The following is a 57,671-nucleotide window of genomic DNA, read 5'->3' on the forward strand; positions in this document are numbered from 1 at the left end:
GGAGGTCGTCCTTGAAAGAGTGGACGGTACGGGCGTCAGGCTCGGGTCCATGAAGGAGATCGCCGAGCACCGGGAATGGTTGATCGGCATGAAGAAGCGCTACGTGGAAATGCGGGGAGAGCTTAAAAAGGTGATACGGGAATATCAGAGGCCGGGGAGGGAGGTGTAACAAACATAGTCCCGAGTCCCGAGTTTAGAGTTCAGAGTTCAGAGTTTGGAGTTCAGTCTAAAAAAGTCAGGAGGGCCAGATGAAGAAAAGCGTTGTCTTGTTTCTCGCAGCGATCGTTTTCTCCTCGTTTAGCAATCCTGCGCTCTGTGGCGATCCGCCGGTCAGCGATGCAACTGCAGACTGCCTGGCCTGCCACGAGGAAGCGACACCCGGCATCGTGGCCGACTGGAAAAAGAGCCTCCATGCACAGGTCACCCCTGCGGAGGGGCTGAAGAAAAAAGAGCTCGAAAAAAGAATTTCTGCGGCGGACGTCCCCGGTAACCTGAAAGAGACGGTGGTGGGATGCGCCGAATGCCACACGATGAACCCGGAGAAGCACGAAGACACCTTCGATCACAACGGCTACAGCGTTCACGTGGTCGTCTCGCCGCCCGATTGCTCCACCTGCCATCCCGTGGAGGTAACGGAATATGGAAAAAACATCATGGCCAACGCCTACGGTAACCTCGTCAATAACCCCGTGTACCACGACCTCGCGGACCAGGTAAACGGCATCCAGACCTTCTCGGACATGAAGACGACGCTGACGAAACAGAACGAGGAGACCTTCGCCGACTCGTGTCTCTTCTGCCACGGCACCGTGGTAAAAGTCAGAGGCACGCGGAAAAGGGACACGGTCATGGGAGAGATGGAATTTCCCGTACTCTCCGGATGGCCGAACCAGGGCGTGGGCAGGATAAATCCCGACGGTTCGAAAGGCGCCTGCACGCCCTGCCACACCAGGCATCAATTCTCATCGGAAATGGCCAGGAAGCCCCACACCTGCTCCACCTGCCACAAAGGGCCCGACGTGCCCGCCTACAAAGTCTACTCGGTCAGCAAGCACGGGAACATCTACGACTCCTCTTCGAAAGAGTGGAACTTCAGCAACGTCCCGTGGGTTCCGGGAAGGGACTTTACCGCGCCCACCTGTGCCGCCTGCCACATAAGCCTGCTGGCAACGGAGGACGGTGAGGTTGTCGTCAAGAGAACACACCGGATGAATGACCGGCTCCCCTTTCGTCTCTTCGGACTGATCTNNCTGATCTACGCCCACCCCCATCCCGAATCAGCGGACACGTCCATCATAAAAAACAAGCAGGGGCTTTTCCTCCCCACCGAGCTCACCGGTGAGCCCGCATCATCGTTTCTGATCGACGGAAAAGAGATGGAAAGAAGGCAAAAGGAGATGGAGAAGGTGTGCGCCCCGTGCCACAGCTACGAGTGGGTGGAAGGGCACTTTGCGAGGCTGAAAAATACGATCAAAACGACCAACGAGATGACGCGCACGGCGACGGACATCCTTCTCACGGCATGGGAGAAGAATGCGGCACTCGGACTCGACCGGGGCGACAGTATCTTCAACGAGGAAATAGAAAAGATGTGGGTCAAGCAGTGGCTCTTTTACGCAAACTCCACACGACTCGCCTCTGCCATGGGGGGAGCAGATTACGGCGTTTTCGCCAACGGCCGCTGGTTCATGGCGGAAAACATCCAGCTGATGAATGACTGGCTCGAATTCACATTAGAGAAGGAATGAGTGGGCGGGGAAGGCCCCGGCCTGAGGACACGCCCGTCAATCAGCCGAGATGAGGATGATGAGCACCCCGCTTTGGAACTCCGGACCCCCGACCATGACGATCGACCCCCGCTCCATTTTGAGGGCGGTCCTGACCATGCTGCTCTTAACGCCGCCGATCACCACGTCGAGCCTCACCACATCCCCGGATGCATCCACGGGTACGATGTTCATGTTCCTGTTTCCGGGTATGGAAAACTGCGCGGTCTCCCCCTTTTGCGCCCGCTTTCTTGCCCTCGATATGATCTCGAAAGAGCTGTAGTTGAAGAGCCGAACGAGCTTTTCCCGAAGGCTCACGAGAGTGGGGTCCACGAAGGTTTTGCCCGATGATGCGTGCACCACCTGCACATCGAGTGAAACCGCATCGTTACCGGAGGAAACGCGGGCAGAGACAATCAGCAACAGCGAAAAGAAGCCGACGAGGGCAAAAAAGAAACTGCGCTTCATATCTCTTCCCTTTCTATTATCCAGATTACCTTCGGGGTATCGTGCCCTTTGTCGACTATCATAACCGTCGCGTTCCTGGCTTCGATACTCTCCACGGTGGCGGCAAATTTCACCTGCTGCTTTATCTCGTGCCTCTCCATTGAAGGATAAACCAGAATGAGGATTAAAGCAACAGCACCGACAAAGGCAGGGACGAGATACTTCAAGTTCGCAAGGAACCAGCCCCTTTTCTTGCTCTCGGCCTCCTCGATCGATGCCTCAACCCGCTTGAGGACAACATTTTCGGGAAGACGGCCTGCCTCGTCTTTCACGTATTCCCGGAGAAGGTCCCCGATACGGCCCGTCTCATCGACGTACATCCTGCAGTCAGCGCAGGCATCCAGATGCTCCCTCACCTCGCCTTCCTGCGGCTGATGAAGGAGGCCGTCCTTCAGCATCTCTATTTTTTCCCGTACATCGCTGCAAATCATCACTTGGCCCTCACATAATCGGAAAGCAGGTCCCTTAGTTTCTCCTTTCCGTAATGGATTCGCGACATGACGGTCCCGATGGATATACCCAGGATCTCGGCTATCTCCTGATAACTCAAACCTTCGATCTCGCGCAGCACGATGACCGTACGATGATGTTCCGGAAGGGAATCTATAGCCTGTTTCATGACCCTTCTCAGTTCCTGTCTCGCCACTGCATCGTCTGGCTTCTCGTAAAACTCAGCGTGCCCCACCGCCTCTCCATCTTCCCTCTTCATGTAGGTCTCATCGAAGGCTGCCCGGGGATTTCTCGAAACCTCCCTCACCTTGTCAATGGCCTTGTTTATGAGAAGGCGGTAAAACCAGGTGTAAAATTTCGCATCGAAGCGGAAATCCCCGATTGCGGTGTAGGCCTTCACGAAAGAGTCCTGAACGACATCGAGCGCGTCGTCCCTGTTTCCCACGATTCCCACGGCAACTCCATACGCCCGTGCCTGATACCTTCTGACGAGCTCCGAAAAAGCCTCCTTTTCCCCGCCGATGGCCCGCCTTATCAGCGCGTGATCGTCGCATTCGGAAAGTTTTTTCTTCCTATCCATTTGACGCCTTCATGGGATGGATATTCACATCCCCGCCGAGAGGGCTCCCCATGAATATCCACTCTTTACATCCACTTTCAGCGGCACATCGAGGGATACAATCCCCTCCATGACATCTTTCAGCAGGCCACCTGCATCGCGGGCGACATCGGCCCGGGCCTCCAGTATGAGCTCGTCGTGGACCTGAAGAATGATGTGGGCATCGATGTTTTTCTCTTTAAGCTTCCCTTCGAGCTCAACCATCGACAGCTTGATAATATCGGCCGCTGTCCCCTGGACGGGAGCGTTGACGGCCATCCTCTCGGCCGCCTGCCTGAGTGCCTGGTTCCTGCTGTTTATGTCCCGTATGTATCTCCTCCTTCCCAGGAGCGTCTCGACATATCCCTTTTCCCTGGCCCCGTCCAGCGTGCCGTCGATGAACCGCATGACCCCGGGATACCTGTCGAAGTAATCGTCGATGTATTTCTTTGCTTCCGGCTGGGGTATCTTCAGCTCCTTGGATAGGCCGAAGGGTGTCATGCCGTAGAGGACGCCGAAATTCACGATTTTCGCCTTTCTCCTCAATTCCGGGGTGATTTCACCCTCACCAACATCAAACAGGGCCATGGCCGTTTCCCGGTGGACATCCCGGTCTTTCTCGAACACCGCACGAAGGCGCTCGTCCCCCGAGAGATGGGCCAGGACCCTCAGCTCAATCTGGCTGTAATCGGCGCACACGAACAGAAAGCCCTCACCGGGCACGAAGGCCTCACGGATCTCCCTGCCGTAGCCGGTGCGAACGGGAATGTTCTGGAGGTTCGGGTTGCTCGAAGAGAGTCTCCCCGTGGCGGTCTGCATCTGGTTGAAACTGGTATGAACCCTGCCCGTGCTCGAATCCACCATGTGAGGCAGCACATCCACGTACGTGGATTTGAGCTTTGAAAGGGTCCGGTGCGAAAGGATAAGAGAGGGGGCCTCATGGAGCGGGCTCAACTGCTCGAGGACCTCCACGTCCGTCGAGAAACCCGTCTTCGTCCTCTTTACCGGGGGAAGGCCGAGCTTTTCAAACAGCAGGAAGGATACCTGCTTCGGGGACGAGAGGTTCACCTCGCCTCCCGAATATCTGCCCACGCTCCCCTCTATCTCACGGAGTTCCCCGTCGAGCCGGCGGGAGAGACCCTTCAGCCTGTCCGCCTCGAGCTTGACGCCCCTTTTCTCCATCCCGTAGAGAACACGAAGGAGGGGCAGTTCCAGCTCTTCGTAGAGTTTCAAAAATCCCTCCCCAGCAAGACTCGACTCGAGAGGCCCGGAAAGCCGCCGGACTCCACCGGACAGTACTGCAACCCTCTCCTCCTCCGTTACGAATTCCGTTTCGATCTCAACTCCCGTGTAGCGTGTCAGCATCCGCGATAGAGCCAGGGAGGATTCCTCCGGATGGAGGAGGTATGAAAGCAGCATGGTGTCGCCATAAGCGAGGTCAAAAACCTTTTCAAGTGGGGGACAGCCCCAGACAGCCGATTTCAGGTCATGGCCGATGAATCTGACGCCCCTCCCGGCAAGGAGATCGATTGCCTCACCGATCACATCCCGGTTGACCACGTAGCTCTCTCCACCCACGGAAACACCCACCACCCCGATTTCCCCCGATGCGGAAGGCACCAGGGCAGCAACGGAATCCGTAACCGACTTAAACGCCTCTTTTGCCTCTTCAAAATTCCTGATCGCCCCGTAAGACACTCCCGCTCTTTGCCCCTCTGATATCAGATCGTCTCTTCCCTCATCCCGGGCAGCCTCTGCCCTGAAGCCGAGCTTCCGGAGAAGGTTTAAGAGCCCATCCCTGTCGGCCTCTCCGGGTTTGAAATCCCCCATCTGGAGAGCAAGCGGCACATCATCCTTTATCTTGGCAAGCCTCTTTGACACCTCGAGGCTTTCCAGGTTCTCTTTCAAGAGCTCTTTTTTTCTCCCCTTCACGAAATCCAGGTTCCTGATCAGATTTTCAACGGAGCCAAACTCTTTGAGAAGAGCGGCGGCGGTTTTTCCTCCGATCCCCGGAACCCCGGGGATGTTGTCGGTGGGATCTCCCGATAGCGCTATGAAATCGACTATCCCCCCGGGCCCGACACCGAATTTTTTCTCCACATCCTCGGGCTTTATGATGCTGTCTTTCAGAGAATCGAACATCTGGACGTCATCCGTGACCAGCTGGCACAGGTCCTTGTCCGAGGAGACGATGATCACTTGCAGGTCCTGTTCCGCCGCCCTCCTGCAGATGCTCCCGATCACGTCATCCGCCTCGACCCCCTCTATCTCGACTCTCCGTATTCCGCTCAGATCTATGATCTCCTTGACAATCGGCAGCTGCAGTGCAATATCCTCGGGCATTTTCTGCCTCTTCTCCTTGTAACGGTCATACAGCTCCTCCCTGAACGTAGGCCCCGGGGCGTCGAGAACGACACAGAGGTATGAAGGGGAAAACCTCTCCCTGACCTTCTGAAGGCTGTTCACGAAGCCGTAGACAGCTCCCGTTGGCGTCCCGTTCGATGCGGTGAGCCGGGGAAGGGCATAAAAAGCCCTGTAGAGGAGATTGTTTCCGTCGATTATGAGGAATGTTGCCTTACTGCCCATAAAAATTATTACAATTCTTCTTCGGCACTCTCGCTCACCGGTTCGCTCTCTTTCTCCGGCTGGAAGATGACGGCCGTCGAAGCAACGGTATCGCCTATCCTCATCCCGTCCTCATTGTAGAGGCAGAATGAGGCCTCGACGATGAGCACGCCAGCACCCACCGTGTAAGCAAGAAAGTGCCCGATAGAGGGAATAATAAAGAGAAAGAAGGGAAGGGCAACGGGAATGTTTCTGAGAATGGAGGAGAGATAATCAAAGTGCTCCCCATCGAGTCGAACCACCTTCAACCCGCTGAGCATCTTTCCGGGGCTTCTTCCCCCGATGAACCCGTCGGCAATAAGGAGGTAGAAAATCGCGGCAATCACTCCCGAGGCACCCGGTATGTGCCAGAGGCACAATGCGATCACCAGGTCGATTCCTTTCGCAACGAACCGCGGGATGAACTGGGCCCTGACCCTGTCCTGGTCAGGAAGGGGCATGTCAAATTTAAATTTCATCTGGTTCCTCCGGAAAATTAACCTCTTTCGTGAAAAAAAGGAAGGCCATCGCAGGCCTTCTCGATCCTTCCCTGGCCACGAAGTGGATCGAATCGAAGGTAAAGCCATTCTCCACCCACTCGTTCAGGGCCTTCTCTATCTCACTGTCCGTAACGTCGGTCACCTCGACCACTTTGTACGGGGGTTTTTGCACGGTCAGCTCCCTCCAAGGGCTCTGGCTACGTCCTTCGCAAAATAGGTTATGATCAGGTCGGCCCCGGCTCTCTTGATACCGGTTATGATCTCCATCACGATCCTTTCCTCATCGACCCAGCCCTTCAAAGCCGCTGCCTTTACCAGAGAATATTCCCCGCTCACATTGTAGGCGGCAACGGGAACGTCGAACCGGTCCTTCACGATCGATATGACATCCAGGTAAGCAAGGGCGGGCTTCACCATCACGATGTCGGCTCCCTCCTCCACATCCAGGGAAACCTCGCGGATCGCCTCCCGCACGTTCGGCGGATCCATCTGGTAGGAGCGCCGGTCACCAAACTGGGGGGTAGATTCCGCGGCGTCACGGAAAGGCCCGTAGAACGCCGAGGCATACTTTGCCGCGTAGGACATGATCGGGATATGGTGAAAACCCTCCTCATCGAGAGCATCACGGATCGCCATAACCCTGCCGTCCATCATGTCCGAGGGGGCCACCATGTCCGCCCCTGCCCTGACGTGGGAACATGCGCTCTTGGCCAGAAGGTCCAGGGTGGCGTCGTTGTCGACGCTGCCGCTATCGTCGAGGACACCGCAGTGGCCATGATCGGTATACTCACACATGCACACGTCAGTTATGACCACGAGGTCGGGCAATTCCTTCTTGAGCGCTGAAACGGCCCCCTGAACGATGCCGTCATCGCTGTATGCGTCAGTTCCCAGGGGATCTTTCCCCTCGGGGATACCGAAGAGCAAAACGGCGGGGACACCGTAACCGTATGCCTCCTTCGCCTCTTCCACGAGATTCGGGATGCTGAGCTGGAAAACCCCGGGCATGGAAGCAACCTCTTTCCGCACGTTGTCACCGTGAATCGCAAAGAGGGGGTAGACGAGGTCGTTTGTGGAAAGGGCCGTTTCCTTCACCATCTTCCTCAGCTGCTCCGTCCTCCGAAGCCTCCTCAGCCTGGTCTCGGGGAAATACATCGAAAAACCCTCCTCTTTTCAGCTGACACCGGCGTTGTGAGCAGAAATCGCGTCCAGGAGCCTCTCCACATCGGGGTAGTCGGGTTTTACCGACACCACGAACCCCTGCATGGTCACGCAGTCTGCAGTAGTATCGCCTATGACAGCGATTTTAACATTTTTAAAAAATGATGCGGAGCTTTCTTTCCCTGCAAGGGAGATGAAATTTTGAAAAGTCGACGGACTCGTGAAGGTTGCGTAACTTACCCCTGCGTCAAGAACCCTTCGCACCTCATCCGACCCGTACTCGGGCACTCCGGTCTCGTAGAGCACCGGCGTTTCGTGCCTGAACCCTCTCTCCTTCAGGATATCGATCAAATCCCTTCTCCCCTCCTTCGCGCGGGGAAAAAAAACCCGGTCGTCGTCTCCCAGAATCCCGCAGAGAGCCTCTGCCAGGGAGCGGCTGTCTTCCCTGTCGGGAACCAGATGGACCCTGCAGCCACTTTCTTTAAGGAAAGACGCCGTCTTTCTCCCCACGGCAGCAACCTTCCTCGTTTCCAGGAGTGAAAGAAAGCTCTCTCCGAGGATATCCATGAGAAACTTTGCGCCCGTTACGCTCGAAAGGACTACCCAGCTCGACCGCGACAGCTCTTTCCTGAATGCCTCCACCTGCCCCGGGGGAAGTGCAAGGCGGGTTTGGATCGTTGGAAACACCAGCGGATCACCCCCGCGCGCAGTTACCATGCCGGCCATCACCAGGGCCTGCTCCCCCTCCCTGGTGATGAGTATGGATAGACCCGTCAGGTCGGCCCCTCTGCGATTTGCTATTTCAGGCCTCCTTATAGATCTCCTCGAGGATTTCACCGCCTCCCCTTGAGAGGAGGTCTTCCGCAAGAGCCCTGCCCAGGGCAGGCGAATCGCTCACCTCCCCGGTAACCTCTCCGCGGACCATCCTCATCCCGTCTGTGCTGGCGACAAAACCGGTTATCCTCATTAGCCTGCCATTTACGACGCCATGGGCGCCTATCGGCACCTGGCACCCGCCCTCGAGTTTTTCCAGAAAGGCCCGCTCTCCCGAGACGGCAGCGGCCGTCTCTTCGTGGTTCAGAAAAGAGATCAGCTCCTTTGTTTCCGCATCATCCACCCGAACCTCTATGCCGAGGGCCCCCTGGCCGACAGCCGGAATCATGACCGCCGGGTCGATGCACTCCGTTATCCGGTCCTCCCAGTTCATCCTTTTCAACCCGGCAGCAGCGAGTATGACGGCGTCGAAAACCCCTTCGGATACTTTCCGGAGCCGGGTGTCGAGGTTTCCCCTGAGAACCTCTATTTTCAGATCACCACGGACATGGAGAGCCTGCGACTGCCGGCGAAGGCTGCTCGTTCCGATCAATGCCCCGCCGGGAAGCTCGTGAAACTTCTTTCCCGATGGAGAGACCAGGGCGTCCCGCGGGTCCTCCCTTTCCGTCGCAACGGCGATTTCGAGCCCCGCGGGGATAACCGTTGGAACATCTTTCATGCTGTGGACGGCGAAATCCACCTTCCCGTCGAGAAGGGCCTCCTCGATCTCCTTCACGAACAGGGCCTTCCCCCCTACCTTGGCCAGGGGAACGTCGAGTATCTTATCTCCCGTGGTCTTGATCCTGACCAGCTCCACGGAGACATCCGGCGAGTTTTGCTCGATCCTGTCCTTTATGTGGTTCGCCTGCCAGAGGGCGAGCATGCTCCCCCTCGTGCCCAGATAAACCCGTTTTTTTCCCATGATCAGCTCTCAACGCTCTCCTTTTCTTCGGAAACCGATACCCCTTCCCCATCGTCGAGATCGAATATCTTCCGGATCGCCTCTCCCGCGCTTACCCCGTTTTCGAGGTTCTCGCCCTGCTTCAACGCGCTGATCGGCTGGTGGAGAAATTTATTCATGAGGGAATTGGCCATTGCCATAATTGTCCTGACGGTCTTCTCGTCGGCACCTTTCAGCTGGGAGATCGCTTTTTCAACCTCCTTGTCCTTCAGACCGTCGAATTTTTTCCTCAGCTCCACAATGATGGGGGCCGCCCGGTAGGTTTCGAACCATTTTCCGAAACTTTCCACCTCACCGACGATTATCTTTTCCGCCTTTTCCGCCTCCTTTTTCCTCTCGTCCAGGTTTTCCTCCACCACGGACCGAAGGTCAAAAATGTTGTACAGAAATACGTTCTCCACCTCGTGGCAGGAGGGGTCGATATCCGATGGATGGGCTATGTCGATGAGAACCCAGAACCTGTTCGTTCTCTCCTTTATTACCCTGACAGCGTCTTCCTTCGTAATTATGAAGCCCGGAGCACCGGTGGCGCTGATCACCACATCTGCAAGCTTGAGGCGGGACTTGAACTCCTCGAACCTGACGGCACTCCCCTGCATTTCATCGGCAAGCTTCATGGCTCTGTCAAAGGTCCTGTTTGTTACCGTGACGTCCCTTATCCCCGCGGAAACAAGATGCCTCGCTGCAAGGCCCCCCATCTCTCCTGCTCCGATCACCATGGCCGATTTTTCGTCGAGCTGGGAAATTATCTTTTTCACCAGATCCACTGCAGCCGAGCTCACCGAAACGGCACCCGCTCCGACCGCCGTATCGGTTCTGACCCTCTTGACGACTGATATGGCCTTCGGAAAAAGCCTGTTCAAAAAAGGCCCCGAGGCATCGAACTTCAGCGAGTATTCGTAGGCATCTTTCACCTGTCCCGATATCTGAGGCTCGCCCAAAACCAGCGAGTCTATTCCCGACGCCACGCGGAAGAGGTGCCTGACGGCATCGAACCCGCGGTAGGCGTAGAGGTAGCCATCGATCTCATCGACCGTCGACGAGTTGTAACGGGCCAGGTACTCCTTCGTGTTTCTGAAGCTTTGATAGGCATCGTCCGATACCGTGTAAATCTCGGTCCTGTTGCAGGTGGAGATGATCGCACACTCCTTCACCGAAGGATATTCCATCATGCCCGCAAGGGCCATACCCATGCCATTTTCGGGAATCGCAAACTTTTCCAGAACTTCCTGGGTGGCTGTTTTCCAGTTCAATCCGACTAATACCAGTTTCATTTCCCGTTAGCTCTACTTCGCCATACTTGAGTAGGAATGGAGGCCGGGCAGGAGGAGATTGACACCGAGGAACGTGAAAAGTATAGCCCCAAATCCTATGATTGCGAGTATAGCGGCTTTTCTTCCCCGCCAGCCGACAGTCAACCTGCCGTGGAGAAGGGCTGCGTAAAGAAGCCATGTAATGAGAGACCAGGTTTCCTTCGGGTCCCAGGACCAGTAGGAGCCCCACGCATATTCTGCCCAGATCGACCCGGTAATGATGCCGACAGTGAGGAGGGGAAATCCGAAAGTCAGGCACTTGTGGTTTATCTCATCAAGCGTATCGAGGGGAGGCAGCCGTTTCATGAGGGGACCCAGCTTTTTTCTTTTCAGCTGTTTTTCCTGAATCAGGTATATGATCCCCACCGCAAAGGCCACGGCAAAAATGGCATCTCCCAGAAAGAGCAGCGTCACGTGCACGGGAAGCCAGTAACTTTGAAGTGCGGGAGGGATCATCTGAATATCTGCCGAGATAAAGGCGGAAAAGAGGATAAAAATGAACGCGATGGGTGCTGCAAAGGCCCCGATCACCTTCAGCTTGTACTTCCCCTCGACTATGAGGAAAATAAACATGATGGAGAGGGAGAAGAAAGAGAGGGACTCGAAGAGATTCGTTATCGGCGTGAACCCTGCCTCGAAGTACCTGAATACAAACCCGATAAAGTGAATCCCGCAACCGGCGATGAGCGTGTACTTCCCCCAGCTGGCGGCTTTGTCCTTCAAGAAGGCTATGTAGTAGAGATAGAGAAGGCTTCCGACCAGATAGAACAGGGTGGCTATGCGAAGGAAATATACGTTCACGGAATCCCTAACCCGTTTTTTTTTAACGACCTTTTAAATAATAAAACAGCATCGATACACATGCAACCAAGAAAGCGCAACATCGGCACTCCCGGGTCCCGGGTCCCGGGTCCCGGGTAAAAAAACGGGAAGATTGCAGGGGCAGCAGACCGAAAAGAAAACATGCCGGGAGGATAAAATGTTGAGATCTGCCTGACTTCTCAGTTTTTAAGCTTCCGAACTTCTGTCTTATTGCCTTGACACGCCGCCACACCTCATTTAGTTTAATCTGGAGGCTTCACCGATGAAACATTTAACATTATCGGTCCTGTGCATGGTCCTCGCACACCTCTGCGGCTGCACACCGTCTCTACCGATACAAAACGGCATCCTGGTCATTGCACTCAACGGCTCTCCAACAAACATCGATCCCCGGTACGCAACCGACGCATACAGCCACCAGATCATAGAGCTCTGCTACAACGGTCTCATGAAAAAGGACGCAAGGGGCAGCCCCATCCCCGACCTGGCCGAAAGCGTAAAAACGGTGTCGAAGGTGCGCTACGAGATAACCCTCAAAGAGGGGGTAACCTTCCACGACGGCAGCGAGTTAACCGCCGAGGACGTGATCTATACCTATGACTTTTTGAGGGACGAAAAAAGGGGCTCCCCCCACCGTGAGACGTTCAAGATAATCGACAGAATGGAGAAAAGGGGCAACAAGGGGCTGACCATAATTCTGCGAGAACCATTCGCGCCTTTCCTCACCGCGCTCACCGTTCCCATCGTGAAATCGGGCACCGGAGAGGAGGCATTGAAAAGCTCAGAGAACGGCACGGGGCCGTTTAAAATGGTCAGCCTTTCACCCGACGAATCGGGAGAATTTATCGGCAACGAATCCTATTTCGATGGGGCCCCGAAGATCCGGAACGTGCTGATCAAGATCATCCCCGATGATAACGTCCGGTTCCTGGAACTGAAAAAGGGCGCGGTGAATTTCGTCATCAACGGCATCGATCCCGACCTTCTCGAAGAGGTAAGGAAAGACGACAAGCTCGTGGTCGAGGAAAAATCGGGGAGCAATTTCTCCTACCTCGGCTTCAACCTCAAGGACCCGATCTTGAGGAAGAGAAAAGTCCGGGAAGCGATAGCACGGGGAATCAACCGGAAAGAGATTATCGATAAAATTCTTCTGCGCCAGGCGGAGGAGGGAGATACCCTGATCTCCCCCCTTTACTGGGCACACGAGAAAAACGTGCAAGACTACGCCTACGACCCCGAGCATGCAAAGAGGCTCCTGGATGAAGCGGGGTATCCCGCGGCGGAAGGGAACAGCACACCGAGATTCTCCCTCAGCTACAAGACATCGCAGAACGAGCTACGCAGGAGAATTGCACAGGTAATACAGGAGCAGCTCAGGGAAATCGGGATACAGGTCACGATACAGTCCTTCGAGTGGGGGACGTTTTTCAGCGACATAAAATCGGGAAATTTCCAGATCTACTCTCTTACATGGGTCGGGATTACCGACCCAGATATATACTACTATGCATTTCATTCGAGCAGCACCCCCCCCAGGGGAGCGAACAGAAACAGGTACAAAAACCCGCTTCTGGACAGGCTTCTCCAGGAGGGCAGGGTCGAGCTCGACCAGGAGAAGCGCAGGAAGATATACGGGGAGGTTCAGAAGATAGTTTCAAAAGATATCCCTGTCGTGGGATTGTGGTTCAACAAGAACATACTCGTCCGGGACAGAAGGATCAGGGGGTTCACCCTCCTGCCCGACGAATCGTTCAGGCCGATCAAAGAGGTCTGGATAGAAGGTTAATGAGCAGATATGTACTGAAAAGGCTTTTTTCCCTCATTCCCGTCCTCTTCGGGGTGGTCACCGCAGTGTTTCTCCTCGCCCACCTGATACCGGGAGATCCCGTTGACATAATGCTCGGAGAGACCGCCCAGCCAGCACAGAAGGAGGAGCTCAGAAAATACCTCAAACTCGACCTGCCCCTTCACGAACAGTACCTTGAGTACCTCAAGGGGCTGTCATCGGGAAACCTTGGCACTTCGATCAGGAGCAGGAAACCCGTAATCGAGGAAATACTCTTAAGATTCCCGGCAACCCTCGAGCTTGCAATAGCGTCGATCATCGTGGCGATACTCATCTCCTTCCCGGCGGGCATAATTGCGGCAATCAAACGCGATACGTCTTACGATCACGGAAGCCTGCTCTTTTCCCTGATCGGTCTGTCCATGCCCAACTTCTGGCTCGGGCCCCTGCTGATTCTTGTCTTTTCGATAAAGCTCGATCTCCTTCCCGTCTCGGGCAGAGCCGGTATCGCCCATATCATCCTTCCCGCTTTAACCATGGGGTTCGGGATGGCTGCGATCCTGACCAGGCTCATCCGCTCTTCCATGCTCGACGAGCTGACGCAGGACTATGTGAGAACTGCAGTCGCAAAGGGGGTGAAGAAAAGAAGGGTCGTTTTGCTCCACATTCTCAAAAATTCCATGATCCCCGTGCTTACCGTCCTTGGCCTGCAGTTCGGTGCACTGCTGGCGGGGAGCATCATCACGGAAACCATCTTTTCCTGGCCGGGGATAGGGAGGCTGACGATCCACGCGATAAACAGCAGAGACTACCCGCTCGTCCAGGGATGCGTGCTCTTTATCGCCCTCTTTTACGTGCTGGTAAACCTCGTGACCGATCTCGTCTACGGTCTCTTTGATCCGAGGATTCGATATGAGTAGAATCGGGACGGCGAGAAAAAGCGCGGTTTTTCGGTTTTCCGGCAAAGGCACGGTGCGTGCGGGTGGAATCATATGCCTCCTCTTTGTCCTCCTGGCACTCCTTGCCCCCGCAATCGCGCCCTACGACCCCTTTGACCAGGACCTTGCGGGAAGCCTCAGCTCCCCCTCGAAAAACCATCTCCTGGGCCAGGACAAGCTCGGAAGGGACATACTGAGCCGCATTATCTACGGGGCGCGGGTCTCTCTCACGGCAGGAATCCTCGCTGTTGCCTTCTCCCTCATGAGCGGCATATTTCTCGGAGCCATATCTGCATACTTCGGAGGCGTGGTCGACACGGTGATCATGCGTATCGCCGATATCTTCCTTGCATTTCCCGGCATACTGCTGGCCATCGGAATGACTGCAGCCCTCGGGCCCGGCCTCAGAAATGTCATCATTGCCCTATCGATAATCGGCTGGGTGGGATATGCAAGGATCGTACGGGGACAGATACTCAAGCTCAGGGACGCCGAATTCGCCGTTGCCGCAAAAGCCTCCGGCCTTCCATCCCTGAAGATACTCATCAGGCACCTGCTGCCGAACTCTCTGTCGCCGATAATCATAGAGGCAACGTTTGGCGTCGCACGGGTGATCGTGGCCGAAGCGAGCCTGAGCTTTCTTGGCCTCGGGGTTCAACCCCCGTTTCCAAGCTGGGGGGCGATGATAAATGAGGGCAGGTTTTACCTCTTCGTGGCACCACACCTTACCACGATACCGGGCCTGGCAATAATGCTCCTGGTCATATCGATAAATTTCATCGGCGACGGCCTCCGGGACACCCTCGACATCAGGACGGAGGAAGGGGCGATCTTCTGACGATGAAAAATCCCGTATCCATAGGGGAGAGGGTCATCTTCTCCTTCAAGGGCATAACGCTCCCCCAGTACATGGCGAAGTGGCTCACGGGAGGACTCTGCGGGGGGATCATATTTTTCCGGGATAACTTCGAGTCGCCGAACCAGTTCAGAAGCCTCGTTTCACAAATCTTTGCAGCGGCAAAGATAGCCCCTCCCCTGCTCATGATCGACCACGAGGGGGGAAGAGTCCAGCGGATCACCGGGTCCCTCCTGCCTCTTCCATCGGCCCGCTCTCTTGCCGGAAGGGCAAGAAATGACCCCGACTTCATCTTCAACCTGGGAGTAAGGGTCGGGAAAAGCCTGAGGAGGCTCGGCCTGAACGTGAACGCCGCACCGGTGCTGGACGTCTTGACGGAGCCCTTGAACCGGGTCATCGGCGATCGGTCCTACGGGAACTCATCCCGCGACGTATCCAGACTGGGCATCGGTTTTGCGCGGGGGCTCATCGAAGGCAGGATCTGCCCCGTGGTCAAACACTTCCCCGGGCATGGAATGACGAGGGAGGATTCACACGAAACGCTTCCCTTCGTCGAAGTTTCCCCCGATGAAATCATGTCCGTGCACGCCGCACCCTTTGTGGATGCCGCAAAGGAGGGGCTTCCCGCCGTGATGACTGCCCATGTGCTCTACCGGGAACTGGACAAAGACCTTCCCGCCACCCTCTCGAAGACTATCGTCAAGGATATCCTGCGGACGAGGATTGGTTTCGCGGGAGCCGTCATTTCCGACGACCTGGCGATGAAGGCGATCTCATCCCGATTCTCCTCCGACGAGATCGCTTGTCTGACCGCCGAGTCATCAACGGATATCCTCATACACTGCGGGGAGAAGGACGACCAGGAGGAGCTGCTCGGCTCCCTTACGTCTTTTTACCAGCAGAAGGATTTTGAACGGTCTGGACTGAAGGACATACACCAAAGGACGGCCTGGTTCAGAAAGTACGTCTCACGACTCAGCTCCGTTTGATAGGGCATCCCATTCCTTCCCGTAGACTTTGAGGTAATAGAGGTAATGCATGAAAACTCTCCGCACATACTTCCGCGTCTCCTCGTATCCGATGATCTCGGGAAACAGATAGGGATCTTCGCCCGATTTCCTGCGCCACCGTGAGGCAGCGGCCTCTCCACCGTTGTAGGCTGCAGCGGCGACCACATAGTTTCCCCCGAAGCGCCTGATCAGGCTCCCGAGATAAAACCGGGCAAACGTGGCATTGGTAATCGGATCAAAAAGGGTTTCCAGCGTAAAATCATCCACCCCCAGCTCCCTTGCGATCCTCTTGCCTGTCTGCGGCATAATCTGGCCAAGCCCGATCGCCCCCGCACTCGATATGACCGAATAATCAAACAGCGACTCCTGTCGTATGATGGCATGGAGGAAAAAGGGATCCGGGTTTCCCCCGACACCATCCCTTCCGATAAAGGAGAGCGCAGGATATTTTACATAGATACCGGAGTCAAGATACCGGCCCCCGAACCCGTGAAGGGGAAAATCGGCCCGCAGGGAGAGTTCTATCCCCCTCCTCAAGTTCCCCGAGGCATAGGCGGAGACGGCTACCCGGGCCTTCCGCGGAATCCCGGACGGCACCGTGACTTTCGGTCCGGCCTTTGAGAGCTCCTCGATCGAGAACGCCGAGAGGCCCAGCCTCTGGAAGACGATAGCCCTCGTCAACAGGAGCGTATTTCCGGGCCGATCCTTCCGGCTCCGGGCCAGGCTCTCGAGGAGGCCCGCCGATGTGACATCTTCGAAGGACACCTTTCCCAGGATCTCCCAGCCGTCGAACCTGCCCAGCTTTCCGAGGGAAAGGAAGTAATAGAGACCACCCTTTCTTTCCTGGACGATCTGCTCGTAGATCGACGTTGCGCTCTGCAACTCCCCCTTCTTTTCGAGACTGTAGGCCGTGAAAAAAAGGTTCCTGAAGGAGTCCTCCTCACCGTCGAACCTCTTTGCGTTTTCCGAAAATATTTTCCCCGCCAGGTCGTAATCTTTTGCGAGGAATTTTACCAGGCCCCTCCTGAAGGATGATTCGGCCTTCAGGTTGTTTCTATCTGAGTCTGAAACCACCTGGTAATAGCTGTATGCCTCCTGAAAATTCCCCCCTTCCTCCTTGATCCTGCCGAGATTGTAGGCAGCTTTGCCGTAGGCAGCGGTACCGCCATGGTCACTCAGAACCCTTCTCAACAGGTTCTCGGCTTCGGCCATGCTCCCCCGGTACCAGTTGTATATGCCGGCGTAAAAAAGCTTCATCGCCACACTTTCCCGGGGCTCTCCCTTTCTTTTCTCGAGGAGTACCGAAATCGCATCGGTATACCGGTTCATCCGCCTCAGCGCATTAGCCAGCGCCAGGTCGAACTTTCCACCGAGACCCACTCCCGCCCTCTTCCGCCAGGGCCCGAGCACGGAAGCGGCCTCCTTGAACTTCCCTCCCCCGGCCAGCGCTTCACCGAGCTTCAGCGCGGCCTGCGCGAACCCCGCAGCTTCCTGTTCATTGACTTTTCCAAGGAGCAGCGGAACGACGACCCGCTCCGAGAGAAGCGCGGGCTCCGTACCCGGAAAACGCTTTACGCATTCCACGAGAAAATCGACCCCCGCAACCTCCCTGCCCTCGGCAAGACGCATTCTCCCCATCACGTAGAGAAACCTTGAACCTTCACGATGGAAGAGAGGCTCGCCCTTCTGCCTTCCGCCCATCCGCCCCTTCGCTTCATCCACATCCCCCTTTTCAAGGAGGGAGAAGGCCGCATCGACGTCGAGGTAACGGGTAAGAAAGCTCTCCGGGTGCTCAGCTGCGAGCTGTTCCCTGACGCGTTCACCCAGGGCAAAGTCACCCGTCTCGTACGCCGCGAGCCCCTTCAGGAACAGATCGAAATCTTTGAAACCCGCCGTTGTTTTGTCAGACACCGGGCGGGCGAGCAGGCCCTCATAGTCCCCAACCCTGAGCATGGTCACCCATTTTTTCAGCGCGCCGAACATTTCCTCCGAAAAAAATTTGCCTTCCTCCTCGCCGCCATGCGAATACCCGCCGACGTTCACCATAACGGAGAGGAGAAGAAAGAGGAGAAGACCGAACCGGGACAGCTTCACAATCAACTTTTCTTTCACACAATTTCCTGTAATCATATAAAATCCTGGTAGTTATGTTTATCTCCGTATCGACACATATTTTTGTATATCACGATTTTACCGAGGAGTTCATAGATATCCTCGAAGAGAGCGGGGTTACATCGGTAGAGATATTCGCAGTCAACCCCCACTTCCCCTACAGGGATAAAAAGTATGTCGACAGGATCCTTCAGAGCTTCCGGAATAAGAAGATCACCATACAATCCGTCCACTTCCCCCTCTACTTCCACATCGATGATATAAAAAAGAACAGGTGGCTCTCGCTCTCATCGGAAGATGAGGAGCTGAGACTCTCGAGTATCCGGGAGACGATTGCCGCATCAAAAATCCTCGACCCCGATACGGGGGGAATACTCGTCGTTCACCCTTCCATCCCGGGGGGAGATATCGGGGGGAAGAGAACTTTTCTCTTCATCGACAGCATGTGGCGGCTCATCGAAAAGTTACCCGATAACGTCAAAATCGCGATAGAGAACACGACCAGTCCCTCCGGTACTGCATTGAAAACCGTGGAGCTAGCCAGGAGCTTCCCCGAAGAGCGGGTCGGGGTGTGCAACGACATTGGCCATGCCAACGTCATAGAGTCACCCGCCTACGCCCTCGTCACAACAAACAGCCGCCTCGTGAACATCCACGTCTCTGACAACGCCGGCGACAGCGACGACCACCTCCCACCCGGGGACGGCGGGGTAAACTGGAACCGGATCATTCAAACCCTGAAAGAGCTCGATTACCGTGGCCCCCTCACATTGGAAATTCGAGATCCCCTCAGGGGGGAGGGATCGGATCCTGCCCTCCTGAAAAATTTAATTGATACAAGCGTCGAATACCTGCAAGGAATCATCGAGGAAAAGAAGCGTTGAACGTATCGCACCTCCAGAAACTGTTCTTCCGGGCAGGAGTAAATCCCGGGACGGTCAAATCGATCGAAGAGCTTCGCGGGGATGCATCGACGAGAACCTACTTCAGGGTCACCCTGGAGGGGAAAGACGGGGCCGGCGATGCTACCACCACCATGGTCATGATGAAATATCCCGCATCCCATGTCGTCGATGGGGAGCTTGCATACCTCAACGTCCACCGGTACATGACGGCTGCCGGCATACCGGTCCCCCGGGTCTACCTCCACATACCCGAAGAAGAGATCCTTCTGCTCGAAGACGCCGGTGACACGACACTGGAGGATATGGTCGAAAAAATAGGTTTTGGCCGGAAGGTGACTGAAATCTACGAAGACGCGATAGACCAGATCGTTGCGGTACAGCGAAGGGGGTCGCGCTGTCTCGACGGGCGGGCGCTGCCTTCCAAACACTCCTTCGATTTTGATAAGCTCATGTGGGAAATGAATTTTCTGGCCACATGGGGGCTTGAAAAACTTGAATCCGTGAGAGGAAGAAAGAGGGTCGTGTCCGATTTCGCCGTCCACATAGAGCCGGTCATAAACGACATCATCACCCTTCCCCTCGTTCTCGCTCACCGTGACTACCACAGCCGGAACATAATGGTGCTTCCCGGCGGGGGTATCAGGATCATCGACTTCCAGGACGCGCGGATGGGAAGCGCGTATTATGACCTCTCATCGCTTCTTTTCGACTCATACGTGGTCATCCCCGAAAGTAAGAGGGATCGGCTTTTTTCACGCTACACAGGGCAGGTGGAGGGCGAGCCTTTTGCGACGTGGAAATCAGGAGAAGAGCATTTCGACAATCTTTTCACTATGGCTATCCAGAGGAACCTGAAAGCCCTGGGAACCTTCTTCTTCATGTTTCATGGCAGGGGAGACGGCAGGTATCTCAGGTATGTCGGCCCGACCATAACCTACCTCAGGGAGAATCCCGTTCTCAAAAACAAATATGGACGCCTATCGGCTCACATACTACCGCTTCTGGAATCGCTTGCTGATCAAATAAAGAACAAGGGGGGAGGTTTCATTGAAGGCTATGATCCTCGGGGCAGGCCTGGGGACCAGGCTCCGTCCTCTGACGTTTGAGCTTCCAAAGCCGGTCATTCCCGTTCTTGGAAGGCCCTTGATCTCATACAACATCGAATTCCTCAGCGCATGCGGGGCAAAAGAGTTCGTCATCAATCTCCACAGAATCCCCGGCATAATAAAAAATAAGATCAGCAGGTGGGGCGGTTTCAAAGGGAAAATCTCCTACATAATCGAACCGGACATTCTCGGAACGGGAGGTGGACTGAAAAATGCCGCCTTTCACTTCGGCGGCGAAAAGTTTTTTATCATCGCAAACAGCGACACCATTCTCGATTTCGACCTGAAACAGGTCATCCGCCACCACAGGTCTCACCGGGCAGCAGCTACGATGGTTCTGTTCCCCCTCGGAGATGAAGAATACACACCCGTGTACCTCGATGAAAAAAACAGGCTCCTGTCGATCGGCAAAAGGCCCGATGAATTCGCATACTGCGGTTTTTACTCCGGCCTATCCCTCTTCTCGCCGGAGATCCTCGACCTTCTGCCACCGGGGAAATCGTGTATCATCCAGAACGGCATCGTGCCGGCGAGAAAAAAGGGGATGGTGATTCACGGTTTCATGGCCGACGGGCTGTTCCTTGAGTTCGGAACGCCTGCAGACTACCTGAAAAGCACCCTGCAGCTCATGGAGGCGCGCCCGGAGACTGTGCAGGCAGAATCGGAAACAGTCTCGATCATCCCTCCCGTCAGGATCGCCGACGAAGCTCACCTCGGAAAAGATATCCGCCTTGGACCTTTCGTGTCGGTGGAAGGGGGAGCAACCATCGGAGACGGATCCACCGTTCGGCACTCGATCATCTGGGAAAACGGGAAAGTCGAAAAAGATGCCCTCATCGAGGACTCGATCGTAACGCCCACGAGGACGGTGAAATGCCCGCCCCAGAGAAGAAAGGATCTTTCGTGAGGCAGGCGGCTTTCCCGCCGGCTGTAGAGAAACAGGGAGCTGACCATTCCCTGCCGGTTCAGGCCGTCTGATGAAGGAAAAAGAGGGGGGAATTCTCTACCGCTCACCGCCGGTGCAGATACCTCATCAGGCTCTGAAAGTTCGTTCCCGGCGTGATCCTGCCCAGGATCGACTTGCCTCCGCCGGTAAAAGAGGACGTGTCGACCGGTATTCCCGCAAGACACAGGTAACCGAGATAGGCAAACGCAGCAGACTCGACAAAGTCGGGGGCGACTTTTGTCCCGCGTGATGTGACCACACTCCCGGCGGGCACGAGCCCGGCCAGGGCAGACATCAATGCATCGTTTTTCGCCCCACCGCCTCCCACATACAGGCACGATAGAGGGTGCGCTCCCATCTCCCCCAGAAACCGGGCAACACAGGAAGCGGTATAGTATGTAAGGGTCGCTATGACATCCTCCCCTGAAAGGCCCCGCTTTCTCGCGTTTGAGAGGATTTTCCCCAGAAGCTTCTCCCCGTAGGTTTCCCTTCCCGTTGAAGCCGGCTTTTTCTTCTTCAGGAAGCCGTCCCTTTCCTCGATGAAGCGCAGCAGACCACGGGAAGGGGTCCCCTTCATCGCAATTTTCCCGCCCCTGTCGAAGGTTTTTCTCCCCCCCGTGTAAAACTTCACCGCTCCGTCCAGGAGCATGTTGCCGGGACCCGTGTCCGATGCCGTGACAACCTTCCCATTTCTCACGATCGTGATGTTCCCTATCCCCCCGATATTGAGAAAGGCGCTCGTTTTCTTCACACCTTTCAAAAGAAGCGCGTGAAAAGGCGGCGCAAGGGGCGCTCCTGAGCCCCCGGCGGCAACATCGGCACGACGAAAGTCCGATACCACGGTGAGCCCCGTGATACGGGAGACAACCGAGGCGTCGCCCGCCTGGAGGGTAAAGGAATACCTTCCCTTCCCCACCCTCTCCCTTTCGGGATAGTGGGCGATCGTCTGCCCGTGATAGGCGATCGCAGCATTCGAAAGCGGCCTGTTTCCGAACCTCTTTTCGATAAACCCCGCGACTTTCACACCGACAAAGTTCCCGTGGGCGGCACAGAACCTGAGATACTCTCTTTTTGACAATTCGCGTTTTTCCTGAAACCGAATGATCTCCTCATGGAGCTTCCTGGGAAAGGGATAGGAGGCGCACTCAAGGGCTGCCCAATCGGGATTCCTGCCGCCGGAAAAGGAAAGGAGGGAGATGTCGACACCGTCACCGGATGTGCCCGTCATCACGCCGGTAATGAGTATCTTTCTTTTCCTCATGTCCTGGATATCTCCACGCGATCCCCCCTGTACAAGCCCAGGTTGGAGGAGGCATCACCCCGATTGATGCAGATCTCTATCCTCTCAAAGCTGCCGGGCACAAGTGCCGGCAGGCCGGATGCCACATCAGAAAAGGTGCCAGCAGCAACCGCTCTCAACCCGTTGATCAGAAACTCACTCTTTTCTCCGGCAAAAGAGTGGAACGTTGAGGATTGGATGCTCGTTATGACGTTGCCGAAGGAGTCTACAAAGAGTACCGTCCCCTCGATCGTGTCACCGGACCATACCTGGCCGGGAAGCTCGATCTGCACGATCCCTTCCACCCTTTCGCCTAATTTTTCCGGTGCAACCCCCAGGGACAGGTGGGATGCAACGGGAGCAAAGATATCCCGTCCGTGAAACGTTTCGCAGCCCGTGTGGAAGGTGTATTCCCCGGGAACGATTTTATACGCGGCCACGATTCCGTCACTGGCGGCGGCAGGGTACATGATCCCGTTGTCGGGACCAACGAGGGTATACCTCCTCGTCATGACGATCAGCGCTTCTCTTGCACCGCCAACACCGGGATCCACGACGGAGAGAAATATCGACCCCTCGGGAAACCAGGGAAGCGAAGAACAGAGGAAAAAGGCACCCAGGGTGACATCGAAGGAGGGGACCGAGTGGGTCAGGTCGACAATGCAGACACGGGGGTGTATTCCATGAATTACCCCCCTGACAATTCCCGGATAGGGAGAATCAGAACCAAAGTCAGACAGAAAAGCGATAAGGTCACTTCTTCTCTGCATCTTCACCTTCGACCAGGGCTGCAACGAGAAGTGGTATCAATATTTCGTGATGGCCAACCAGGTAGACTCCCCTGCCGCCATCACCGGTCGGCCTCTTTACCACGTTCTCCCACACTCTGTAATGCCTGTTGAAGTCGAGCGCGGCGGTCGTTATGCTCTTCAGAGGGCGGCCAAGGTTCCTTGCGAGGGAAACCGACTTGAGGAAAACTTCAGGAAGTATCACCGCCGACCCTATGTTCAGATACACCCCTTCATCCATTCCCATCACGGCTTCGGTAAAAGCGTGGAAATCCCGGAGAGACCCCGCGCCGATAGATTCGCCATCGGCTTCCGGGTGCATATGGTTTATATCGCTCCCTACGGCTACATGGGCCGAGAGACCCACGCCCGTTGCCACGCAGGAGGCAAGGACGCTTGGACCCGCCGGTGTCGAAAATGCCTCCTTTATCCTCGAAGCTACCGCGTGCGCCAGCCCCTCGCCCTTCGCGACTCCTTCCTGAATCGCCCTGTTCAGAAACAGAGACGTCTCTTGCGCCATGCCGAAACTCCCGTCCCGGATCTGTTCTGTTACATCCTCTGACGTGAGCCCCGCCATGGTCAGCTCAACGTCGTGCACGAGAAAGGCACCCGTTACCGCGACGTGATCGATGAGTCTGTTCTCGAGAAGCTGGATGATCAAAGAGGAGAGTCCCACCTTCAACACGTGGGCACCGAACCCGGCTACGACTTTCTTGCCCCTTTTCTTTGCATGCCTGACGCTTCTGACGACGAAGTGGAACTCCTCCCCGCCGAGAATCGGGGGAATGGATTTAAGAAAGCGGGCAAAAGTGGACCCCTTCTCGTACTTCCCCACAAAGTGTTCCACGCTTACCTTGCTCCTTCTTTCATGAATCGAATATCGCCTGAGCTTCGTCAAATCCAGCGTCATCTCACTCTTTCCTCTTGTAATTCTTAAACAGCATCATATCCGTCATGTCGCAGAGTATATGCCCCACCACGATGTGCGCCTCCTGAATTCTCGGCGTGTATTCCGAGGGTATGACGAGGGGAAGATCAACGAGGTCGATCAGCTTTTTACCTTTTACCGACGTGAGACCCACCGTTACGATCTCCATCTTCTTTGCGGCCCTGACTCCCTTCAGTATGTTTTGAGAGGCGCCGCTGGTTGAAATTGCAATCGCAACGTCTCCCCTGTTTCCAAGAGCCTTTATCTGCTTGACGAAAATCTCGGAAAATCCATAGTCGTTTCCGATCGAGGTTATCACCGAGGTGTCGGTAGTCAGTGCAATCGCGGGAAGCGGGGGCCTCTCGATCATAAACCGGTTAACAAATTCCGCTGCTATGTGCTGCGAATCCGCCGCACTTCCGCCGTTGCCGAACAGAAGGAGCTTGTTGCCCCTCCGGAGGGCCTCGGTAATGATCTTGGCTGCGTCGATGATCGGCTCAACCAGTTCATCGGCCACCTTCAATATCAGATCTGCAGATTCTTTGAATTGTTTCAGGACCTGCTTTCTCATTTCCCCTCGTCCGGAAAGAATAAGATGAAAATATCCTCCCCACGCTACCCGGTCAAGGGAAAAAAATACCGGGACAGAGTCAAGGCAGGGGATAAGCGGTGGCCAGCAACGGGGGGAGCCAAGAAACGCAGGCCTCTTGCATTACCGCTTTCGGGAAATTGAATTGACTTTGGAAAAGTTGTGTTTGAAAATTGAAAAGTGAAGGCGGGAGGCAGCATGGTTGAGAACACTATCATTCGGGCCCTCAGGGAAACCACCGTCATAGCGGTCGTCGGGCTATCGGATAACGCCGATCGCCCGTCCCACCAGGTGGCAAGGTATCTCCGGGAAAATGGTTACCGGATCATCCCCGTCAACCCCACCATACCCGAAGTGCTGGGGCAAAAGTCGTACCCCGATCTTCAAAGCATCCCTGAAAAGGTGGATCTCGTTGACGTGTTCAGGAAATCGGATGATATCCCCCCCATCGCCGAGCAGGCCGCGTTGATTGGCCCGAAGTTTTTCTGGATGCAGCAGGGAATAGAAAACGAGCACGCCAGGGAGTTTCTTGAATCCAAAAACATCACGGTTATAATGAACAGGTGCATTAAAATTGAGCACGCACGGTACCGCAAGAAACTTTAGCAGGCAATGAGCATCGAACTGTAAAAATTCGACTGGAGGGTAGGATGGGTGGAAAAATTGTCAGTCTCGACGAAACCAGTTTCAACGACCTGATCAAGAAAGATGAGCCGGTGCTCGTTGATTTTTGGGCTCCCTGGTGCGGCCCGTGCAAAGTTATCGCTCCCCTGATCGAGCAGGTTGCCGAGGAGATGGAGGGCCAGGCATCCTTTGCCAAGGTAAACGTCGACGAGCACCCGGAAATTGCCACGAAGTTCGGCATAAGGGGGATACCCACGCTCATTGTTTTCCGTAACGGGGAAATCAAAGGGCAGCTCGTGGGAGCAAATCCGAAAGAAAATATCCTTCAATTGATCAAGAAGGCAATGTGAAGAATAATTTCACTGCCACGAAGAGAGTTTATCTACCCTTTCTCATACTCACCTTCCTGGCACTGGGTTGCGCGCCAGACCCCCTTACCCGCGGATCCTCCACACTGGCAAGCAGCCCGTCCCCCCTCGGTTACATTTACTCGGGAGAACCCCTCTTTCTGAGAGATTTCACGGGATCTCCGGTAATTCTCTATGTCAGGAGCTCCTGGTGCCCCCTCTGCAAGGATCTGGACAGGGTCCTTGGAAAAGCAGCGGCAAGCGGCAGCGGGGACGTTTCCGTAATAACACTCGAGCTCGTCGACAGGAAGGTTCTCGACGAATCGGGAACGAGCCGCATGCCTTATTCGCCCGAAGGGGAAGCCGCTTTCATCCCTGAACCTATCCAGGAAAAAGAGGATCCGCTCTATTATTACGGTGATGCTGCGAGTGTGACGAAGACACTCAAACTGAAAAGGATACCCGCCCTGATAGGCTTGAACAGGCAGGGCCAGGTTGCGGGCACACTGTACGGCTTTCAAACCGGTATGGATGAGAAGGTCAAAGAGCTCATCGGGCTAACCACGACGGAAGGAAAATTGGTCAAAGAATAAACCGCGTCCTGGACTGGTTTATGACGACACCCACGGCAAGCATGTTCGCTATCATCGACGACCCGCCGTAACTCACGAATGGAAGCGGAACGCCGACGACGGGAAACAGTCCCATTACCATGGCAAAGTTGATAAAAACCTGCACCAAGAAATAGATACCTATTCCGGATATCACGAAGGAGGAGTAGCGGTCCTGTACCTGCATGGAAAGGTAGAAGAGACGGAGAATGAAGAACAGAAAGAGGAGGATCATCACGAGGCAGATAATAAACCCCCATTCTTCTGCGAGAACGGAAAAGGCGAAGTCGGTGTGCTGCTCGGGAAGGAAGCGCAGCTGCCCCTGGGTCCCGTTCAGAAATCCCTTTCCCCAGAATCCACCCGAACCGATAGCGATTTTCGACTGTATTATGTGATATCCCGTTCCGAAAGGGTCTTTCTCCGGACTCATGAAGCTGACCACCCGCTCCTTCTGGTAACCTTTCATCATCATCCAGAGGAGCGGAACCGTTATCAGGCCGGAAACGCCGAGTTTCACCATGCTCTTTAGGCTCAAACGGGCAACGACAGAAACACCGATGAAGATCAAAAAGTAGAGGCCCGCCGTTCCGAGATCGGGTTGATAGGCTATCAGAACAAAGGGTACGAGGGTCATCAGGAAAGGGACAGCAAGATCCCTCAACTCCATGCCGCTGGTCGTAAAACGGTCGGAAAAGAATCTCGACACGGCAAGAACGAAGAAAATCTTCCCCACCTCCGAGGGCTGAATATTGAGGGGACCCAGGCTCAACCATCTTTTCGACCCACCAAAGACCTTTCCGAATACCAGTACAAATATGAGAGAAACAATGAAGAAGGCGTAGAGGACGTAGGATGACTCCTCGAAAACATTCTCCTTCATCGACGCAACGGCGATCATGACGAACAACCCTGCAACGAGCCAGATAGCCTGTTTGAGGTATATCTGGATGCCCGGATGGGAATAGTAATAGGTGGAGCTGTACGCGTTGACGATGCCGACGCAGGATATGAAAACCGCCAAAAATGGCAGGATGACCTCTCTTTTCCCCGATATGATCTTTCTCACCCCTCCCCCTTCAAAGAAAAATATTTCCTCACCATGGAGCGAAACATGGGGGCAGCGATCTCCCCGCCGCTCCCGCCATGCTCGACGACAACGGCCACGCAAATTTCCGGATCGTCGGCCGGCGCGAAGCCGACAAACCATGCGTGATCTTTTCTATAGTATGCCACTTCCTCTTTAGGGATATCTTTCTCCGGAAGGGAAACAACCTGGGCCGTCCCCGTCTTTCCCCCAATTCCCATCTCGAGCAGGTCGGCCCTTCTCCCCGTCCCTTTTCTATCTTCCACCACCGCCTGGAGGGCATCCTTGATCAGGGTCAATTTTTCCTGGTCCACCACCAATTCCCGGCGGACGGAACCCTCATGTATCCTCTCCTCTCCCCCGTGGGTTATTCCTTTCCTGACCAGCATCGGTGTCACGAGCTTCCCGCCGTTTACGAGCGCCGAATAGGCAACAGCCAGTTCCTGGGGGGTGATTGCAAAGTATCCCTGGCCGATGGAAGCCACCACCGTATCCCCGTGAAACCACCTCTCTCCAAATCGCTCCCGTTTGAGGGCCCGGGAGGGAACTATCCCTTTTTTCTCGGCGGGCAAATCAATCCCTGTCCCCTCATTGAGCCCGAAAAGCATCGACCATCTGCTGATATTGTTGATCCCCGAAGTCAACCCCAGATTGTAAAAGTAAATATCACAGGACTCGACAATAGCCTTCCACATGTTGACATCGCCGTGCCCCCCCCTTTTCCAGCATCGAAATTTCGATTTTGCAACTTTAAACTCTCCCGGACAGAAAAACTCAGTCTCGGTGCTTACAAAACCCTCCTGGAGGGAAAAGAGGGCAATGATCGGCTTTATGGTGGACCCCGGAGCATAGAGCCCCTGTATCACTCTGTTCTGAAGCGGTTTTTTCCTGTCATTGAGCAGGGAGTTCCACTCTTTTACCCGGATTCCCCGTGCGAAAAGGTTGGGATCGTAAGAGGGGGATGAATAGAGAACATAAACCTCCCCGGTTTTGGGATTCATGCCGAATATAGCCCCTGCACCCCCTTCAAGAAGCCTGGCTGCCTCCCGCTGCAGCCCGATGTCCAGATTGAGATAGAGAATGCCCCCCTGATCGGGATTTTTAAAATCCAGCTCTTTTTTCTCTCTCCCGAGCGCATCCACCTCCAGACGGCGAACACCATCCCTGCCGTGGAGCACCCCTTCCATCATCCGCTCGACCCCCGTCTTCCCCACATAATCTCCGAATATCACGCCGAAATCTTTAAAGTTCTTCAAGTCGTCAACGCTCGACTCCCCAACATATCCGAGGGCATGGGCAACGAGGAAACCTAAAGGATAGTTTCTCCGTGCCTCGTAAGATATGGAAAAGCCCGGCACCTGCTCCAGGTTGGTCTCGATTGCCGATACCTGTTCGTAGGTGAGGTCCGTGGCGATGTTGATGCTCCCGAATGGGTTATCTTTTTTGGCCTGCCGAATCTTCTCCGCCACCTCTATAAAATCCATGTCCACAATCTCCAGGAGAAACCGGAGTTCCCCCTCCAGGTCAACCACATCATAGGGGGTGCACACGAGCTGGAACGCCGGTTTCGAATCGGCCAGGATCTCCCCGTTCCTGTCGAGAATAAGGCCCCGCGGCGCCCTGACTGGCCTCAACCTGACCCGGTTCTCCTCGGAGAGACTGTAAAAGTGTCTGTATTTGATCACCTGAAGGTAGTAGAGGCGAAGGGTGAGGAGAAAAAAAATCACCATGGCGGCAACGTAGAGAACGCGCAGCCTTCTGTTTACCTCGGGGTCTCTTTCAAATTGCCGAATGCGCTGTATCATATCTCATACGCCCTGGGCCCCGTTCGCCTCATGAGAGCATAGAAGATCGGCACGGCGAGCAGGGAATTTATCGAGATCCGTATCATTTCGGTCAGGGGATAGAGCAGGTGCGGAACGAAGTCGTAGGTGGCATAATTTATCACCAGGACTGAGATCGACTCCAGAGTCAGGAGAGCAAAGACGGCCATCAGGAGAAACAGCTCATTTTCAACATAAAGCTTTCGGTAAAAGTAGCGCGCGAAGAAAAAGAAGGAAAGAGTCGCAAAAAAGAAGCTCCCCATGTTCCCGCCTGACATGATGTCGCGGAACGTTGCAAGGATTATCACCGGCAGGATCGAGACTTCGCTGTTGTCAAAAAAGGCAAAGTAGGCCGTTATCAGGAGCGGAAAGTCGACAATCAGATATTTCGGAAAAATTCGGTTGCAGGCAAGAATGTTCAGGAGGAGGCCAAAAAATGCTATGCCCAGGGGAACGATAAAAGGATAGATTTTTTTTTTCATCTTACCGCACCCCCGCCGGAGGGGCTGCTCGTTCCCTTGACGATGTACACCGTCTCGAGTTTCCGCAGGTCCACGTAGGGAACAACGTCCACCCTTCTGAAAATACTCCCCTTTTCCTCCCTCGTTCTGGAAACGATTCCCGTCTGGACTCCCGTGGGGAAGTAGCCTCCAAAGCCCGTGGTGATGAGCACGTCCCCTTCCTTCAGGTCATCGGTGGTCCTTACGTATTTGAGCTGGCACCCCGTCCCCGTTCCTTTCAATATACACCGGAGCCTCGTTCTCTGGATTCTCACATCTATGGCAAACCGGTGGTCTTTGATCGAAATGACCAGGGAAGCGGTGGGAAACACCCGATATACCCTGCCCGCAACCCCTTCAGGGAGGATTGCCGCCATGCCCGGTTCAATCCCGTCCCTCTTCCCCAGGTCGATAAAGAAACCGCTCGACCAGGGGGTGAGGTCATACGAGATGACCCTGGCGACGACGCCCTCACCCTGGACCTCCCTCTTTTGTCTGAGCATAACCCGCAGCCGCTCGTTCTCGCTCTTTAACTCCTCCACCAAGTCCGCCCGTTCCTGCCACTTTCCCAGTTCCTCCTTCAGCTCCTTGTTTTCCCTGGCCACATTGACGAGAAAGAAATAGTCCTCCATGAAACGGCCGAGGCCGCTCACTGACCTGGTAAACGTGTCGGCCGCAAAAAACGTGACGGTGGATACCGCCCACATTATCTGGCGATAGGGAGTAAAGGGTGTCTTTGCCCTCACAGAGAACTGGAGGGCGATAATGATGAGAAGAATTGAAACGAAAACCCTCAGGTTCTTCTTTACAAATTTCCTCATTCCATGCTTCCGGTGAGCTAATCGTAATAGGTGATCCTCTTGAGGAGTTCTATCTCGTCGAGCACCTTGCCAGATCCTAAAACGACTGCCGATAATGGGTCATCAGCAACCATCACCGGAAGACCGGTTTCCTCTCTGAGGAGAATATCGAGATTCTTCAGGAGTGCGCCTCCACCGGCGAGCACGATTCCTCGGTCGAAGATATCGGCCGCAAGCTCGGGCGGGGTTTCCTCGAAAACAGATTTAACGGCATCTACGATGACCCGCACAGGTTCGGAAAGGGATTCTCTTATTTCCTCTGAATTGATTTCGAGAGATTTCGGTACCCCCGTTACGAGATCAAGCCCCTTCACCTCCATGGTCTCAACCTCACCCGATGGATAGGCATTGCCGATGGTAACTTTGATCAACTCAGCGGTAGGTTCGCCGATCATCAGATTGTACTTTCGTTTGATGTACTGGAGAATCGCCTCATCCATCTTGTCTCCCGCCACCCTCACAGACTGACTTCTCACGATTCCCCCGAGAGAAATAACGGCCACCTCGCAGGTCCCTCCCCCGATGTCTACTATCATGTTGCCTGAAGGCTCCGTGATGGGAAGGCCCGACCCTATTGCGGCGGCAAGGGGTTCCTCTATCATATACACTTCCCTCGCCCCTGCGGACTCGGCGGACTCCTTCACCGCCCTCTTTTCCACCTCCGTACAGCCAAAGGGGACACATATGATGCTTCTCGGCCGAACGAGGGCACGCCTGTTGTGAGCGGTCCTTATGAAGTACCTGAGCATGGCCTCGGTAACTTCAAAATCGGCGATGACCCCGTCCTTCATGGGCCTTATGGCGATGATATTGCCGGGAGTCCTTCCGAGCATCCGTTTGGCCTCGGTCCCTACGGAAAGGACCTTCTTCGCCCCCCGGTTGTCCCTGTAGACGGCCACAACGGACGGCTCGGAACATACTATGCCCCTTCCCTTCATGAAAACCAGGGTATTTGCCGTGCCGAGGTCTATGGCGAGATCGTTGGAAAAAAAACCGAACAATCTGTTAAGAAACATGCAATTCCTCCATACCTGCACGCAGAGATTATCGTATATTTTATAGGTAATAGTAACAGTGAGATAACATAAATTCAACAAGTTAGGTAAGCCTTCGATGCTTTTCCTTCTTTTCTCCTTCCACCGGGGCCCTTCAGCGACAGACCGGGCAGCAACCGGCCCGCTTGGGGCTCGGCCCTCAACTTGTAATTTGGCCAATATTGTTTTATATTTATATTCTTTTTGAAAGACGCAGCAACAACATTCATTGGAGGACTTCATGCTTCGCACCTTCAGAAAGCACACCCAGAGCTGGATGATCAAAGGGGTTCTGTGGCTCGTGGTTGCAGCATTCATCGGCACCATCTTCCTGGTTTGGGGAAGGGGAGGGGACGTTTCGAAAGCCGATATGGCCGCAACCGTCAATGACAGGATCATATCGCTGAAACAGTATTACGACGAATATCAGAATCTCGAGCAGGTATACCGCGAAGTTTACGGGAACCTCCTGGACACGCAAAGCCCCGACACGGACACCCTGAAACGGGAGGCACTTGAAAACCTGATAAACAGGGAGTTGTTTCGAGAAGCCGCGGAAGAACTCAACATCGTGGTTACGCCCCCGGAGGTGCAGGCCGCAATTTCCCAGACCCCCGCATTTCTTCTGAACGGCCAGTTCGACCGGGAGAGATACCTCAGCATTCTCCGGACCAACGGCATCACGCCAAAAGATTTTGAAGCGCAGATGAGCCTCGATCTCAAACTGAAGAAGCTTCAGGGCTTCATATCAGGCACGGTGAAGATATCGGAAAAGGAGATACAGGACAGGTACTCCTCCATCAAAAGGGAGATACGGCTCAACTACATCCCTTTAGATCCGGCTGCAATGACCGTAGAGCCCCCTTCGTCTGAGGAGGTCGCCGCCTACTATGCCGACAACAAGGAATCATTCCGGGTCCCGGCCAGGGTCACCGTCGAATACGCCGTTTTCAGGCCGGATGACTTCATCAGCAACATCGCCGTGACGGATGCCGAGATAAAAACATACCACGAGGCAAATCCGGACCGGTATCTCGCCCCGGAGAGGAGACGTTTTCATGAAATATCGCTTCCCTATACCAACAGCAGGGAGAGGAAAGAAAATCTCGAAAGCGCAGGAGAAATCAGGGAAGAAATAGTATCCGGAAATATTGCCTTCATCGATGGCGTTGAAAAGCACTCGAAAGGAAAGGGTGAAAAATCCAGCTGGTACGAGAAAAAAGACCTTCCCCGGGGCGCGGGAGACACTCTTTTCTCGCTGGCAGTGGACACCGTCACGGAGCCGATAGACACGGGTTCGGCAGTGAAAATATTCAAGGTGGCGGAGATCAGAAGATCGGACCCCTATCCGATCGAAGAGGTAAGAGAGAAGGTCATCGGCGATTTGAAAAGGGATAAAAGCCATGACATTGCGATCATCCGGGCTTACGAGGCAAAAGGAAGGATCGCAAAGGGTGAGACGTTCAAGGAAGTGATGGCAGACTACGGGATAGCGGTGAAAGAGAGCGGGCTTTTATCCCACGGTGAGGCGGAGCCAATGCTCAAAAATGTCATTTCCTCCTCATACCTTCTCAACCCGGGTGAAACAGGGGAGGTGCAAAAATCAGGAAACAACCATATTGTCTTCAGGGTGGTGGAAAAGAAAGCCTCAACGATAAAACCGCTCGAGGAGACGAAGAAAGAGGTGAGAGAAATCATCGCAAAAAGGAAGAAGTATCAAAAAGCCCTCAACGTTGCAAAAGAGATCATTGCGGCGGCGAAAAAAGAAGGGGAGCTGAAAAAAGCCGCCGCTAAATATACCTTCACCCTGAAGAAGACTCCCTTCTTCTCACCCCTCTCCTTACCGGGAATCCCGGGAATAGGTATCTTAGGAGATTCATTTGAGAGCGTGCTCTCCCTGGGAAAAACCGACCGGATTGCCGCAAATCCGGTGGAGTCAGGCTCGAACATATATGTGTTCGAGTTCGCGGGGGAAAAGGAAATCTCCTCGGAAAATTACGATGAGGAAATGAGGCAGATCGCAGACATCATGCTCGAGCAGAAAAAGAGTGCCGCACTCAGGGCATTTTTGAGTGAGCAGAGGGAAAAATCAACTATCGAGATAAGCGCCGAATTGAACATAACGCCGTCTGACGCACAATAAGGAATGAAGCCGCCGCAATCTATCGCAAGACACGTCACATTACCATGCATTTTCCTTGCCCTCACCCTCGCCATCTTCACGCGGGCACACCCGGCAACCGCGACTGAATCCCTCTCTGCAAGAGTCCTTGCGGTCAGGGACGGTGATACGATTGTCGTTTCGGCTTCGGGGGAGAAAAAGGTGGTTCGGCTCATCGGCATCGACTGCCCGGAGCTGGGAAAAAATGGCGAGCCCGATGAGTTCATGGCGATGGAAGCCAAGGAGCTGGTGGCGGATTTGGTCTCGGAAAAGGATGTCGACCTTGCGTTCGACATGGAGAGGGAAGACCGGTATGGAAGATGGTTGTGTTACGTCTTCACCAAAAATGGGGAGATGGTGAACGAATTGCTCCTGAAAAAGGGGCTCGCCCTGACGCTCACCTACTTTCCCTTCAGGGAGAAAAAAAAGTTCCTAAGACTTCAGGGGGAAGCAGAAATGGGGCGGAAAGGCCTTTTCAGAGATCTTTCGCCACACGTGGTCGATTACTCCTCTGCTCACTTTGAAGGCACCGAGGTCTACCCCGGCCCCGCGAGAACCTACATCGTCGTGTATGGGGGAATGGCAAAGGCCTTGCTGAAGGAATCGGAACTGGCCGGCGAAATCCAGAGAATCAGGAGGTACGCCAAACAGTACCCGCCATCCCTCGTAAAGACGGCGCTTGAGACCGATGGATACACCCCCTTCCGGGAAAAGGCGACGCAAGAGAGGGGTGACGCCAATCCCACGATCGGTTACCGTGAGGCCGGGGACCACGTGGGGAGGTACGTCACCCTCGAAGGAGAGATCAAGAGAGTAAAAAACACCGGCAAGGTTACCTTTCTCAACTTCGACCAGGACTGGAAAAACAGCGTATCCATCGTTATTTTTGCCGGGGATGCCCTCAAGTTCCCCCTTCCGCCGGAAAAACTCTTCCCGGGAAAAACCGTTCAGGTAACCGGTAAAATAAAGGTATACAAGGGCAGGCCCGAGATAATCATCCGGGACCCACGCAACATCCGTATCATCGAGAAAGAGTAAAGTCAGGCCAATTTGCCCGTCTAACTAAATATTTATCTCCACCCAGTCATCGCTCAGGCGAACATCGATGGGAAGTACTCCGGCATGATCACCGTCGACCTGAAAGGGAACAGCACCGCTTGATGCAAGGGAAAAGCCCTCCCCCCGCGCCTTGACAACATCCCTGTCGCCGAAGGGGATACCGACAAGTGTCTTCACCGAATATCCGAGATAGGGAAGAGTCCCGCCCCGCCGGTAGAGATAGGCAACGAGTTCATCCAGGTCGAAACTCGCCTCCCTCACCAGCCGCAGCTTGCCGGCATAAAAAGATGATCTCGATATTACGACCCAGCTGAAATCGCCCACATCATCTCCCTCCCGGCTAACACTGATGGGCGGAATGCGCGCTCGAGCAATCCGCATCAAACCCGTTCTCACGTACTCAGCTTTGCCCAGGAATGACTTGAGCTTCCCCGAAACTGCCTTTACGATGTCTGCATCGATGCCCGCGCCCACCATGAGGAGAAATTTTCTCCCGCCGGCGATTCCCGGACGCACCTTTTTCGGCTTTCCCCAGAGAGCCGTCTTTCCGGCTTCATAGATGTCCCCGGAAATGCCCAGTTCGAAACGGATGACATTGCTCGTACCCCCGGGAATGTACCCTATTTTCGGTCCGGGACAGGAAATCCCGTTTACCGCCTCGTTCATCGTTCCGTCTCCCCCGGCAACGATGAACAGCTCGGCAGAACCGTCCTTCGATACGCGATCTGCCAGGGACCTTATATCGCCTTCTTTTTCGGATATATAAAACTCCCTGAGGTCGCTTTCCTCTCTGAAAAAGCGAAAGAGAGCATCGGTTTTCTCCCGGTTCATCCGCCTGGCAGCGGGGTTTACGGCAACAACCACCGATGGTTTTCTCATGACCCTTCTCTCCCCTTGAAAAAATTGAAAAAAAACAGGAAAAGAACTGCCAGCAGGATTCCGCCTATCACGTCAACGGCATAATGGAACATACAGTAAATCGTGGCAACGGAGAGAAAAACAAATATCGACCAGTAACATACCCTCCACTTACCCATAAACCTGTTCCCCCACCAGGCGATGAGCAAGGAAACCGCCACGTGCGAGCTGGGGAATGCAGCACCAGGGTTTTCACCCTTTTTGTAAATAAAATCGACCAGAGAGCGGAACAGGCCCCCATCGTGGTAGTGCTCGATGCGCAGGCCGATGGGTCCCTCGACGGGCAAGAATATATATATCAGATAACACAGGTAGAAGAGCAAAGAGATCTGAAACACGTACTTTTCGAAAAGCTTTCCATCTTTGCGGTACAATACAAATCCTGTCACAGGAATTATCAGATAGTAGCTGAAGTAGAAAAAGTGGAAGAATTCATCAAGGAGAGCATTTCCTCCATCCCCGTAAAGGATGAAGCCGGGAAAGGAGCCGAATATTTTTACATCGAGTCCCATGAAATACGCGTCGAGAAAATCCGGGAAAATTACCCTGTTGATCAATCCCGTCTGATAGTAGAGAAATGTGTAAAGCCCGATCGGATACCACAGTCGCACCAGGCGAAGTATCGTATTGTTTCCCCGCTCGAGCGAAAGGAGGAGCACAAAAAAAATTACCGATACGTTGAAAGCAAGATGCCAGCTGTAGCCCCCGATCCTGTTGCTGAAGGCAGCGATGAATACGACAACGAGAAGGTTATAGAGAACCGTGATTCTGTCGGTCCATGACAGCTTCACAGCCAGCCCGTGTCCCTGTACCAGCGGTAGGTCGACGCAAAGCCCTCCGAAACCTCGATGGTCGGAAGAAAGCCGAGGAGATCGCTGATCTTTTCGGTGCTGCATACCCACCCCTCCTGGAGGGCTTCCATGACTTTCTGGCTGTTGATGACCTGGGCATCACCGGTCAGCAGGGTGAGGATATCTCCGGCGCGTCCCAGGGCCCTGCCCAAGAGAGGCGGTATGTGAATCAACCTTCCGCTCCCGGCCACCCCGGCCAGAATTTCAAGCAACTCTCCCACCGTGTAGACTCTCCCGTCGGAAAGGTAGAATGTTTCCCCGTCGCTCTCGTCACTGAAGCCGGCGAGCGCTATCCCTGCCGTTACATCTTCCACGTGGATAATGGACAAATCCATCGTTCCTTCCCCCAGCACCGGCATGAGGCCCCTTTCCGCCATCTTGAAGTAGACATACACATCCCGATCGTAGGGTCCATAGACGACGGGGGGCCTTATGATCGTCCACGGAACATCCCCGCTCCTGTTTTTCAAAAGATCCTCACCAAGAAGCTTGCTCTCCCCGTAGTGGGTTATCGGGGCAACATTACCTTTTTCCTCTGCAGGATTTTTTGAGCTGTGGGGGCCCGCCACGGCGAGGGAGCTCACATACAGGACCTTTTTGACCCTCTTGCCCCACAGTACAACGGCATCAATGAGGTTTCCCGTTCCCTCGCCATTTACCCGCATGTACTCATCTCTGTTTTTGGCCTTGGTCAATCCGGCCAGATGGAATACGAGGTCCACATTTTCCACGTGGGGGGCAAGACTCGCTTTCACAGAAATATCCCCCTTCACGGGCTGGAGACCGGGATGGTTACTCATCCACAATGCCCTGCCCATGTCTCTCACCAGGCACAACACGTGATGCCCCATACCGGCCAGCCTGAGGGCAAGGTTTCTCCCGATGAACCCTGTAGCGCCGGTCAGAAGGATCTTCATAGCCCTCTTTCGTACACCCTGTAGATTTTGTAAGGGTCCTTCACGATTCTCGAGATGATCTTGTTCATGATCACATTGTCCTCCAGGATCCATGAGAGCTCGCCTTTGTAATACCCATTCTCCGGCCCGACACGGAAGATTTCCTCGAGAAGGGCAGATTCGATGCCGCTCCTCCTGTATTCATCCACCACCCCCATGACGAGAACCCGCAACCGATCCAGTTTTTTTCTCGCTCCCAGAAGTTTCAGGAAACCAAAAGGGAAAAGCCGCCCGTTCAACTCTTTGAGCACCGGGTTATAATCGGGAATGGCGATGAAAAATCCCACGGGACGATCCGCAATATATGCGAAAAACACAATTTCCGGGTCGACTATCTGTTTCAAGTTCTGGCCGAGGTACCTAACCTCATCATCGCTCATAGGGGTAAAACCCCAGTTATCCTCCCAGGCAGAATTGTATATCCGGGAGACAATCTTGAGATCTTCCTGGAAGTTTTTCATGTCGAGCTTTCTCAGGGTGACTTTCGTCCTCCTCTTCATCCTCTCACTCACCCGCACAATCGCTTCCGGAGTCGTTCCGTCATACTCGGTAAAGTAGGCGTAAAGATCCTTGGCTTTTTGGAAACCGCACTCCTCCAGAAGCCTTCCGTAATAGCGGAAATTGTAGGGCATCATGATAGAGGGTGGGCTTTCAAAACCCTTCACGAGGATTCCCACCTCATCGTTTGTGCTGAAACTGACCGGGCCGATGACACCCTCCATCCCTTTTTCCCGGAGGCTGTCTGAGGCTCTGTCCAGAAGAGCGCGGGCAACATCGGGGTTGTCGACACAGTCGAAAAAGCCAAAAAACCCCTTCTTTTCAGTGTGGTAGTCCACATAGTTCCAGTCTATGTGCGCGGTGACACGCCCGATAACTTCCCCCTTCCCCGACAGGGCAAGGTAATATTCCACGCTGGCATGTCTGAAGAAAGGGTTCTTCCGCGGGTTGAAAAAGTTCATTCTTTCGTAGGTGAGATGGGGAACGTAAAATTGAGAGCTGGAATAGAGCAGGAGGGGAAACTTTATGAACCTCAGGAGGTCTCTTCGGGAAAAGGGATTAACCGCGACAATTCTCAACTGCGGCCCCCTATATTACCCCGAGTTCCCGCCCGACCTTCTCAAGCTTTGACAGAGCAGCATCTATGTGCTCCACGTTGTGGGTTGCCATCAAGCTCACCCGTATCAGGCAATCACCTTCAGGAACAGCGGGGGCAACGACGGGGTTCACAAAAACACCCTCCTCCTGCAGCTTGATGCAGGCAGAAAAAGTCCGCACCGTATCCCCGATCCTGACGGGGATAATGGGGGTCTCGGATTTGCCCGTATCGAATCCGAGCTGCTCGAGGCCCTGTTTCATTCTCCCCGTATTTTCCCAGAGTTTTTCGATCCGTTCCGGTTCCCGCAACATTATCTTCAGCGCCGCTCTCACCGCAGCGACATTGGCGGGGGGAATGCTGGCGCTGAACATGAGGGCCCTCGAAACATGCATGAGATATTCGACCGTGTCTTCGTCCGAAGCAATAAATCCCCCAAGGGAGGCCAGGGACTTGCTGAAGGTACCCATGATAATCTGCACATCGTCGGCCAGGCCGAAATGGTCCGAAGTTCCTGTACCGTTCTTGCCCAGAACGCCGATGCCGTGCGCATCGTCCACCATCAGGGCAGACCCGTATTTCTTGCACAACGGGACTATCTGGGGAAGATTTGCTATATCCCCTTCCATGCTGAACACGCCGTCGACAACCATGAGCTTCCCCTTTTCACGGGGAAGGTACTCGAGGGATCTCTCGAGATCCTCCATGTCATTGTGATTGAATTTGACGATCTTGCCGAAACTGAGCCGCGCACCGTCGATTATGCTGGCGTGGTTTAGCTTGTCCGTGATGACGTATTCACCCTTCCCGGCAAGAGCCGATATCGTCCCTAAGTTCGTTTGAAATCCTGTGGAGAAAACAAGCGCCTTCTCCTTTCCAACGAGCTGGGCGAGCTCCTCTTCCAGTTTCCGGTGAATATCGAGGGTACCGTTTAAAAATCTGGAACCCGCGCACCCGGTTCCATATTTTCCTATCGCATCGACTGCAGCCTTTTTAACCTCGGGATGGGTGGTGAGGCCAAGATAGCTGTTCGACCCGAGCATGACAACATCTTTTCCCCCTATCCTGACCACAGGGTCCTGCGCGGAAGAGATTTCCCTGAAGAAGGGGTATATACCCATGGCTTTGACTATTTTTGACTCTTCAAAGGAAGTCGCCTTGTCCAGTATGGCTGCTCCATCAGGCATAGCGTATCCTCTTTGTCTCTTTTATCATTCCGGGTATAAAAAAATATAATATTAAATATCCTTTATTTGCAAGGAAATATCGGTACAATAAAATCTGCCGGGGAGACGGCAGAGAAAAAAAATGTTCCATTTCGACAAACAGCGAACCTTTTTGGCCCCTCTCGCGGGATTCTCCGACAGCCCTTTCAGGCGGATATGCAGAAAGCTCGGGGCTGACGCAGTGTTCACGGAGATGGTAAATGCTATCGGCCTCACATCACCACTATTTTCGAAAACAAAGCGTCGATACGTATACTTTTTGCCCCCGGAAAAGCCGATCGGTATCCAGTTGTTCGGTAACGATCCGGGTATCATGGCCGATGCAGCATCTATCGGGGAGGAACTCGGTTTCGATTTCGTCGACATCAACATGGGATGTCCGATGAAAAAAATATTAAAAACCGGATCCGGGGCCCTGCTCATGAGGGACATAAGGCGTGCCTCCATGATTGTAAAGAGGGTTAAAAACAACATTCGCATACCCCTCTCCGTCAAGATAAGGACCGGCTGGGACGAACAGGACAACTCGTACGTGGATTTTGCAAGTTCCCTTGCCGATAGCGGTGCAGACGCGATTGCCGTGCATCCCCGCACCGTGTCCCAGGGTATGGAAGGGAAAGCGGATCACGGAAAAACCGCTGCCATTTGCAAGATGTCGACGGCACCCCACGTTATCGCAAGCGGGGGAATCGAAACGGCAAGAGACGCCGTTCTCGTCAGGGAAATGTCGGGATGTGATGCCATCATGGTAGGAAGAGGGGCATTGAGAAACCCTCTCATCTTTTCCGAAATCCGGCAATTCATGAATGGTACTTCGGAAAGTGAATTTCCGGGCCTGGCGGATGTAATCCTCGACCATTTTGATCAGGTTTACGCCTTTTACGGAGAAAAAGCGCCGACCTTTTTCAGGAAACAGATTACCTGGTACACGAGGGACCTCCCCGGGTCTGCAGGCTTCAGAAGAAGAATCAGCAAAGTGAACGACTCCGAGGAAATGAAAAGTGAAATCGAGAGCTACTTTAAAAAGCATCGTTGAGAGCATACCGGAAGCCTTGGGGGTACCAATACTCGTAGCCGATGACCGGGGAACCATTGTCTACGCAAACAGCTCGGCCGAAGAAACCCTTCAGGACTCATACAAAAATATCTCTAAAAAAAGCGCACAGGAACTGTTCGGAGAAATAGACAATTTCTCAAAATGCTTCAGAGAGTCTTTCGGCGGCAAACGGATTATAATATTCGACATCGCCATAAAGAGCAGGTCAGGGGATAAAATTCCCATCGATTATATGGAGCTCGCCCAGCTCATGGCACCCGGGGGCAGAGAACGCTTCTCCCTGATCTCTTTCAGGAAAAAAGAGGAAAGTATTGCGGAAAAGTTCATCGGCGATGAAAAGGTGGAAAGCAGCAACTACGAGATCATATGGAGGGGGATCAGCCACGAGGTAAAAAATCCCCTCGGGGGGATAAAGGGAGCCGCACAGATGCTCCTTAAGAACCTGGAAAAAACTTCCCCCTTCAGGAATCATGCCCACGTCATCCTCAGGGAAACAGACAGGATTGCAAGGTTTCTCGATGGCCTCCTGTCTCCTTGGCAGATCGAAAGCAAGCACGATGCCGATCTGCTCGAACTGTTGACGGAGGCTATCGAGCTCGTCAAATCCCACATATCGGAAACAAAAAAACATATCAAAATCAACATAATAGCTGACACCTCGCTTCCCAGGATTCATTGCGACACCGATGCTCTGTTCAGGGCATTCACGAATCTTTTAAAAAACTCTGTTGAAGCAATCGATGTACAGGGTACGATAAGAGTCACGCTGAAACTACACGAAGACCTGGTCTACGAAGCAAAAGGAGAGAGCAAAAGCTATCTTATTGAGGTAGAATTTTTCGATACGGGAAAAGAGATCAAAGAAGAGGATGTCCCCTTTCTCTTCCTCCCTTTCTACACGAACAAGCCGGGAGGAGCGGGCATGGGGCTCTTTTTCGTTAAAAACACCGTGACTTCCCAGGGGGGCTCTATACGGGTAAAGCTCTCCGAAGAAGGGAAAGCTTTCAAAGTTTACCTTCCTTTGAAAAAGGAGGAGGCGTGAATTGGACGACAACAGGATATTGATCGCCGACGATGACAGCTCCATCAGGTGGGTCGTATCGGAAACTGCCAGGAAAAAGGGTTTCGAGGTGGACGAGGCGGAAAACGGGAAAGAAGCCCTCGAGAAGATTCTCACCACCGACTACCTGCTCATATTTATCGATATACGCATGCCGGAAATCGACGGCCTGACGGTAATGGAAACGGCGGTCAAAAGCCTCAACGCCCCCCGGTTCATCGTCATGACCGCCGTCAAGAGCCCGGAACCGGCAGCGAAAGCAGCATCACTTGGAGCGATGGAGTATCTCACGAAGCCTTTCGACCTCGATGAGATCGAAAAGATCCTGGACCAGGCTTTTAATCAATCGAGGGCCGGAGATAAAGCGAAGAAAGGCGCAGAATATGGCGAAGACTATCTCTACCAGGAAAAAATAGTTGGAACCTCGAGGCCGATCATTGACCTTTACAAGCAAATCGGCAAAATCTCCACAACGGACATTACGGTGCTCATCACGGGCGAGCGGGGAACGGGAAAAGAGCTCGTTGCGCGAACCATCCACGAACTCTCCCATGTGGACCAGAAAAAGTTCGTACCGGTAAACATGGCTGCGATCCCGAAGGAGATGGTGGAGGCGGAGATATTCGGATACGAAAAGGGCTCGTTCACCGGCTCGGTAACGAGCAAACCGGGAATGATCGAAGCGGCCTCTGGAGGCACTCTGTTCCTCGACGAAATCGGAGATACCCCGCCCCATCTCCAGGCCAAGCTCCTCAGATTCATCCAGGAAAAGGAGTTTTACCGTCTCGGAAGCACCACCCTCAAGCAGTTCAGCGGCAGAATAATCACCGCCACGAACAAAAATCTCGAAGAGCTCGTTCAAAAGGGGCAGTTCAGGAGCGACCTCTTCGACAGGCTCAACGTATACCAGATATATATCCCGCCGCTTCGCGAGCGAAAAGAGGATATCCCCCTGCTCGCCCGGTACATGGCGAAAAGATATTCCCTTCACCTGACTGGCAACGAGAAAGACCTGACGGAAGGTGCGATATCCGAACTGGGCAAACACGACTGGCCCGGAAACGTCCGCGAACTGGAAAATCTCATCATGAAGGCCTGCATAAACGCAAAAGGCGATACAATGACGGAAAAAGATATTCTCCAGTCCTTGCATCCCGACAGAGGGTTTACCCAGTTTGCCGAAAAGGTCGTGCAGGACCTTTCCCTGGAAAAACTCGTGGAATTGAAAACGAAGGGGTTCGTGGAAAAGATGGGGCGGGAGATCGAATCGGAGACAGGTCTGTATGAGATGTTCATGAACCAGGTGGAAAAACCCCTGATAAAGATCATCCTGAAAGCGACAAAGGGAAATAAGATAAAAGCATCAAAAGTACTGGGAATCAACAGGAACACCCTTCATAAAAAGATCGACAAGCTGAAGATCGGCAAGAAAAAAAGCGGGAATTAGGAAAAAAGACGTGACCCGAAAGACCGTCCTCCTTCTGTCAGGTCTCGACCCCACCGGGGGGGCCGGGCTCCTTGCGGATGTATCTGTCATGAAAGCGGAAAAGGTCCACCCGCTGGGAGTACCGACAGCGCTCACCGTGCAGACAGGGAAAAAAGTCACACAGATCGAAAGGGTATCGCGCGATTACTTCAGAAGGTCACTCGAGGCCCTTCTTGATACGTTCACGCCGCATGGAGTGAAAATCGGCATGGTATCCTCACCCGGGATCGCACGGGAAATTTTCCGTATCCTGCGGGACCTTCAGCTGCCGTTTGTCGTCTGGGATCCGGTTCTTCACTCTACCTTCGGCACGCCCCTTACGCCGGGCAATGCACTCAAGATTCTCGAAAAAATCCTGCCTCACTGCACGCTGGTAACCCCCAACCGGCGGGAACTCACACAGCTCTCATCCCTGTTGGGCCTCAAGGGGAGGACGAAAGAGTCCCTGGGAAGGCAGCTTTCCGAAAAATCGGCGACGGCGATTCTCGTCACGGGAGGTGAGGGAAGGCAACGGGGAATGGACTGTCTCTTCCATCAGGGGAGCATGGCGGTATTTCCCGGAAGGGCTATACAGAAAAAGGATTTCCACGGCACGGGCTGCGCCCTCTCATCAATGATACTCGCCCGTCTCGTCAAGGGTGATGATCTCCAGACTGCCATCGTGTACGCGAAGGAAAAACTCGAAGAGGGACTTCTTGGCGGATTCCGCTCTCTCGACGGGCGGTGGTTCATCGGCGGGTAAAGGTGCAACTCAGGGGATGGTCCTGCCCATCAGTATCCCCTTGCTAAATCTTCAAACCGGGTATACTCCTTCAAAAAGACCAGCTCGACCTTGCCGATGGGCCCGTTTCTATTCTTTCCTATGATGACCTCGGCCTTTCCCTTGTCTTCTTCCCGGATCTCTGTCCTTTTGTACAGCTCGTCGCGGTAGATGAAGAGTATCAGGTCAGCGTCCTGCTCTATGGCTCCCGATTCCCGCAAATCGGCAAGGCGCGGCCTTTTGTCATCCCGCGCCTCGAGGGCCCTGTTTAGCTGGGAAATGGCGATTACCGGAATGTTCAATTCCTTCGCGAGAAATTTCAGCGATCTGGAGATCTCCGATATCTCCTGTTCCCGGGTATTCGCCCCCCCTCTCCCCCTCATCAGCTGGAGATAATCTACCACGATAAGAGAGAGACCCTCTTTCAGTTCGTATTTGAGCCGTCTTGCTTTCGCACGCAACTCGAGGGAGGAGATACCGGGAGAGTCATCGATATAGATGGGGGCATCGGCGAGAATGCCCGCGGCCTTCGCGATCGCCGAGTACTCGTCACTCTTCAGGATTCCTGAGCGGAGCCGAAAAAGATCGACCCTGGCATGAGAGCAGAGCAATCTCATTGCCAGCTGCTCCTTGCTCATCTCCAGGGAAAAAATGGCTACCCCCTTTTTCCCCCTCACAGCTGCGTTATGGGCGATATTGAGGCTCAAAGCCGTCTTGCCCATACCGGGCCGGGCCGCGATAATTATCAGGTCCGATGGCTGGAACCCGAGGGTCGTTCCATCGAGGTCGGTAAAGCCGCTTGGCACGCCCCTGGTGAGCTTTCTATCCTCCGTCAGGCCTTCAATTTCCTTCAGGACCATGCTTACCATATCCCTCATCTGATGGTACGACGTGGTGGCCCTCTGTTCCGACACCCTGAAGATATCCGTCTCTGCCTTGTCGAGAAATTCCTCGGCGTCTTCAACCCCGCCGTAGCCAGACTCGACGATCCACTCGGCAGTTCTGATCATGGTTCTCAGCATCGCCTTCTCTTTCACTATCTTCGCGTATGTTGAGGCGTTGGCCGATGTCACGGTGCTGTTGACAATATCGGAAAGATAATAATCCCCGCCGACCTCCTGAAGAACGCCCCTCGAGGCGAGGCTGTTTTTGAGAGTCAGAATGTCGATCGGTTCGTTTTTTTCGAAAAGAGACAGAAGGGAGTCAAAGATCCTGGAGTGATTATTGCTGTAAAAGTCTGCCGGCCTCAGCATCTCGATGACAGACGGCAATACCTCTGAATTCAGAAGGATGCTGCCCAGCAGCGAACGCTCGGCTTCAAGGTTGTGAGGCGGGACTTTGATCTTTTGGTCTTTCAGGTCCTGCATGGATCCATACCGTTTACTCTCCGGGGATAACAGTTACCGTAATCTCTGCAAAATGGCCTGATGAAACTCTGATTTTCGTCCGAAACTCGCCCACAGACTTGATGGCCGAATCCAGGGCAATCTGTTTCCTGTCAATTTCGAACCCGAGCTTGCTCAGCCCCTCGGCGATGTCGGCCGAAGTGATAGAGCCAAAAAGCTTTCCCTCTTCGCCCACTTTTGCGCGCACCACCACTTCCTGTCCATCTATTTTTTCAACGAGGGTTTTCGCCTTCTCAGATTCCTTGCTCAGTTTCGCCTCGACCATCCTCTTCTGATGCTCGAGCATCTTCACGTTCTTGGTATTTGCAACAACAGCGAGATTCCTCGGAATGAGAAAGTTTCTCCCGTAACCGTCTGCCACATCGACGATATCACCGGCGCTCCCGAGGTTCGCCACATCCTTCGTGAGAATAATCTTCATCCCTTTCCCCCATTCTACCTGATCTGTGTCGTCGTAAAGGGAATTAAAGCCATGAGCCTGGCTTTCTTCAGCTCCCGCGTCAAAGCCCTCTGGTGTTTCGCACAGGTGCCGGAAATCCTCCGGGGGATGATCTTGCCTCTTTCCGTTATGAAATGCCTGAGCGTTGCAATATTCTTGTAATCGATAATCAACTCTTTATTTGCGCAGAACCTGCAAAATTTTTTCCTCTGGAACCGTCTTCTCTGAAATTTCCTCGGCCTGCTGCTCGCCATATCTTCTTCCCTCCATTGTTCGTATTCCCGTCTAAGCTAAAAGGGGATATCCTCGTCTGCCGCCTCGATATCCGTGTCCGGTCTCTTCTGCCCGACCTTGCTCCCTTCCCTGGCGGGTCCCAGGAACTGGACCTGCTGTGCTACTATCTCAATTTTGCTTCGCCTCTGTCCTTCTTCCGATTCCCACCTTCTCTGCCTGAGCCTTCCTTCCACGAGAACTGCCCTTCCCTTCGAAAGGTATTCGGCGCAACTCTCGCCCTGCTTCCCGAACACTACAACGTCGAAATAGGATACCTCCTCTTTCTGCTCATTCTCCTGACGGTACGAGCGATTGACGGCAACGGTAAAATTCGTCACCGACAGCCCTGATGGCAGAAACCGAATTTCCGGGTCTCTCACCAGGTTACCCCCTACAATCACCTTGTTAAATCTGACCATCGCCTCATCCCCTTCTTGTCTTATTCCTCGTCGTTACCATTTTCCTCACCCCTCTTTGCTTCCGGCTCATCAGCCGCCCGGGGCTTGACCTCCCTTTGTGCCTCTTCTTCTTCCACCTTTTTCACCTGTGCCTCTTCTTCCTCCGCCTTTTTTACCTGTGCATCCTCTTCCTCTGCCTTTTTCACCTGTGCCTCTTCTTCTTCCGCCTTTTTCACCTGTGCCTCTTCTTCCTCCGCCTTTTTCACCTGTGCCTCTTCTTCCTCCGCCTTTTTTACCTGGACTTCTTTTTCCTCTGTCTTCTTTACCCGGTCTTCTTTTTCCTCCCCTTTTTGGTCAGCGCCGGACGGAGCAGCGGCGCCCCTCCTCCACTGAGCCCTGAGAGTCTGGAGTTCGGTAATGTCCCTGTCGAGAAACTCATCGATAGAGGGGGGTATGGGGTATTTGCCCTTGATGTCTTTTTCGAACCTGGTCGTGAGATATCTCAGGATCCTCTCGTTCAAACCCATAACCCTCTCGAGTTCCTCAACGACCCCCCTCTCACCGTTGTACCGGAGAAAGAGATAATGACCGCTGCTTTTCTTGAGTATTCTGTAGGCAAGCCTTCGGACACCCCAGTCTTCCCTGTCGAAAACCTCGCCTGAAAAATCTCCAATGATTTTTTCCAGGCGCTCGACAAAGAGGCTTCTCTCTTCCTCCTCCATGTCTAGATCGAAAATGAGCCCCGTTTCGTACCTGTTCATGCAGCCACCTCCTTGTGGATTCGCAGCCACGGGCACACTCTACCCGCAGCAAGGAGAAGATTCAGTTCTTCTCGTACGGTATGGACGAATTATAGTAACCAGCTGCCCTTTCTACACCCTTTTTTAAAGACATCATTATAGCATCGTATGCATGGGCGACCCCACCATAAAAATCTTCCTCCTCCTCGTACAGAGGAGGGGAGAGAAGGTAGTCTGTGGGATCGACACCCGCCGGAGGCCTGCCGACACCGACTTTAACCCTCGTAAAATCGGCGTTTCCGATGGCACGAATCACCGACTCCACGCCTCTGTGTCCCCCCGATCCCCCTCCTGTTTTTATCTTGATCCTGCCCGGCTCGATATCCATGTCATCATGGAGCAAGATCAAACGGTCAGCGGCGAAACGGTGACGGCGGTAAAAATACCTGACCGCCTCTCCGCTCAGATTCATAAAGGTCTGCGGTTTGCCGATAAAAACCTTTCCCGCCGGTTCCACCTCAAGCGAAGCGCACAATGTGTTTCCCACCATTCTTGAAAAGGAAATGCCTTCTTCCTCTGCCATGAGGTCAAGAACCATGAAGCCGGCATTGTGAAGGGATTTCCCGTATTTTTTTTCCGGATTCCCCAGGCCAAATATGAAAAGGGAGTATTCCTCTTTCCTGAAACCTTTAATCCTTTTCAGTATCCTCACCCGATACCTCATCAGGTGCTTCCGCTTCTGCCGCCACCTCCTCTTCGACCTCTTCCTCGGGAACCTCTTCGACCTCCTCCTCGATCATCTTCACCGAAGCCACAGGGAGCTTTACATCCTCCATGGAAACCACATCCTCGGGAAGGGAAATTTCTTCCAGGTGGAGGACATCACCAATATCGAGGGAAGAGACATCGACCTCTATCGTATCGGGAATCTTTGAAGGAAGGCACTCGACCTCGATATCTCTTTTCAATATTTCCAGTGTGCCACCCATCTCCACTCCCTTGGGTTTTCCCGAAAAGGACAGTGAGACCTCGACAACTGTCTTTTTGGCAAGGTCCACTTCCAGGAAATCGATGTGGATAACCGTATCTCTTGTCGGATCAACCTGGTAATCCTTGACAATCGCGTAGGCCTCTTCCTTCCCCCCATCTACCCGCAACAGGAGCAGGGTGGTTCCGCTGACATCCCTGAGATACTTTTCCACATCTTTTTTTTCAACCGTCAGGTGTCGGGAGGGTCTGCCGAGCCCGTATATAACCGCCGGTACCTTATCGATGGAGCGCAACCTTCTCGCGACTCCCTTGCCCGACTCCTTCCTCATTTCTGCATTCAACTCGTAAACAGCCATTGGATGTTTCCTCCAGATATGTGAGCGCTAAACAAAGAGATAACTCACCGATTCGTTGAAATGTATCCTCTTGATAGCTTCTCCAAGAAGATCCGCCACCGACAGGACCTTTATCTTCCCGCACTGGGCGGCATCGCGTTTGAGGGGAATAGTATCGGTAACCAAAACTTCCTGCAATGCTGAAGCCGTAATCCTCTCTATCGCGGGCCCGGATAAAACCGGGTGCGTGGCACAGGCGCACACCATCCTTGCGCCATCGTTGAGGAGGGCATCGACGGCCTGACAGACGGTTCCCGCCGTATCGATCATGTCGTCGAGTATCACGGCAATCTTTCCTCTCACGTCACCGATGATCTTCGTGAGCTCGGCCACATTCGGGCCGACCCTGCGCTTATCAATAATGGCCAGCGTGGCATCGAGCCTCTTTGCAAACGCTCGTGCCCTCTCGACCCCCCCAGCATCAGGGGAAACGACAACGATTTCATTTTGATAGGCCTCCCGTAAATAGGCAAGGATCACCGGTGACGCATACAGGTGATCGACAGGTATATTGAAAAAACCCTGTATCTGGCCTGCGTGGAGATCCATCGTAAGAAGCCGGGAAATTCCTGCTGCCGAAAGAAGGTCAGCCACGAGTTTCGCCGTGATGGACGTTCTCGGGGCAACTTTCCTATCCTGCCGGGCGTACCCGTAATAGGGTATGACGGCATTTATCCGGTTTGCAGAAGCCCTCTTCAGGGCATCGGTCATGACAAGTATCTCCATGAGGTTCTCGTTGACGGGTGGACAGGTCGGCTGAATGAGGAATACATCCATACCGCGAACGTTCTCCCCGATATCCACGTTTAGCTCTCCGTCGCTGAATCGCTTTACCGCCGCCTCGCCGAGACCGATGCCGAGATAGTCGCAAATACGCTTTGCAAGATCCCTGTTGGCATTTCCTGAAAACACTTTAAGATTGTTCATCGACTGTTTCCTCAACGGGATATCCCGAAGGTTGGCTATTATACACCAAAAAGATAGATATTCAACAACAAAAAGAAAGTGGCTGGGGGGGGAGGATTCGAACCTCCACTAGAGGCTCCAAAGGCCCCTGTCCTGCCCTTAGACGACCCCCCAGTCAAGCCGAAAAGTGCACATTCATCACATCGTCGGCTGCTCGTCAAGGTTTTTCAACTCACTCTCATATTCAGTGAGCACCGCCTTTTCAATCATGGAGCGCGTTTCGTTGTTCAAGGGATGGGCAGTGTCCCTGTAGGTCCCATCTTTTCTCTTTTTGCTCGGCATGGCAACGAAAAGCCCCTCGTTTCCTTTGATTATTTTCAGGTCCCTGACGATAAAACAGTCATCGAAAATAATCGTGGCGTACGCTTTCAACCTCTCATCATTCTGCACGGGAAACACTTTCACCTCGGTAATGTCCATCTCCCCCTCCTCATTTGATCTCTAAAAGTTGCTCACCAGCTTGGAAAAAAAACCTTCATTACCGTCGAAATCTTTCTGCGCCCTCTCCCCATCCTCCTTTCTTTCATATAGTCCAAACACCGATGAACCCGATCCGCTCAAAAGGGCAGCTCCTGCTCCCAGAGCGAGCAGTCTTTCCTTTACCACCCCTAACTCAGGATACCGCTGAAATATCACATCCTCAAAATCATTGCGCAAAAAACCCTCAAGATCGCCGAGAGAGTTTATCATGTCGGGCTGCGGGCAGTCAAAAACAACCGGTTCACCACCCCTATCAAGCATCCTGTAGGCGGCTTTTGTGCTCACTGACACATCGGGCTTCACAATGAGAACATGAAACCTTTTTCCGAACCGAATTTTTTTCACCTTTTCTCCCCTTCCCGCCACTACTGAGGGACCGGGAAAGATAAAAAAGGGCACATCGGAACCTATCTCCGGAGCAAGACCCATGAGGTCCCCTGCTCTCATCTCGCCAAGGAAAAGCAGGGACAACCCTTTCAAGACAGCGGCCGCATCACTGCTTCCGCCTCCGAGCCCGGAAGAAACGGGAATATTCTTGTCGATTTCTATCTTCACCCCCCCGGACAGGGAATAGTGCTGAAAAAACAGATCGGCGGCCCTGAAGGCTATATTTTCCTCTCCCTCAGGAACTTTGAAGTTGCCATCGCATGAAACTTCGATGCCCCTCTGTTTTTGGGAAATTGAAATCAGATCGAACAGGGAAACCGGCACCATGAGACTCACAATCTCATGGTAACCATCGCTTCTCCTATGCAATACGTAAAGATAAAGATTGATTTTTGCCGGAGCGAGGATGTTTACTCTCTTAAATTTATTCACCTGATTATCAAACGCTGTTTTTTAAACTATTTTAATTTTCACACATCTTTTGTCAAGGAATAATCTCTTCAGAACGGCAGTCAACTCTCAATCGAAAAGCGCAATCCCTCTTCACCCCGGTCAACGCTGACGACTGCACCTTCGGGGATCTCGCCGGAGATGATCCTGTGAGCGATGACATCGAGCACATGTTTCTGGATAGCCCTTTTCAGGGGTCTTGCCCCAAACACGGGATCCCATCCGCTCTCCACGATGAACTTCTTTGCACCTCCCGTAAGGTGTATCGATATATTCCTGTCCTTCAGGAGTGCCTCAACACTTTTGAGCTGAATATCGACAATTTTGACCAGGTCATCCTTTCCAAGGTTTCTGAATAGAACCGTCTCGTCGATCCTGTTGAGAAATTCCGGCTTGAAATGTCTCTTCAACTCTTCGAGAACCAGTTCTCCGCCCCGGTCAAAATCCTTTTCCGCCCATTCCTGGATTATGTGGCTTCCCACGTTTGACGTCATAATTATAACAGTGTTTTTAAAATCCACGGTTCTGCCCTGGTTGTCGGTAAGACGCCCATCATCGAGTACCTGAAGGAATATATCGAAGACGCTCGAGTGGGCCTTTTCGATCTCGTCGAAAAGTATGACCGTGTAGGGCCTTCTTCTCACCGCTTCCGTCAACTGTCCCCCCTCCTCGTAGCCCACGTATCCGGGCGGAGCGCCTATCAGCCGGGCCACCGAGTGTTTTTCCATATACTCTGACATGTCGATCCTCACCATCGCGCTCTCTTCATCGAAGAGAAATTCGGCCAGGGCCCTGGCAAGCTCCGTCTTCCCGACTCCCGTGGGACCGAGAAATACAAAAGATCCTATCGGGCGGCCCGGGTCCTTGAGGCCGGCACGCCCCCTTCTCACGGCGTTTGAAACAAGTTCCACCGCCTTATCCTGACCGACCACCCGCTCCATGAGCTTTTCCTCCATTTTCAGGAGCTTGATGGACTCCGACTCCAGCAACCTCGTAACGGGTATCCTCGTCCACGTCGAGACGATTTCCGCAATGTCATCCTCGGTAACCTCCTCCTTCAGAAATCTTCTTTCCCCGGACAACCCCTCGATCTCTTCCTGCACCCGGCCCAGCTCCCGCATGAGCTCGGGCAAAACTCCGTAATTCAACCTGGATGCCCGCTCGAGGTCACCCTCCCGCTCGGCTATTTCTATCTCGTTCTTGTTCGATTCGATCTTTTCTTTGATCTCCTGAACACGGGATATTATCCCCTTTTCTTTTTGCCATTGCCCGGTGAGCTCTTCCATCTCGCCACGTAACTTTTGGATCTCCGTTTCAAATCGACCCAGTTTCTCCCGCGATGCGGCGTCATCTTCTCGCGACAGAGCCTTTTTCTCCATCTCGAGCTGCATGATCTTCCTCTGGATCTCATCTATTTCGGTCGGTTTGCTGTCAATTTCTATTCTCAGCCTGGACCCTGCCTCATCAATGAGATCGACCGCCTTGTCGGGGAGAAATCTGTCGGAGATGTAGCGATGGGATAGAACGGCGGCAGCGATCAGGGCCGAGTCCCTGAACCTGACCCCATGGTGAACCTCGTACCGTTCCTTGAGACCCCGGAGGATAGCAATGGTGCCCTCGACGGTCGGTTCCGTCACCATGACGGGCTGAAATCTCCGTTCGAGGGCCGGGTCCTTCTCGATGTTTTTCCTGTACTCATCGAGAGTCGTTGCTCCGATACATCTCAGTTCCCCCCGTGCAAGGGGGGGCTTCAGCATGTTTGAAGCATCGATGGCCCCTTCGGCACTGCCTGCCCCAACAACCGTGTGCAGCTCGTCTATGAAGAGGATGATATCCCCCCCGGAATCGACGACCTCCTTGATCACCGCTTTTAGTCTCTCCTCAAACTCACCTCTGAACTTTGCCCCCGCAACCAGGGCCCCCATGTCAAGGGCTATGATTCTCTTCTCCTTCAGAGACTCCGGCACATCCTTTGCGAGAATCCTCCTTGCAAGTCCCTCCACGATAGCGGTTTTTCCCACACCGGCCTCACCGATGAGAACGGGGTTATTTTTCGTCCTCCTCGAGAGCACCTGGACTATCCTTCTTATCTCCTCATCCCTCCCGATTACGGGGTCGAGTTTTCCTGCCCTCGCAAGGTCGGTAAGATCCTTTCCGTATTTTTCCAGTGGCCTGTACCTGTCCTCCGGAGATTCATCGGTTATCCGCATGCTCCCCCTCATTTCCGAAAGGGCCTTCAGGACCGCCTCCCTGGATACCCCCTGGCCGGCAAGAATTTTTGCAACGGATCCGCTCTCCTTATGGATTGCCCCCAGGAGAACGTGCTCGCCGGAAATATATTCGTCATTGAGCGCTTCCATCTCCCGTAAGGAAAGATCGAGCAGTTTTTCCATTTCAGGGGTGATGTATTTCTGTGTAACCCCTGAAACCCTGGGAAGTTTTTCGAGCGCCCCGTCAATTTCTGACACGACCCTCTCAGGGGAGATCCCGATTTTTTTCACGATATCGCGCGCACTGCTCTCTTTTTCGGACAACAAAGCGTGGATCAGATGGGCACTGTCGATGAACTGGTGCCCCCGGGAATCTGACAGGTTTCTCGCCTTTTCTATGGCTTCCCGTGTTTTTATGGTAAACCTCTCCATGCTAATCACTGGAGAAACCTCCTCTTTTTTACCGTCGTCAATTATGAAAACAACAAAAAAAAACCCTCCCGGCAGGGCCGGGAGGGGCTCGTGCCGGCTATTGCTTTTTGACAACCACGTACATTCTCCTTTCCCCTCTCTCGACGAGAAAAAGAACGCTGTCATCAGCTGAACCCTTTTTCAGGGCTTCCCTGAACTCATTCAAACTCCCGATGCGGTTTCTGTTCACCTGCCTTATGATGTCTCTCTCACGAATACCGGCATCATCGGTGGGAGATCCCGACGCCACGCCGGTGACAATCACCCCTTTCATGTCCTCAATCTCCATGTGCTTCGCTATTTCCTCGGTGATGTCCTGAACGGTCAGTCCCAGGTCCCCAATAATGTCCGTCTTTGCCATGGTGACCTCTTCGGGCATCTCTCCGAGTTTTACCTCCACAGTCTGCTCTTTACCGTCCCTTATTATCCCGACCTTGACCTTCGTGCCAGGTGGGGTATCTGCAACGATGGCAGGGAGTTGCTGCGCATCCTCGATCTTCTTGGCGTTGAATTCCTTCAGCACATCTCCCTCTTTCAATCCGGCGCTCTCGGCTGGTGAGTCTTTCATCACCTCCGTGATGATCACCCCGTCCTTGGACTCGAGGTTGAGAGATTTCGCCATGTCATCGGTTATGCTCTGCATGTAGATTCCGAGCCACCCCCGAACGACCTTTCCCCGCTCCTTCAGCTGCGCGAAAACGGTCTTGGCCATGTTGACGGGTATGGCGAAACCGATCCCCTGCCCACCCTGAACGATGGCTGTGTTGATCCCCACCACTTCTCCCTTCAGGTTGAAGAGGGGACCTCCGCTGTTTCCGGGGTTGATGGAGGCGTCGGTCTGGATGAAGTCATCGTAGGGTCCCGATCCGATTACCCTTCCTTTCGCGCTCACGATTCCCGTCGTTACCGTGTGATCGAGGCCGAAGGGGTTCCCTATCGCAACGACCCACTCACCCACTTTCAGAGAATCCGAGTCACCCATCTCCACCGTTGGCAGGGTATCTCCGTTCCTTATCCGTATAAGCGCTATATCCGTCTTCGGATCGGTCCCTATGATTTCCGCCTCGAACTCCTTCCCGTCGTGCAGCTTCACCGTTATCTCGTCAGCCCGCTGTACAACGTGACTGTTCGTAAGTATGAACCCGTCTCCCGACACGATAAAGCCCGACCCGAGAGATCGCCTCTTCTGCTCCCTCGGCATCCTGCCGAAAAAATCCTCGAAAAACTCCTCAAAGGGATCCCGGGAGAAAGGGCTTCTGAATTGCGGCTTTCTGAACTTCACGATGGTCGTGGTGCTGATGTTCACGATGGAATCTTTCACCCCCTCTACGAGCTCCGGGATGTTCGTGGGAAGATTGAAGTTGCTTTCTTTCTGTTCGCCGGGCTTCTTCTCGATATAGGCAGCATCCGTTTTTTCCAGCAATTTTCCATCTTTGCCGTGAATAATCAGCCCAACCAAAATCACCAGTGCCAGAAGGAGCACACCGATTCTTACCTTCCTCATCGCAATCCACCTCCTTTTATCGGGTAGACGCCCCTCATCTATGGATTATTCGATACGCCCTGCGCAACCTTCACGTAAACCATCCTCAGCTGGGAAAGGTATTCTTTGATCAATGAATCTTCTTCCTCGGACAGGTTTCCCCTCGTTTTACGCTCCAGGACCCCGAGAAGGTCGATATATTGCCTGGCAATCTCCAGATTCGGCTCCCCGGGTGTCATCCCCTCACCTTCGAGCATGCCCAGTGAGGCCAGTGCCTGCATAAAAAAAGACTTCACGATGTCGGTGAAATCGGGTTCGTGGTATCGGGGGGGGGTCTCCCGGGCGTAATCTCCGCTCCCACCCGTTTTTTCGGCGGGCCCTTCGCTCTTTTTCGGCTCTTGACTCGCGTCTTTTGCCTGCTTGGCCCCCTCAGCTGCCCTGGACCCCACGGGAGGGACATCGCTTTTTTCTTCCGGTGCGTCCTCTCTTCCGATTCTCCTCTTGTCGATAACCCTGAACCCCTTCTCCTTCTCATCACCCATCTATACACCAACCTCCTTTTGGTTCACCACGAGATCCCCCTCAACGAGATCGAGGTAAAACATGTCCGACTCATTCCACATGAGCGTTATCGGGATCTTCACTTTCTCATCTATCGTCCTCTTGAGAAACCGTGCGCCGTATTTGATGCTGAACCCGATTTCAGAGAGAAAACCCAGAGATTCATCCGAGTACTGGAGGTCCTTTCCGTATTCGGCCATCGTCTTCTTGATCGTTTTCAGGTACATTTCCGCTATTTTCCTCACCTCCTCCATCGGGAGGAACCTGAAGACGATCACATCGTCAATTCGATTTATAAACTCGGGCGAAAAGCGTTCCTCAACGAGATTTATCACGCTCTTTTTCACCGATTCGTAGTTGGCATCTCCCACGTCAAAGCCCAGCGGCTTTGTCAGCCTCGAATACTCGCCGGCACCCAGGTTGCTCGTCATGATTATGATCGAATCGCTGAAGTATACCTTTTTGCCCCTGCCGTCGGTGAGCCACCCTTCATCGAAAACCTGGAGGAAAAGGTTGAGAACGTACTGGTCAGCCTTTTCGATCTCGTCCAGGAGGACCACGGTGTAGGGGTTGTCTTTTATCTGATTCGTCAAAATCCCGCCTCTCTCGGAGCCGACGATTCCCCGGGGCATGCCGATAAGTTTATCTACCGAGACGGTGCCGTCCCGGTACTCCGACATATCCACCCTCACCATCTTCTGATCATCACCGAAAAGGCATTGTGACAGCGCCTTTGCCATCTCCGTCTTGCCCACACCCGTCGGCCCCAGGAAAAGCAGAACGCCGTCCGGCTTGTAATAATTTTCCTTCAGGGGCCCCTTGTTCAGGCGCAGCGCCCTGCCCACGGCCTGGATTGCCTCGATCTGTCCCACCACTCTCGCCGTAAGGTCCTCCTCGATATGGGCGAACCTGTCCACAACATCCCGCTTGATTATGTCTACCGGTGTCTTGATCTCCTTCGATATCACGCCGATGATATCCTCGGATGTGACGACTTTGTCCTTGTTCTCGATTTCAACCCTAACCGCTGCCGTATCGATCCAGTTGATAACCTTATCGGGGAGCCTCAGCGACCTTGCATATCTCTTGGACATGGAAAGAGCCATCTCTATTGCCTCATCGTCTATCACCACGCCATAATTAGACTCGAGACGGGGTTTGAGGCCGTAGAGTATCTCCCGCGTTTCCTCTATGGTGGGCTCGTCGATTTTTACGATTCTGAACCTCCTCGACAGAGCCTCGTCTTCCTGGATAATTTCCTTGTATTCCGTCGTGGTCGTTGCCCCTATCATCTGCACTTCACCCCGCGCCAGGGAGGACTTGAATATGTTCGCCGCATCGGAAGGAACACCCATGGCGGACCCGGCCCCGATAATTGTGTGGGCCTCGTCGACAAAGAGAATTATGTTCTTTTTCTCTCTGAGCTCATTTATGATCTTCTCGATCCTGTCCTCGAACATACCCCTGAATACCGTACCGGCGACAACCGTGTTCATCTGAAGGTTGACCACCTGGTGGCCTCTCAGCCGCGGGGGCACCCTGTGGGGCTCGAACTCGAGGCGCAGCGCAACGCCCTCCACAACGGCGGTCTTACCCACACCGGGATCCCCCGTAACCATCACCGAATTGCACCTGTCCTTGTGGCAGAGAATTTCGAGAATCATATCGATCTCATCTTCCCTTCCGATGACGGGGGGAATTTTTCCCTCCCTTGCCAGCAGGTTCAGGTTCACACCAAAGGTGCGAAGGTTAGTGGGAAGCTCGTATCTCTTCT

General features: G+C 53.7%; 58 protein-coding genes and 1 tRNA gene (1 of these 59 cut by a window edge). 18 read left to right on the top strand and 41 right to left on the bottom strand.

Features of this window, described 5'->3' with window-relative positions:
- The coding region (locus GTN70_06855) for a hypothetical protein (GenBank protein ID NIO16702.1) at positions 1 to 169 on the top strand (169 nt) is incomplete at its 5' end.
- A 79-nt stretch (positions 170 to 248) separates the two neighbouring features.
- Positions 249 to 1,748, top strand: a complete 1,500-nt coding sequence (locus tag GTN70_06860) for a hydroxylamine oxidase (GenBank protein NIO16703.1) — start codon at positions 249 to 251, stop codon at positions 1,746 to 1,748.
- 36 nt (positions 1,749 to 1,784) lie between these two features.
- Here the strand turns inward: GTN70_06860 and GTN70_06865 are convergent, their stop codons facing one another.
- From GTN70_06865 to ccsB, 11 genes are read right to left on the bottom strand one after another with little or no spacing between them, the layout of a single operon-like run.
- Positions 1,785 to 2,234, bottom strand: a complete 450-nt coding sequence (locus GTN70_06865) for a hypothetical protein (protein NIO16704.1) — start codon at positions 2,232 to 2,234, stop codon at positions 1,785 to 1,787.
- Positions 2,231 to 2,704 carry a hypothetical protein gene (locus tag GTN70_06870; GenBank protein ID NIO16705.1) on the bottom strand — a complete coding sequence of 158 codons (474 nt, stop codon included), beginning with the start codon at positions 2,702 to 2,704 and terminating at the stop codon, positions 2,231 to 2,233. The genes GTN70_06865 and GTN70_06870 overlap by 4 nt, the downstream gene beginning before the upstream one ends.
- Entirely contained in the window at positions 2,704 to 3,303 is a 600-nt protein-coding gene (locus GTN70_06875; GenBank protein ID NIO16706.1) for a sigma-70 family RNA polymerase sigma factor, read from the bottom strand. The genes GTN70_06870 and GTN70_06875 overlap by 1 nt, the downstream gene beginning before the upstream one ends.
- Positions 3,304 to 3,327: 24 nt before the next feature.
- Entirely contained in the window at positions 3,328 to 5,907 is a 2,580-nt protein-coding gene (polA, locus tag GTN70_06880; GenBank protein ID NIO16707.1) for a DNA polymerase I, read from the bottom strand.
- Positions 5,908 to 5,915: 8 nt separating this feature from the next.
- Entirely contained in the window at positions 5,916 to 6,404 is a 489-nt protein-coding gene (locus GTN70_06885) for a hypothetical protein (GenBank protein ID NIO16708.1), read from the bottom strand.
- Positions 6,394 to 6,597: a DUF4177 domain-containing protein gene (locus GTN70_06890; GenBank protein ID NIO16709.1), complete on the bottom strand. Its 204-nt coding sequence runs from the start codon at positions 6,595 to 6,597 to the stop codon at positions 6,394 to 6,396. Before GTN70_06890 ends, GTN70_06885 begins: the two co-directional genes overlap by 11 nt.
- A gap of 2 nt (positions 6,598 to 6,599) precedes the next feature.
- On the bottom strand, positions 6,600 to 7,580 hold the full coding sequence (gene hemB, locus GTN70_06895; GenBank protein NIO16710.1) for a porphobilinogen synthase: 981 nt from the start codon (positions 7,578 to 7,580) through the stop codon (positions 6,600 to 6,602).
- An 18-nt stretch (positions 7,581 to 7,598) separates the two neighbouring features.
- Positions 7,599 to 8,423: a hypothetical protein gene (locus GTN70_06900; protein ID NIO16711.1), complete on the bottom strand. Its 825-nt coding sequence runs from the start codon at positions 8,421 to 8,423 to the stop codon at positions 7,599 to 7,601.
- On the bottom strand, positions 8,389 to 9,321 hold the full coding sequence (hemC, locus tag GTN70_06905; GenBank protein ID NIO16712.1) for a hydroxymethylbilane synthase: 933 nt from the start codon (positions 9,319 to 9,321) through the stop codon (positions 8,389 to 8,391). Before hemC ends, GTN70_06900 begins: the two co-directional genes overlap by 35 nt.
- A 2-nt stretch (positions 9,322 to 9,323) precedes the next feature.
- The gene (locus GTN70_06910; GenBank protein ID NIO16713.1) at positions 9,324 to 10,634 is read right to left on the bottom strand and encodes a glutamyl-tRNA reductase; all 1,311 of its coding nucleotides are present in this window, start codon (positions 10,632 to 10,634) and stop codon (positions 9,324 to 9,326) included.
- A 12-nt stretch (positions 10,635 to 10,646) separates the two neighbouring features.
- Positions 10,647 to 11,474, bottom strand: a complete 828-nt coding sequence (ccsB, locus tag GTN70_06915) for a c-type cytochrome biogenesis protein CcsB (GenBank protein NIO16714.1) — start codon at positions 11,472 to 11,474, stop codon at positions 10,647 to 10,649.
- Positions 11,475 to 11,757: 283 nt separating this feature from the next.
- Here ccsB and GTN70_06920 point away from each other — a divergent pair, with 283 nt between their 5' ends.
- Genes GTN70_06920 through nagZ form a run of 4 tightly spaced genes read left to right on the top strand, consistent with a single transcriptional unit; the run spans position 11,758 to position 16,064 of the window.
- Positions 11,758 to 13,281 (top strand): hypothetical protein, encoded by a 1,524-nt coding sequence (locus tag GTN70_06920; protein NIO16715.1) that lies wholly within the window; start codon positions 11,758 to 11,760, stop codon positions 13,279 to 13,281.
- Positions 13,281 to 14,201, top strand: coding sequence for an ABC transporter permease subunit (locus tag GTN70_06925; protein NIO16716.1), 921 nt, complete (start codon positions 13,281 to 13,283; stop codon positions 14,199 to 14,201). The genes GTN70_06920 and GTN70_06925 overlap by 1 nt, the downstream gene beginning before the upstream one ends.
- Positions 14,194 to 15,057 carry an ABC transporter permease subunit gene (locus tag GTN70_06930; protein NIO16717.1) on the top strand — a complete coding sequence of 288 codons (864 nt, stop codon included), beginning with the start codon at positions 14,194 to 14,196 and terminating at the stop codon, positions 15,055 to 15,057. Before GTN70_06925 ends, GTN70_06930 begins: the two co-directional genes overlap by 8 nt.
- 2 nt (positions 15,058 to 15,059) lie before the next feature.
- Complete coding sequence (nagZ, locus tag GTN70_06935) at positions 15,060 to 16,064, top strand: beta-N-acetylhexosaminidase (protein ID NIO16718.1); 1,005 nt, start codon at positions 15,060 to 15,062, stop codon at positions 16,062 to 16,064.
- Here nagZ and GTN70_06940 read toward each other — a convergent pair.
- Positions 16,044 to 18,197: a transglycosylase SLT domain-containing protein gene (locus tag GTN70_06940; protein ID NIO16719.1), complete on the bottom strand. Its 2,154-nt coding sequence runs from the start codon at positions 18,195 to 18,197 to the stop codon at positions 16,044 to 16,046. The two genes, nagZ and GTN70_06940, sit on opposite strands and share 21 nt — an antisense overlap.
- 35 nt (positions 18,198 to 18,232) lie before the next feature.
- Between GTN70_06940 and GTN70_06945 the strand changes: the two genes are divergently transcribed.
- Genes GTN70_06945 through GTN70_06955 form a run of 3 tightly spaced genes read left to right on the top strand, consistent with a single transcriptional unit; the run spans position 18,233 to position 21,115 of the window.
- Positions 18,233 to 19,081, top strand: coding sequence for a TIM barrel protein (locus GTN70_06945; GenBank protein NIO16720.1), 849 nt, complete (start codon positions 18,233 to 18,235; stop codon positions 19,079 to 19,081).
- Positions 19,078 to 20,208, top strand: a complete 1,131-nt coding sequence (locus tag GTN70_06950; protein NIO16721.1) for a phosphotransferase — start codon at positions 19,078 to 19,080, stop codon at positions 20,206 to 20,208. The genes GTN70_06945 and GTN70_06950 overlap by 4 nt, the downstream gene beginning before the upstream one ends.
- Positions 20,150 to 21,115, top strand: a complete 966-nt coding sequence (locus tag GTN70_06955) for an NTP transferase domain-containing protein (protein ID NIO16722.1) — start codon at positions 20,150 to 20,152, stop codon at positions 21,113 to 21,115. The genes GTN70_06950 and GTN70_06955 overlap by 59 nt, the downstream gene beginning before the upstream one ends.
- A 103-nt stretch (positions 21,116 to 21,218) precedes the next feature.
- Here GTN70_06955 and GTN70_06960 read toward each other — a convergent pair whose 3' ends face one another.
- Genes GTN70_06960 through GTN70_06975 form a run of 4 tightly spaced genes read right to left on the bottom strand, consistent with a single transcriptional unit; the run spans position 21,219 to position 24,720 of the window.
- Positions 21,219 to 22,415 (bottom strand): hypothetical protein, encoded by a 1,197-nt coding sequence (locus GTN70_06960; protein ID NIO16723.1) that lies wholly within the window; start codon positions 22,413 to 22,415, stop codon positions 21,219 to 21,221.
- A complete protein-coding gene (locus GTN70_06965) occupies positions 22,412 to 23,203 on the bottom strand; it encodes a hypothetical protein (protein NIO16724.1) in 792 nt (263 codons plus the stop codon). The genes GTN70_06960 and GTN70_06965 overlap by 4 nt, the downstream gene beginning before the upstream one ends.
- On the bottom strand, positions 23,187 to 24,131 hold the full coding sequence (locus GTN70_06970; GenBank protein NIO16725.1) for a hypothetical protein: 945 nt from the start codon (positions 24,129 to 24,131) through the stop codon (positions 23,187 to 23,189). The genes GTN70_06965 and GTN70_06970 overlap by 17 nt, the downstream gene beginning before the upstream one ends.
- A 1-nt stretch (position 24,132) precedes the next feature.
- A complete protein-coding gene (locus GTN70_06975; GenBank protein ID NIO16726.1) occupies positions 24,133 to 24,720 on the bottom strand; it encodes an SIS domain-containing protein in 588 nt (195 codons plus the stop codon).
- 216 nt (positions 24,721 to 24,936) lie between these two features.
- On the opposite strand from GTN70_06975, the gene GTN70_06980 reads away from it, so the two are divergent.
- The 3 genes from GTN70_06980 to GTN70_06990 are packed head-to-tail and all read left to right on the top strand — an operon-like array spanning position 24,937 to position 26,302.
- Positions 24,937 to 25,344 carry a CoA-binding protein gene (locus GTN70_06980; protein NIO16727.1) on the top strand — a complete coding sequence of 136 codons (408 nt, stop codon included), beginning with the start codon at positions 24,937 to 24,939 and terminating at the stop codon, positions 25,342 to 25,344.
- A gap of 44 nt (positions 25,345 to 25,388) precedes the next feature.
- Positions 25,389 to 25,712: a thioredoxin gene (gene trxA, locus GTN70_06985; GenBank protein ID NIO16728.1), complete on the top strand. Its 324-nt coding sequence runs from the start codon at positions 25,389 to 25,391 to the stop codon at positions 25,710 to 25,712.
- Positions 25,709 to 26,302, top strand: a complete 594-nt coding sequence (locus GTN70_06990) for a hypothetical protein (protein NIO16729.1) — start codon at positions 25,709 to 25,711, stop codon at positions 26,300 to 26,302. Before trxA ends, GTN70_06990 begins: the two co-directional genes overlap by 4 nt.
- Here the strand turns inward: GTN70_06990 and rodA are convergent.
- Genes rodA through GTN70_07015 form a run of 5 tightly spaced genes read right to left on the bottom strand, consistent with a single transcriptional unit; the run spans position 26,292 to position 31,603 of the window.
- Positions 26,292 to 27,386, bottom strand: a complete 1,095-nt coding sequence (rodA, locus tag GTN70_06995) for a rod shape-determining protein RodA (GenBank protein NIO16730.1) — start codon at positions 27,384 to 27,386, stop codon at positions 26,292 to 26,294. The genes GTN70_06990 and rodA overlap by 11 nt on opposite strands.
- Positions 27,383 to 29,209 carry a penicillin-binding protein 2 gene (mrdA, locus tag GTN70_07000; protein ID NIO16731.1) on the bottom strand — a complete coding sequence of 609 codons (1,827 nt, stop codon included), beginning with the start codon at positions 29,207 to 29,209 and terminating at the stop codon, positions 27,383 to 27,385. Before mrdA ends, rodA begins: the two co-directional genes overlap by 4 nt.
- Complete coding sequence (locus tag GTN70_07005; protein NIO16732.1) at positions 29,206 to 29,709, bottom strand: hypothetical protein; 504 nt, start codon at positions 29,707 to 29,709, stop codon at positions 29,206 to 29,208. The genes mrdA and GTN70_07005 overlap by 4 nt, the downstream gene beginning before the upstream one ends.
- Positions 29,706 to 30,548: a rod shape-determining protein MreC gene (gene mreC / locus GTN70_07010; GenBank protein ID NIO16733.1), complete on the bottom strand. Its 843-nt coding sequence runs from the start codon at positions 30,546 to 30,548 to the stop codon at positions 29,706 to 29,708. The genes GTN70_07005 and mreC overlap by 4 nt, the downstream gene beginning before the upstream one ends.
- A 17-nt stretch (positions 30,549 to 30,565) precedes the next feature.
- Positions 30,566 to 31,603 (bottom strand): MreB/Mrl family cell shape determining protein, encoded by a 1,038-nt coding sequence (locus tag GTN70_07015; protein ID NIO16734.1) that lies wholly within the window; start codon positions 31,601 to 31,603, stop codon positions 30,566 to 30,568.
- A gap of 259 nt (positions 31,604 to 31,862) precedes the next feature.
- On the opposite strand from GTN70_07015, the gene GTN70_07020 reads away from it, so the two are divergent.
- Both GTN70_07020 and GTN70_07025 read left to right on the top strand, forming a co-directional pair.
- Positions 31,863 to 33,764, top strand: coding sequence for a hypothetical protein (locus GTN70_07020; GenBank protein NIO16735.1), 1,902 nt, complete (start codon positions 31,863 to 31,865; stop codon positions 33,762 to 33,764).
- 3 nt (positions 33,765 to 33,767) lie between these two features.
- Positions 33,768 to 34,820 carry a hypothetical protein gene (locus GTN70_07025; GenBank protein NIO16736.1) on the top strand — a complete coding sequence of 351 codons (1,053 nt, stop codon included), beginning with the start codon at positions 33,768 to 33,770 and terminating at the stop codon, positions 34,818 to 34,820.
- 24 nt (positions 34,821 to 34,844) lie between these two features.
- On the opposite strand, the gene GTN70_07030 is transcribed toward GTN70_07025, so the two are convergent.
- The 5 genes from GTN70_07030 to GTN70_07050 are packed head-to-tail and all read right to left on the bottom strand — an operon-like array spanning position 34,845 to position 39,846.
- Positions 34,845 to 35,720: a hypothetical protein gene (locus tag GTN70_07030; GenBank protein NIO16737.1), complete on the bottom strand. Its 876-nt coding sequence runs from the start codon at positions 35,718 to 35,720 to the stop codon at positions 34,845 to 34,847.
- The gene (locus GTN70_07035; protein ID NIO16738.1) at positions 35,717 to 36,550 is read right to left on the bottom strand and encodes a hypothetical protein; all 834 of its coding nucleotides are present in this window, start codon (positions 36,548 to 36,550) and stop codon (positions 35,717 to 35,719) included. The genes GTN70_07030 and GTN70_07035 overlap by 4 nt, the downstream gene beginning before the upstream one ends.
- Positions 36,547 to 37,527: an NAD-dependent epimerase/dehydratase family protein gene (locus tag GTN70_07040; protein ID NIO16739.1), complete on the bottom strand. Its 981-nt coding sequence runs from the start codon at positions 37,525 to 37,527 to the stop codon at positions 36,547 to 36,549. The genes GTN70_07035 and GTN70_07040 overlap by 4 nt, the downstream gene beginning before the upstream one ends.
- Positions 37,524 to 38,642: a GNAT family N-acetyltransferase gene (locus GTN70_07045; protein ID NIO16740.1), complete on the bottom strand. Its 1,119-nt coding sequence runs from the start codon at positions 38,640 to 38,642 to the stop codon at positions 37,524 to 37,526. Before GTN70_07045 ends, GTN70_07040 begins: the two co-directional genes overlap by 4 nt.
- A gap of 10 nt (positions 38,643 to 38,652) precedes the next feature.
- Complete coding sequence (locus GTN70_07050; protein ID NIO16741.1) at positions 38,653 to 39,846, bottom strand: aminotransferase class I/II-fold pyridoxal phosphate-dependent enzyme; 1,194 nt, start codon at positions 39,844 to 39,846, stop codon at positions 38,653 to 38,655.
- 121 nt (positions 39,847 to 39,967) lie between these two features.
- On the opposite strand from GTN70_07050, the gene GTN70_07055 reads away from it, so the two are divergent.
- The 4 genes from GTN70_07055 to GTN70_07070 are packed head-to-tail and all read left to right on the top strand — an operon-like array spanning position 39,968 to position 44,230.
- On the top strand, positions 39,968 to 40,921 hold the full coding sequence (locus GTN70_07055; GenBank protein ID NIO16742.1) for a tRNA dihydrouridine synthase DusB: 954 nt from the start codon (positions 39,968 to 39,970) through the stop codon (positions 40,919 to 40,921).
- 16 nt (positions 40,922 to 40,937) lie between these two features.
- Positions 40,938 to 41,984 carry a PAS domain-containing protein gene (locus GTN70_07060; protein ID NIO16743.1) on the top strand — a complete coding sequence of 349 codons (1,047 nt, stop codon included), beginning with the start codon at positions 40,938 to 40,940 and terminating at the stop codon, positions 41,982 to 41,984.
- A 1-nt stretch (position 41,985) separates the two neighbouring features.
- Positions 41,986 to 43,449: a response regulator gene (locus tag GTN70_07065; GenBank protein NIO16744.1), complete on the top strand. Its 1,464-nt coding sequence runs from the start codon at positions 41,986 to 41,988 to the stop codon at positions 43,447 to 43,449.
- Positions 43,450 to 43,459: 10 nt separating this feature from the next.
- Positions 43,460 to 44,230, top strand: a complete 771-nt coding sequence (locus GTN70_07070) for a hypothetical protein (GenBank protein ID NIO16745.1) — start codon at positions 43,460 to 43,462, stop codon at positions 44,228 to 44,230.
- Between the two features lie 29 nt (positions 44,231 to 44,259).
- Here the strand turns inward: GTN70_07070 and dnaB are convergent, their stop codons facing one another.
- From dnaB to GTN70_07145, 15 genes are all read right to left on the bottom strand, one after another.
- Complete coding sequence (gene dnaB, locus GTN70_07075; GenBank protein NIO16746.1) at positions 44,260 to 45,615, bottom strand: replicative DNA helicase; 1,356 nt, start codon at positions 45,613 to 45,615, stop codon at positions 44,260 to 44,262.
- Between the two features lie 13 nt (positions 45,616 to 45,628).
- Positions 45,629 to 46,075, bottom strand: a complete 447-nt coding sequence (locus GTN70_07080; protein ID NIO16747.1) for a 50S ribosomal protein L9 — start codon at positions 46,073 to 46,075, stop codon at positions 45,629 to 45,631.
- A 14-nt stretch (positions 46,076 to 46,089) separates the two neighbouring features.
- Positions 46,090 to 46,347 carry a 30S ribosomal protein S18 gene (gene rpsR / locus GTN70_07085; GenBank protein NIO16748.1) on the bottom strand — a complete coding sequence of 86 codons (258 nt, stop codon included), beginning with the start codon at positions 46,345 to 46,347 and terminating at the stop codon, positions 46,090 to 46,092.
- Between the two features lie 36 nt (positions 46,348 to 46,383).
- Positions 46,384 to 46,785, bottom strand: a complete 402-nt coding sequence (gene ssb, locus GTN70_07090) for a single-stranded DNA-binding protein (protein ID NIO16749.1) — start codon at positions 46,783 to 46,785, stop codon at positions 46,384 to 46,386.
- Between the two features lie 20 nt (positions 46,786 to 46,805).
- A complete protein-coding gene (rpsF, locus tag GTN70_07095) occupies positions 46,806 to 47,525 on the bottom strand; it encodes a 30S ribosomal protein S6 (GenBank protein NIO16750.1) in 720 nt (239 codons plus the stop codon).
- A 61-nt stretch (positions 47,526 to 47,586) separates the two neighbouring features.
- A complete protein-coding gene (locus tag GTN70_07100; protein NIO16751.1) occupies positions 47,587 to 48,228 on the bottom strand; it encodes an aminoacyl-tRNA hydrolase in 642 nt (213 codons plus the stop codon).
- Complete coding sequence (locus GTN70_07105) at positions 48,194 to 48,850, bottom strand: 50S ribosomal protein L25 (protein NIO16752.1); 657 nt, start codon at positions 48,848 to 48,850, stop codon at positions 48,194 to 48,196. The genes GTN70_07100 and GTN70_07105 overlap by 35 nt, the downstream gene beginning before the upstream one ends.
- 27 nt (positions 48,851 to 48,877) lie before the next feature.
- A complete protein-coding gene (gene prs, locus GTN70_07110) occupies positions 48,878 to 49,816 on the bottom strand; it encodes a ribose-phosphate diphosphokinase (GenBank protein ID NIO16753.1) in 939 nt (312 codons plus the stop codon).
- A 79-nt stretch (positions 49,817 to 49,895) separates the two neighbouring features.
- Positions 49,896 to 49,969 (bottom strand) — tRNA-Gln (locus GTN70_07115).
- Positions 49,970 to 49,993: 24 nt separating this feature from the next.
- Positions 49,994 to 50,275 (bottom strand): septation regulator SpoVG, encoded by a 282-nt coding sequence (gene spoVG, locus GTN70_07120; protein ID NIO16754.1) that lies wholly within the window; start codon positions 50,273 to 50,275, stop codon positions 49,994 to 49,996.
- 21 nt (positions 50,276 to 50,296) lie between these two features.
- Positions 50,297 to 51,154: a 4-(cytidine 5'-diphospho)-2-C-methyl-D-erythritol kinase gene (gene ispE / locus GTN70_07125; GenBank protein NIO16755.1), complete on the bottom strand. Its 858-nt coding sequence runs from the start codon at positions 51,152 to 51,154 to the stop codon at positions 50,297 to 50,299.
- Positions 51,155 to 51,234: 80 nt separating this feature from the next.
- On the bottom strand, positions 51,235 to 53,820 hold the full coding sequence (gene clpB / locus GTN70_07130) for an ATP-dependent chaperone ClpB (protein NIO16756.1): 2,586 nt from the start codon (positions 53,818 to 53,820) through the stop codon (positions 51,235 to 51,237).
- Positions 53,821 to 53,911: 91 nt separating this feature from the next.
- Entirely contained in the window at positions 53,912 to 55,357 is a 1,446-nt protein-coding gene (locus GTN70_07135) for a Do family serine endopeptidase (GenBank protein NIO16757.1), read from the bottom strand.
- Between the two features lie 38 nt (positions 55,358 to 55,395).
- Positions 55,396 to 55,878 carry a DUF1844 domain-containing protein gene (locus GTN70_07140; GenBank protein NIO16758.1) on the bottom strand — a complete coding sequence of 161 codons (483 nt, stop codon included), beginning with the start codon at positions 55,876 to 55,878 and terminating at the stop codon, positions 55,396 to 55,398.
- On the bottom strand, positions 55,879 to 57,671 hold the 3' portion of the coding sequence (locus GTN70_07145; GenBank protein NIO16759.1) for an AAA domain-containing protein. The gene runs 475 nt beyond the window's last position; only the last 1,793 of its 2,268 coding nucleotides appear in the window; its start codon lies beyond the right edge, outside the window; the stop codon is at positions 55,879 to 55,881.

Source organism: Deltaproteobacteria bacterium (assembly GCA_011773515.1).
Classification (GTDB): domain Bacteria; phylum Desulfobacterota; class Deferrimicrobia; order J040; family J040; genus WVXK01.

Bases quoted from the DNA above. Each gene is read 5' to 3' on its own strand.
- GTN70_06965 (NIO16724.1), bottom strand. From the start codon at position 23,203: ATGCAGAGAAGAAGTGACCTTATCGCTTTTCTGTCTGACTTTGGTTCT.
- GTN70_07025 (NIO16736.1), top strand. From the start codon at position 33,768: ATGAAGCCGCCGCAATCTATCGCAAGACACGTCACATTACCATGCATT.
- GTN70_07055 (NIO16742.1), top strand. From the start codon at position 39,968: ATGTTCCATTTCGACAAACAGCGAACCTTTTTGGCCCCTCTCGCGGGA.
- nagZ (NIO16718.1), top strand. From the start codon at position 15,060: ATGAAAAATCCCGTATCCATAGGGGAGAGGGTCATCTTCTCCTTCAAG.
- GTN70_07015 (NIO16734.1), bottom strand. From the start codon at position 31,603: ATGTTTCTTAACAGATTGTTCGGTTTTTTTTCCAACGATCTCGCCATA.
- ssb (NIO16749.1), bottom strand. From the start codon at position 46,785: ATGGTCAGATTTAACAAGGTGATTGTAGGGGGTAACCTGGTGAGAGAC.
- GTN70_07050 (NIO16741.1), bottom strand. From the start codon at position 39,846: ATGCCTGATGGAGCAGCCATACTGGACAAGGCGACTTCCTTTGAAGAG.
- GTN70_07080 (NIO16747.1), bottom strand. From the start codon at position 46,075: ATGAAGATTATTCTCACGAAGGATGTGGCGAACCTCGGGAGCGCCGGT.
- spoVG (NIO16754.1), bottom strand. From the start codon at position 50,275: ATGGACATTACCGAGGTGAAAGTGTTTCCCGTGCAGAATGATGAGAGG.
- GTN70_06980 (NIO16727.1), top strand. From the start codon at position 24,937: ATGGTTGAGAACACTATCATTCGGGCCCTCAGGGAAACCACCGTCATA.
- GTN70_06970 (NIO16725.1), bottom strand. From the start codon at position 24,131: ATGACGCTGGATTTGACGAAGCTCAGGCGATATTCGATTCATGAAAGA.
- GTN70_06885 (NIO16708.1), bottom strand. From the start codon at position 6,404: ATGAAATTTAAATTTGACATGCCCCTTCCTGACCAGGACAGGGTCAGG.
- mreC (NIO16733.1), bottom strand. From the start codon at position 30,548: ATGAGGAAATTTGTAAAGAAGAACCTGAGGGTTTTCGTTTCAATTCTT.
- hemC (NIO16712.1), bottom strand. From the start codon at position 9,321: ATGGGAAAAAAACGGGTTTATCTGGGCACGAGGGGGAGCATGCTCGCC.
- GTN70_07140 (NIO16758.1), bottom strand. From the start codon at position 55,878: ATGGGTGATGAGAAGGAGAAGGGGTTCAGGGTTATCGACAAGAGGAGA.
- GTN70_06920 (NIO16715.1), top strand. From the start codon at position 11,758: ATGAAACATTTAACATTATCGGTCCTGTGCATGGTCCTCGCACACCTC.
- trxA (NIO16728.1), top strand. From the start codon at position 25,389: ATGGGTGGAAAAATTGTCAGTCTCGACGAAACCAGTTTCAACGACCTG.
- GTN70_07100 (NIO16751.1), bottom strand. From the start codon at position 48,228: ATGAGGTATCGGGTGAGGATACTGAAAAGGATTAAAGGTTTCAGGAAA.
- GTN70_07020 (NIO16735.1), top strand. From the start codon at position 31,863: ATGCTTCGCACCTTCAGAAAGCACACCCAGAGCTGGATGATCAAAGGG.
- GTN70_06865 (NIO16704.1), bottom strand. From the start codon at position 2,234: ATGAAGCGCAGTTTCTTTTTTGCCCTCGTCGGCTTCTTTTCGCTGTTG.
- GTN70_06870 (NIO16705.1), bottom strand. From the start codon at position 2,704: ATGATTTGCAGCGATGTACGGGAAAAAATAGAGATGCTGAAGGACGGC.
- prs (NIO16753.1), bottom strand. From the start codon at position 49,816: ATGAACAATCTTAAAGTGTTTTCAGGAAATGCCAACAGGGATCTTGCA.
- GTN70_06925 (NIO16716.1), top strand. From the start codon at position 13,281: ATGAGCAGATATGTACTGAAAAGGCTTTTTTCCCTCATTCCCGTCCTC.
- GTN70_07135 (NIO16757.1), bottom strand. From the start codon at position 55,357: ATGAGGAAGGTAAGAATCGGTGTGCTCCTTCTGGCACTGGTGATTTTG.
- GTN70_06945 (NIO16720.1), top strand. From the start codon at position 18,233: ATGTTTATCTCCGTATCGACACATATTTTTGTATATCACGATTTTACC.
- GTN70_06930 (NIO16717.1), top strand. From the start codon at position 14,194: ATGAGTAGAATCGGGACGGCGAGAAAAAGCGCGGTTTTTCGGTTTTCC.
- GTN70_07105 (NIO16752.1), bottom strand. From the start codon at position 48,850: ATGGCTGTTTACGAGTTGAATGCAGAAATGAGGAAGGAGTCGGGCAAG.
- GTN70_06960 (NIO16723.1), bottom strand. From the start codon at position 22,415: ATGAGGAAAAGAAAGATACTCATTACCGGCGTGATGACGGGCACATCC.
- rpsR (NIO16748.1), bottom strand. From the start codon at position 46,347: ATGGCGAGCAGCAGGCCGAGGAAATTTCAGAGAAGACGGTTCCAGAGG.
- mrdA (NIO16731.1), bottom strand. From the start codon at position 29,209: ATGATACAGCGCATTCGGCAATTTGAAAGAGACCCCGAGGTAAACAGA.
- GTN70_06975 (NIO16726.1), bottom strand. From the start codon at position 24,720: ATGAGAAAGCAGGTCCTGAAACAATTCAAAGAATCTGCAGATCTGATA.
- GTN70_06875 (NIO16706.1), bottom strand. From the start codon at position 3,303: ATGGATAGGAAGAAAAAACTTTCCGAATGCGACGATCACGCGCTGATA.
- polA (NIO16707.1), bottom strand. From the start codon at position 5,907: ATGGGCAGTAAGGCAACATTCCTCATAATCGACGGAAACAATCTCCTC.
- rpsF (NIO16750.1), bottom strand. From the start codon at position 47,525: ATGAACAGGTACGAAACGGGGCTCATTTTCGATCTAGACATGGAGGAG.
- dnaB (NIO16746.1), bottom strand. From the start codon at position 45,615: ATGCAGGACCTGAAAGACCAAAAGATCAAAGTCCCGCCTCACAACCTT.
- GTN70_07030 (NIO16737.1), bottom strand. From the start codon at position 35,720: ATGAGAAAACCATCGGTGGTTGTTGCCGTAAACCCCGCTGCCAGGCGG.
- GTN70_07005 (NIO16732.1), bottom strand. From the start codon at position 29,709: ATGAAAAAAAAAATCTATCCTTTTATCGTTCCCCTGGGCATAGCATTT.
- GTN70_06910 (NIO16713.1), bottom strand. From the start codon at position 10,634: ATGAAACTGGTATTAGTCGGATTGAACTGGAAAACAGCCACCCAGGAA.
- hemB (NIO16710.1), bottom strand. From the start codon at position 7,580: ATGTATTTCCCCGAGACCAGGCTGAGGAGGCTTCGGAGGACGGAGCAG.
- GTN70_07040 (NIO16739.1), bottom strand. From the start codon at position 37,527: ATGAAGATCCTTCTGACCGGCGCTACAGGGTTCATCGGGAGAAACCTT.